We start from the raw sequence: 57,671 nt of genomic DNA on the forward strand, positions 1-57,671 counted from the left end.
GCGGATCGCCCTCGACCACGCCCGCGGCACGGGCCTCGGCCACTCCGGCTTCGAGCGGCTGTGGGCGGAGGCGGTCCGCCGCTCCCCGCACCACTACGGCTGCCATGTCTCGGCCCTGAAGTATCTGTCCGCCTCCTGGTACGGCTCGCACCGCGAGTGCTTCGACTTCGCCGAGCGGGCCGCCGAGGACGCGCTTCCCGGCTCCCTCGTCCGGGCCCTGCCGGTGCGGGCGGTCTTCGCGTACCTCGCCGAGGGCGGCGGGGCCGTGATCCCCCGCGCGCGCCTGGACGAGGCGGCGGACGGCGCGATCGCGCTCTCCGCCGAGTACGGGCCCGGCGACCCTTGGCCGGCCGAGGTCCGCAACCTGCTGACCTATGTCCTGGTCCGGCTGGAGCGCTGGCCGGACGCCCTGACCCAGTTACGCATGATCGGCCCGTACGCCACGTCCTTTCCCTGGGACCGGGTGTCGGACGATCCGCTGGGCCAGTTCCTCCAGCTGCGCGACGGCGTGCGGCTGGAAGTGGCGTGCTCGATCCCGCTCCGCGCACGGCCGGAGAGGCCGGCGCGGGCCGAAGGGTAGCTCTCCCGAGGGTCACCAAACGAGTACGGACGAACGCGTGCGCCCCGACGACCATTAGGCTCTGGCCTCGTGACCACCGTCCGGCTGCCGCTCTTCCCCCTGAACTCGGTGTTGTACCCGGGGCTCGTGCTTCCTCTGAACATCTTCGAGGAGCGCTATCGCGCCATGATGCGCGAGCTGCTGAAGACCCCCGAGGACCAACCCCGCCGCTTCGCCGTCGTCGCCATCCGCGACGGCCACGAGGTCGCGCCGAGCGCCCCCGGCATGCCGGATCCGACCGCCCTGCCCGACCGGGGCCCGACCGCCGGCTTCGGCGACGAACCGACGAAGGCGTTCCACTCCGTGGGCTGCGTCGCGGACGCGGCCACCATCCGGGAGCGCGACAACGGCACGTTCGAGGTCCTCGCGACCGGTACCACCCGTGTGCGCCTGCTCTCCGTGGACGCCTCGGGTCCCTTCCTCGTGGCGGACCTGGAGGAACTGCCGGAGGACGCGGGCGACGAGGCGGGCGCGCTCGCCGAGGGCGTCCTGCGGGCGTTCCGCCAGTACCAGAAGCGCCTCGCGGGCGCCCGGGAGCGGTCCCTGTCGACGGGGGCGGACCTCCCGGACGAGCCGGCCGTGGTCTCGTACCTGGTCGCCGCGGCGATGATGCTCGACACCCCCGCCAAGCAGCGGCTTCTGCAGGCCCCGGACACCGCGTCCCGTCTGCGCGACGAGCTGAAACTCCTGCGCGCCGAGTCCGCCATCATCCGTAGTCTGCCGTCGTTGCCCGCGTCGGAGCTGACGCGGAGCCCGACGAGCCTCAACTGACGTACACGAGAAGGCCGATGGCGAAGAAGTCGAAGAAGCAGCAGGCGGGCGGCACGCCCGCGACGGTGGCCCTGAGCGCGGCGGGCGTGGAGTTCACCGTGCACGCCTACGAGCACGATCCGGCGCATCCGTCCTACGGGGAGGAGGCGGCCGAGGCGATGGGCGTGTCCCCCGAGCGGGTCTTCAAGACGCTGGTGGCGGACGTCGACGGCGCGCTGGTGGTCGCGGTCGTTCCGGTGGCGGGTTCGCTGGACCTGAAGTCGCTGGCGACGGCGGTCGGCGGCAAGCGCGCGGCGATGGCCGATCCCACCCTCGCGGAGCGCACGACGGGCTATGTCCGGGGCGGCATCTCCCCGCTCGGCCAGCGCAAGAAGCTCCGCACGGTGCTGGACGTGTCGGCGGACGCCCACGACACGATCTGCGTCTCGGCCGGGCGCCGGGGCCTGGAGGTCGAACTGTCCCCGCAGGATCTTCTGAAGCTCACGGAAGCGGTGGCGGCGCCGATCGCTCGCGTGTGACGCCGCCGGGTCAGTGCGTTGTCGGGTGCGGGCCCGGTGGGGGCTGGTCGCGCAGTTCCCCCACCCCTGAAAAGCAGGGGCCTGAATCATTCAGGGGCGCGGGGAACTGCGCGAGAAGCCCCACCGGGCCCGCACCCGCCAACGCACCAGAACCCCCGAGCTACCAGGCGCCCAGGAGGTCACGCGACCGGCGCGCCGTACCCGTCCTTGGGCTGCTCCGGTTCGAACGGCTCAGGGTCCCGCGGCCCGAACAACGCGGTCAGTCCGAGATGCACGAGCAACCCCGCCAGCGGCCAGGCCAGCAGCGCGCCCTTCGCGCCGAGCTTGAGCGGCGCCGAGAACGTCACCCCCTGCCCGACCTCCTTCGCCCGTGCCGCGACATCGGTCTCGGGCCCGAGCCACACGCCGAGCCGCCACGCCAGCACGGCCCCCAGCAGCCCGCCGACCGTGAGCGCCACGACGAGGGGCACCCCGCCGCGCCGGCGCAGCAGGAAGACGACGAGCGCGCTGAGCGCGCCGGCGCCCAGGGCCAGCAGTGTGAACGTTCCGTCGACACCGGCGGCCTGTTCGCCCTCGGTGTCCTTGAAGTAGACCGCCGACCCGTCGGAGACGAGCGGTACGTGCGGCGCGAGCCACCACCACAGGACGCCCAGGAGCGCACCGCCGAGCAGGGCCATGACCGCGGTGACGACGGCGGCCTCGATCAGTTCGGTCCTCAGTCCGGGGCCCGCCGGCTTCTCCGGCTCGTACCAGAGATCCGCCTCGCCCCCACCGCCGGTGGGCGGGGGAGCCCAGGGGTCGTTCGGGGAGTGGTTGTGCGGCGGCGGAGGAGGAGTCAACGGTGCGGTCACTCTGCCATCGTGCCAGGCGCGGCGGTGCGCCGCGTCACCGGACAGCGGCCCGCCGGTACGCCCAGGTGGCGACCGCGAGCGAGACGACCCCGACCCCCGCGCACACCGCGAGGTCACCGAGCACGAACGCCCAGTCGGGGTTCGGCTCGAACGTCCGCGCGAAGGCATCCACGCCGTAGGTGGACGGCAGCAGGTCCCGCGCGAACCGGATGAAACCCGGCATCCGGTCGGCCGGCAGCACGCCCAGCAGCAGCGCCGCCGACATGCCCAGCTGCCCGAGCACGGTGGCGAGCTCGGGGCGCGGGGCGAGCAGGCCCAGCGCGGCGCCCAGCCCGGCGAGCGCGGCCCCGGCGAGCGGGATCACGGCGGCGAGCAGCCAGAGGTGGGTCAGCGGCAGCCCGAAGAGCACACAGCCGAAGACGGCGGTCACGACCGTCCCCGGCACGGTGAAGGAGGCGTACGCCCCCGCCGCGCCCAGCACCACCGCCGCCGGCGGCACCGGCAGCGTCGCGTAGTGGTCGAGCCCGCCGCTGGACCGCAGCTGCCCGAAGTACTGGGCCAGCAGGTTCAGCGCGACGAAGGCGACGACGAGCACCGCCGAACCGGCGACCACGGCATGCGCCTCGGCCCCGCCGTCCACCACTCCGCGCATCAGGATCATGATCCCGATCGACTGGAAGGTGGCCACGAACAGCAGCGGGATCCGCGCGACCCGCGCCCGGGAGAGCTGCGCCCGGTACACCGCGCAGAGCGACGGCCATAGGCGCGCGCGGGGCCCGAGCTCGGCGGCTCCGCGCGGCACACGCTCCTCTACGGCCAGGGCGCTGCCCGGCAGGATCTCGGCGGGTACGACACTCACGTCGAGCTGCTCCTCTTCGCCTCGGCTGTCGCCCATTTTCGTACGGCTTCGGCAGCCCTGCCGTTCACATCCGCACCGACTGTTCTCCGGCTCACGCCCGCGTCCCTCACCCCTTGACCAGTCCCTGCACGCTGCCCGCGCTGCCGCCGAGCGCCAGGTAGACGTCCTCCAGGCTCGGGGTCGCGAGGGTGAAGTCGTCGAGCGCCACGAAGGCGGCGCCCCCGGTCACGGTGGCCACCACCGCGCGCGCCTCCTCCGGCGCGAGCCGGAGCGTCCAGCGGCGCCCGGACTCCACGGCGCGCGGGCGCAGCGCGGCGACCTCGGGCACGTCCAGCGGTGCCTTCTCCCGCCACACCAGGTCGACGCGCACCTCGCCCGCGACCTGCTCCTTCAGTCCGGCCGGGGTGTCGCAGGCGATGACCCGCCCCTGGTCGAGGACGGCGACCCGGTCGAGCACGGTCTCCGCCTCGATGACGTTGTGGGTGACCAGCAGGACGGTGGTGCCGGACTCGGCGCGCCGCCGGTCGACGGCGGCCCACACAGCCCGCCGGGCCACCGGGTCCATGCCGCTGGTCGGCTCGTCGAGCACGAGCAGGGGCCGCTCCCCGACGAGCGCGGTGGCGAAACAGGCGAGCCGCCGCTGGCCGCCGGACAGCTTCTTGAGCGGCCGGGCGGCGAGCCCGGTCAGCCCCAGCTCCTCCAGCACCGCGTCCCGCTCGGCCCGCGCCCGCCGTACCTCCAGTCCGCGCAGCCGCCCGGTGGTCTCCGCGGCGAGCGCCACGGTCAGCTCGTCCAGGGCGGTCGACTCCTGCCCCAGATAGGCGAGGATCCGAGAGGCCCGCTCGGGATGGCGCACGATGTCGTGGCCCAGGATGTCGACGGTGCCGTCGTCGGGCCGCATCAGCCCGGTCAGCTGCCGTACGAGAGTGGTCTTGCCCGCGCCGTTGGGCCCGAGCAGCCCGAAGATCTCCCCGCGCCGGACCTCCAAGGCCACCGCGTCGTTGGCCCGCACCTCGGGAGTCCCCGGCGTACCCCGCCGTCCCCGCGTCGCCGGATACGTCTTCGTGAGCCCCCGCACAGCACACACGACATCCCCACCATGCCGGACCGCCTGTGCCGTACGCGTACTCACGAGGGACGAGCCTACGGGGTCCCGGGGGCCGATTTCCCTCCGGGGCGTCCAGCCGCTCCCTCAAGGGGCGCGGGGAACCGCGCGACCAGCCACGACCGAACCCGCGGCCGCCCGCGAACAGTCGGCCCGGAGCTGTCAGGCGCCCCTACCGCTCCCCCGCCGGTGCGTGCTCCGCCCCGGTCCGCACATCGATCTCCCGCCAGAACCCGGCCCGAATCGCGTACCGGTCATGCTCATCGATCTGATCGTCCTTGTGCGCCAGCAGCCCGAACCGTGCCGCGTACCGCAACAACTCCCCGTCCACCCGGTGCGGCACCCGCGGATACATCCCCGACAGCTTCTGCAGATGCGACTGATCGGTCAGCCGGGCCATCCACCGCCGGGCGAACACCTGCCCGACCTCGAAGGGGTCGCCCCCGACCGTCGTGATGTCCTCCTCCCGGTCGGCCCATCGCTGCTCCGCCGTCGTCAGCTGCGCCAGCGTCGGCATCGCCGACGCTTCAGGCGGCTCCGTCGCGCCCCCGGGCCGGTCCACCCACCCCTTGTCGGAGGACCACCGCAACGTGGCCGTCGCCGGATGCTGCACGGCATGCGTTCCGGGCCCGCGCATGGCCGCCAGATCCTTCGGCGTCGGTACGCCCTTGGGCGCGGCCGCCCGCTCCTCGCTCCCGTTGCGCGCGGCGTCGGCCGCCGAGGCGTGCTCGGGTTCCACGGCCGGCCGCTCGGTGGCCGCGAGGGCCGACTCGGGCAGCGGCGCCGACAGGATCGCGGCGATCTCCGGCCGCGGCACCGACTGCGGTGCGCAGACCCCGCCGAGGTCCTTGGCCCGTACGGCCTTGGTGATCCACATCCGGTCGAGCACGCGCCGCTCGTCGGCCTCGGCGACCAGGTCCTCGGACTGGTTGTAGTCGCCGTCGGCGGCCTGCACGGCCCACAGGTGTACGGCGACGCCGTGCTCCTTGGCGGCCATCATGCCCGGCAGCAGATCCCCGTCGCCGGTCACCAGGACCACGTCGGAGCAGGCGCCGTTGCGGGCCAGTTCGGTCAGCTCGGCGTGCATGGCGGCGTCCACGCCCTTCTGCGCCCACCGCCCGTCACTCCGGGTCAGCGCGCCCAGCCGGACGGTCACCCGGGGCATCACGCGCAGCCTGCGGTGCTCGGGCTGCGGGACGCGGTCGGGGGCGCCGTCGAACCAGTAGATGCGCAGCAACGGCCGCTCGGTGTCGGCCTCGGCGCGCTCGCGCAGCCCCTGGATGAGGGCGGCGTGATCGACGGTGATGCGGGAGCGGGAGGGTTCCCCGGCGAGGAGGCTGGCGGCCGCGCCGAGCAGATACCCGGCGTCCACCAGGACGATGCAGCGGTCCACGCGATCCACCCTCTTTCCGGGAGGTTTGCTTCGGGCTTCCTTCGAGTCTGCCCGACCACGCGGAGGTTAACGGCCGGAACTCGATCTTCGGCGTGGCGTATGCGCCGTGCGCGCTTTCGACGCGGCGCACGGTCCGACAACTCTCGTCACTGACGGTGATTTTCCGAAATGCGCGCCCTGTCATGCTATGTGAGTCTGGTCGCGGCCCTGGCCCCTAGATCCCCCACAGGAGGCAGATCACCATGGCCAAGAACAAGAAGCAGGACCGCAAGCAGCCGCAGTCCGAGCGTGGTCAGCAGGAGGCACAGCAGTCCTCACTGGAGTCGCAGGCCGAGCAGCGGACCACCCAGGTGACCCCCGGCGACATGGCCCGCAAGGGTCGGCAGAAGCGCTTCGGTCACAACTGACCTCCGCAGGACGGGCTGTTGCAGCCCAGGTACACCGAGGGGCGCATCCGGAACACCGGATGCGCCCCTCACGCGTTCACGCCTGTCGGCCGTCACGCGTTCACGCCCGTCGGTCGTCGCAAGCGCACGCCCGCCGGACCGCCGAGGTCCGCTCAGCCGGCCAGGCAGGACGGGCCGAGCAGCACCTTCAGGTCGCCGAACAGGGCCGGATCAGGCTTCACCCGGTGCCGGTCCAGGCGCAGTACGGTCGTCTTGGTGGGGCCCTGGAGCCTGATCCGGACCTCGCTGTCGCCCTTGTGGTGGCTGAGGATCTCGCCGAGCCGGCTGACCATGGGCGGGGTGACGCGGGTGGCCGGGATGGTGAGGATCACCGGCGCGTTGGTGCCCGCGTTCGACAGGTCGGGGACCTGCATCTCCATCGCGACCAGCCGCGGCACGTCCTCGCGCTTGTCGAGGCGGCCCTTGACGAACACGACGGCGTCCTCGACGAGTTGGGTCGAGACGAGCTGGTAGGACGCCGGGAAGAACATGCACTCGATGGAACCGGCGAGGTCCTCCACCGTGGCGATGGCCCAGGCGTTGCCCTGCTTGGTCATCTTGCGCTGGAGGCCGGAGATGATGCCACCGATGGTGACGACCGCGCCGTCCGCGTGCTCACCGCCGGTGAGCTGGGCGATGCCCGCGTCGGCCTTGTCGGAGAGCACGTGCTCCAGGCCGAAGAGGGGGTGGTCGGAGACGTAGAGGCCGAGCATCTCCCGCTCCTGGGCGAGGAGATAGGTCTTCTCCCACTCGTCGGTGGTGAACTCGACGTCGAGTCCGAAGCCCGGCTCGGTGTTCTCCTCCTCGCCCATGCCGCCGAAGAGGTCGAACTGGCCCTCGGCCTCCTTGCGCTTGACCGCGACCACGTTGTCGATCATCGAGTCGAAGTGCGCGGTGAGGCCCTTGCGGGTGTGCCCCATCGTGTCGAACGCGCCCGCCTTGATCAGCGACTCCGTGGTGCGCTTGTTGCAGGCGACCGCCTCGACCTTGTCGAGGTAGTCGGGGAAGGAGGCGTACTTCCCCTTGGCCTTGCGGCTGCGGATGATCGACTCGACCACGTTCGTGCCGACGTTGCGCACGGCTTCGAGGCCGAAGAGGATGACGTCGTCGCCCTGGGCGGCGAAGTTGTGCTCGGACTCGTTGACGTTCGGCGGGAGCACCTTGATGCGCATGCGCCGGCACTCGTTGAGGTAGACCGCCGACTTGTCCTTGTCGTCCTTGACCGAGGTGAGCAGCGCGGCCATGTACTCGGCCGGGTAGTTCGCCTTCAGATAGCCGGTCCAGTAGGAGACGAGTCCGTACGCGGCGGAGTGGGCCTTGTTGAAGGCGTAGCCGGCGAAGGGGACCAGGACGTCCCACAGGGCCTGGATGGCTTCGTCGCTGTAGCCGTTCTTCCGGGCGCCCGCCTGGAAGAGGACGAAGTTCTTCGCCAGTTCGTCGGGCTTCTTCTTGCCCATGACGCGGCGGAGGATGTCGGCCTCGCCGAGCGAGTACCCGGCGATGATCTGGGCGGCCTTCTGCACCTGCTCCTGGTAGACGATCAGGCCGTAGGTGACCGCGAGGACCTCTTCGAGCGGCTCCTCCAGCTCCTTGTGGATCGGCGTGATCTCCTGGCGCTTGTTCTTGCGCTCCGCGTAGTTGATGTGCGAGTTCATGCCCATCGGGCCTGGCCGGTAGAGGGCCGAGACGGCGGAGATGTCCTCGAAGTTGTCGGGCTGCATCTGGCGGAGCAGGGAACGCATCGGGCCGCCGTCGAACTGGAAGACGCCGAGAGTGTCACCGCGGCAGAGCAGTTCGAAGGTCTTGGGGTCGTCCAGCGGCAGGGAGAGCATCTCCAGGTCGATGCCCTTGTTGGCCTTCACCATCTTGATGGCGTCGTCCATGATCGTGAGGTTGCGCAGGCCCAGGAAGTCCATCTTCAGCAGGCCGAGCGACTCGCACTGCGGGTAGTCCCACTGTGTGATGGTCACGCCGTCGGTGTGCCGCACCCAGATCGGGGCGTGGTCGACGATGGGCTCGCTGGACATGATCACGCCGGCCGCGTGCACACCCATCTGCCGGACCAGGCCCTCGACGCCCTTGGCGGTGTCGATGACCTTCTTCACGTCCGGTTCGTTCTCGTACATCGACCGGATCTCGCCCGCCTCGCTGTAACGCGGGTGGGAGGGGTCGGTGATGCCGTTGAGGTCGATGCCCTTGCCGAGGACGTCGGCGGGCATCGCCTTGGTGAGCCGGTCGCCCATCGCGTACGGGTAGCCCAGCACACGCGCGGAGTCCTTGATGGCGTTCTTCGCCTTGATCTTGCCGTAGGTGCCGATCATGGCGACCTTGTCGGCGCCGTACTTCTCCGTCACGTACCTGATCACCTCGACGCGCCGGCGCTCGTCGAAGTCGATGTCGACATCGGGCATGGAGACGCGCTCGGGGTTGAGGAACCGCTCGAAGATCAGACCGTGCGGGATCGGGTCGAGGTCGGTGATGCCCATGGCGTACGCGACGATCGAACCGGCCGCGGAACCACGGCCGGGACCGACCGCGATGCCCTGCTTCTTGGCCCACATGATGAAGTCGGCGACGACGAGGAAGTATCCCGGGAACCCCATCTGGATGATGACGTCCATCTCGTACTCGGCCTGCTTCTGACGGTCGTCGGGGACGCCGCCGGGGAAGCGGCGGGCCATGCCGCGGCGGACCTCCTCCTGGAACCAGGTGACCTCGGTGAAGCCCTCGGGGATGTCGAACTTCGGCATGAGGTTCTTGGCCTCGAACATGCCCGTGGTGTCGATCTGTTCGGCGACCAGCAGGGTGTTGGCGCAGCCCTCCTGCCAGGCGTCCGAGGAGTCGACGGCGTACATCTCGTCGGTCGACTTCAGGTAGTAGCCGGTGCCGTCGAAGCGGAAGCGGTCCGGGTCGGAGAGGTTCTTGCCGGTCTGGATGCACAGCAGCGCGTCGTGCGCGGTCGCCTCGTGCGCGTACGTGTAGTGCGAGTCGTTGGTGACCAGCGGGGGGATGCCGAGCTTCTTGCCGATCTCCAGGAGGCCGTCGCGGACCCGGTGCTCGATCTCGATGCCGTGGTCCATCAGCTCCAGGAAGTAGCGGTCCTTGCCGAAGATGTCCTGGTACTCGGAGGCCGCCTTCAGCGCCTCGTCGAACTGACCGAGGCGCAGCCGGGTCTGCAACTCGCCGGAGGGGCAGCCCGTGGAGGCGATGAGCCCCTCGGACCACTGGGAGATGGTCTCCTTGTCCATCCGGGGCCACTTCTGCAGCCAGCCCTCGGCGTACGCGTCCGAGGAGAGCTTGAAGAGGTTGTGCAGGCCCGTCCTGTTCGCCGCCCAGATCGTCTTGTGCGTATAACCACCCGAACCGGACACGTCGTCCCGCTTCTGGTGCGGCTGGCCCCACTGGATCTTGCGCTTGTTGCGCCGGGACTCGGGGGCGACGTAAGCCTCGATGCCGATGATCGGGGTGACGCCGGCCTTCTTCGCGGTGTGGAAGAAGTCGTACGCCCCGTGCAGGTTGCCGTGGTCGGACATGGCGATATGGGTCATGCCCATCTCGTTGCACGCGTTGAACATGTCCTTGAGCCGCGCGGCACCGTCCAGCAGCGAGTACTGGGTGTGGACGTGCAGGTGCGTGAACGGCGGCTTTGACACGGCTTCGGCCTCCAAGGGACACAGGGGAAACAAGCGTGAACGACTTCCCCACGGGCTGCGGACAGTCTGGGGGACAGCGTCGAAGTCTATGCCTCGGCACTGACACGGCGAGGGCTGTCCCCCGTACCTTTCGGGGAGGGGTCGCGGGCACTCCCGCGCGCCCCCGCACGTTCTTGCAGTCGACCCACCCGTGATCCACCAGGAGGCACCCAGCGATGTCGGTTCCGCAGCTCAGCGACGAGCGACGCGGCGAGGAGATCCTCGCCGTCTTCGACACCGCCTTCGGCCAGCTCCTGGCCGCCGACCCGGCCGCGTTCCGCGTGAAGTTCCGGAAGATGGCGGCCTCGGCCTTCGCGTTCTACCGGGGGACGGCCTGCCTCTTCTACAACGACCTCGACGAGGAGAAGGCGTCCGGCCCGTACCTCGACGAGCGCACCTCGCGCGTGTGGATCCACGGCGACCTGCACGCGGAGAACTTCGGCACGTACATGGACTCCACGGGCCGCCTGATCTTCAACGTGAACGACTTCGACGAGGCGTACGTCGCCCCCTTCACCTGGGACCTGAAGCGCTTCGCCGCCTCCGTGGCGCTCATCGGGTACGCGAAGGCGCTCAGCGACGAGCAGATCACGGAGCTGGTGGAGACCTACGCGGCCGCCTACCGCGAGCGGATCCACGCCGTAGCGGCCGGCGCCAAGCGGGACGAGGTGCCTCCGTTCACGCTGGACACCGCCCAGGGCCCGCTGCTGGACGCGCTGCGCGACGCCCGTTCGCTGACCCGTTTCGGGCTGCTCGACTCCATGACGGAGATCCGTGACTTCGAGCGCCGCTTCGCGCCGGGCGGCGGCTCCATCGAGCTGGACGCGGCCACGCGCTACAAGGTGCTGGCCGCCTTCGACGGCTATCTGGAGACGCTCCCGGAGTCGTCCCTGACCCGCCCGGACTCGTACCGCGTGAAGGACGTCGTCGGCCGCCGGGGCATCGGCATCGGCTCGGCGGGGCTGCCGTCGTACAACATCCTGCTGGAGGGCCAGAGCGACGCCCTGGAGAACGATGTGGTGATCTACATCAAGCAGGCCCAGACCCCGGCCGTCTCCCGTCACATCACCGACCAGCGGATCCGTGACTACTTCCAGCACGAGGGCCACCGCACGGTGATCTCCCAGCGGGCGTTGCAGGCGCACGCGGACCCGTGGCTGGGCTGGACCGAGCTGGACGGCGCCGGGCAGCTGGTCGCCGAGGTGTCGCCGTACGCGGTGGACGTGGACTGGAGCGACATCGACGACCCGGAGGAGATCGCGGCGGTCGTCGCCGACCTCGGCCGGGCCACGGCCACGATGCACGCGGCGGCGGACGACCTGACCGGGCAGTCCCTGGTGCCGTTCTCCACGGAGCGGGCCATCGACGCGGCGATCGCCGCCGACGAGGAGGGCTTCGCGCCGCTCCTGGTGGACTTCGCGCACACGTACGGGGCACGCGCGCGTACCGACCACCAGATCTTCGTCGACCTCTTCCGCAACGGCCGGATCCCCGGCCTGCGCAACCACTGAGAACCCCGAGAACCCCGAGAACCCCTCCCGCGGGCCGCCATCGAGAAGTATCGAGACGAGAAGCACCGAGAAATGAGGCATCACCCACTCACAGGGACCTTTCAGCGGACCCTTTAGCGGTCCCTTACGTGCGTACGTGGGAGACTCTCCAACGCCATGGACATATCCGGGACCCACTTCAGAGCCGTACGCGCGGCGCTGTTCACGGCGGTCGTCGTGACGCTCAGCACCGCGTCGCACGTGCTGCTGTCCGGGGTCCCGCTCCCCCTCACCACCGTCGCCGCGATCGCCGCGGCCGTCTTCCTCGTCGCCTACGCGCTGGCCGGCCGTGAGCGCGGCTTCGGGCGGATCGCCGGTGTGCTGATCCCGCTGGAGCTGGCCGCCGACACGGTGTTCACCACGGGCCAGCACGCCTGTTACGGCGAGGCGGGCGGCCCGGTCGCCGGCCCGCTGCGCCAGGTCGGGCTGGACATGCTGTGCGGCGGCGGCAGCGTCGGCGCACCGCTGGCGCGGGTCACCGGCGGCTCCGAGCGGGCGGGCGCACTGCTGGCGGGCGCCGGCCCGGGCGCCGCCTGGCTGCTGCTCGCCGCGCACATCGGCGTCGGCCTCCTGGCCGCCGCCTGGCTGCGGCGCGGTGAGCGGGCCCTCGCCCAGCTGCTGGACGCCGCGGTCGCCGCCGGCTTCCGGCCGCTGCTGATCGCGGTCGCCTCGGTCATGGTGCGGCCCGCCCGGGCGGAGCACCGGCCGACGCGCACCGCGCACCGCGGGGGCACCCCTCGCACCCTCCTCCTCGCGCACTCCCTGGGACGGCGTGGACCGCCGTGCTCGGTCACCTTCGCGTGACCACCTCCTGAGCACGAGCAGTCCCCACCACAGGTATCCGCGCACCCCGTGTGCGCGTCCCCCAGGGAGTTGACCCACATGAGCAAGCGGAACAGCAACGCGGCGAAGTCGGCGGCCCGTGAGCGGCTGCGCCTGGAGCGCGAGCGCCAGGCCAAGCGCGCCAAGGTCAGGCGGCAGGCGATCGTGGCGGGCTCGATCGTCGCGGTCCTCGCGATAGCCGGCGGCATCGGCTACGCCGTCGTCCAGAACAACGAGCCCACCTCGTGGGAGGCGGCCGCCGACGCCACGGTGGTCGCCCCGGCCAACACCTCGGGCAAGAACGGCACCACCGTGCTGCTCGGCGACTCCAAGACCGACAACGTGGTCCACCTGTACGAGGACCCGCGCTGCCCGGCCTGCGCCAGCTTCGAACAGACCGTCGGCGAGACCGTCAACAAGGGCATGGAGGACGGCGACTACAAGCTCTCCTTCACGATCGGCACCTTCCTCGACGGCAACCTCAGTGGCGAGGGCTCGAAGAACGCGCTGAGCGCGCTCGGCGCCGCCCTGAACGTCAGCCCCGAGGCCTTCATCGACTACAAGGCCGCGCTGTACTCGACGAAGTACCACCCGGAGGAGTCGACCGACGAGTTCGCCGAGGACAGCTATCTGATCAAGGTGGCGAACACGGTCGACGCGCTGAAGAACAACAAGAAGTTCCAGGACGCCGTCGAGAAGGGCACCTACGACGCCTGGGCGATGAGGATGAGCAAGTCCTTCGACGACGCCGACGGTGTCAAGTCCACGCCGACCATCAAGATCAACGACAAGACGATCACCAACCCGTCCACGGTCGCGGCGTGGGAGACGGCGCTCAAGGACGCGGGCGTCACCAAGTAGCCGCCGCACGGTCCGCGCGAACAGGTCCGCGCGAACAGGTCCGTGCGAACAGGTCCGTGCGAAGGGATCCGCACAACGGATCCACGCAACGGATTCACGCAAGCGGGCGGGCGTTCCGGGAGATCTCCCGGAACGCCCGCCCGACTTATGTGGCGGCTACGGTGCGATGAACGGCTTGACGCGCTTGCGGTAGTCCTCGGGCCGGACCTCGTTGTAGTACTTGTCGGCGTCCTCGTCGTCCGAGGTGAAGATGTAGACCGGGCACTCGTCCGACTCGGCCTTGCCGTTGTGCTCGTACTGCTCCTTGCCGGTGCGCGCCTCGACGACCCGCAGCCGGTACGCGGTGTTGTACGTGCGGATCTTCAGCGGCTTGCCGTCGGCCTCCATGTCGCAGACCTTGCCGGTCGCGGTGGCCTTGGTGCGCTCGACGCAGACGACCAGCTCCGCCTGGGCCGGCTTGTCCTCGTAGCCGAGGAACCAGCCCTTGGGGAAGTCGCCGTCGACGGGCACGCTGCTCGTCCAGCCGTCACCGGTGCTGTTCATGAGCTGCGCCGGGTGCACGGTCTTCTTCGTACGGTCGTAGGCCGGCAGCCCCTCGAAGCCGAGCCCGTCCGTGCAGACCCGCTCCAGGTCCTGGGTGGTCAGCGGCACCTCCGGTTCGTCCGCGGCGGCCCCGGCCGACGACGACCCGCCGCCGCTGCCTCCCCCGGTGGTCCCGGTGGGTGACGAGCACCCGCACAGGACCACGCCCAGCACTCCGGCGGCGACCCATATCCGGGCACGCTGCATTGACGACCTCCCTGCCGAAAGAAAAAGAAGCAGGCAGGGCATGTCCCCCCGGGCCATGCCCTGTCCCCCCTGCCCTGCCGAAACAGAAGCGTGCCGGACACCGGGGCCCCGGGTATCGGGGAAGATCCCCCATGTAGTTGTGCGGCCCCTGTGAAACTGGGGGCTACCCTGTACGCGCCTCGAAGGCGCATTCGAGGGGTGCCCGGCGGGGGATGTCGTACGGGGACGTACGGGGGTTTGCCACGACCATCCCAACAGGGCGCAGGGGGCCTTGAGTTGTCGTCGTTCTCTTCGATGCCGTCGTTCTCGTCGATGCCGTCGTTCTCGTCGTTGTCCTCGCCCGCCCTGGTCGGCAGGAAGGCGGAGCGGGAGCTTCTGGCGGCCGCCGTCCGGGCGGCCCGCGACGGGCGGGGCTCGTCGGTGTTCGTGCTGGGCGAGCCCGGGATCGGCAAGTCCCGGCTCGTCGAGGAAGCCGCGTCCGTCGCCGCGGACACCGGATCACGGGTCCTGCGCGGGCGGGCCGCGTCCGCCGGACGCGCGGTGCCGTTGCGTCCGCTGGCGGAGGCCGTGTTCTCGGGGTTAAGGGGCGAGGGAGCTCCCTCGGGCGGCGACCTGGGCCTCTACGAGCCGCTGCTGTCCCGGCTGTGCGGACTGGCACCGCAGGACGGCGCACCGCTCGTCGGGTACGCGGAGGCGGTGCTCCGGCTCCTGCACGTCCTCGGGCGGGACGGCGGCTGCGTCCTGGTGCTGGAGGACCTGCACGACGCGGACGCCGACACGCTCGCCATCGTCGACTATCTGACGGACAACCTCTCCGGTCAGCGGACCGTCCTGCTGGCCACCCTGCGCGGGGAGTCCGGCCCGGCGCTCGACCTCGCCGAGGCCGCCACGTCCCGTCGTACGGCCCGTACGGTCCGCCTCGCCCGCCTCGGGCCGGCCGGCACCGCCGAGCTGGCCGGCCGGTGTCTGGGCCACGACTCCGCCGAGGACGTCCCGGCGGCGGTCCTGGAACGGCTGCACACCGTTTCCGAGGGTGTCCCCTTCGTGGTGGAGGAGCTGCTGCGCGCGATGGTCGACGGCGGCGGTCTCGTCCGGGAAGGCGACTCGCGCTGGACGGTGACCGGTTCGCTCGACGCCGGTGTCCCGGCCGGCGTCGCCGCCGCCGTCCTCCAACGCGTGGACCAGCTGCCGCCGCCCGGCATCGCCCTCCTGGAGGCGGCGGCGGTCCTCGGCAGACGCTTCCCCGTGGACATCGCCGCCCGCGCCGCCGGCCTGGACCACGCCACCGCCCTCACCCAGCTCCGCCACGCGGCGCACGCCCACCTCGTCTCCGGCGCCGCCGCCCCGTCGGACCCCGGCTGGCACAGCTTCCGCCACGCCCTGACCGCCGATGCCATCACCCGCCGGCTGCTCCCACCGGAACGCGCGGCCCTGTGCCTGGCGGCGGCGGACGCGATCGAGGCGGCGAGGGGGGCCGGCCCCGAGGGAGCGAGCTCTCAGGGGGCTGAGAGGGTCGGCCATGACGGGGTGACCGTCGGCGCGGACGACGCGACACACCCGGGCACCCCCGGCACGGCAGACCTCGACACGCCGACCGCGCGGAACACCCGTGGCCCCGAGCCGGTCGGCGTCCCCGATCCGACATGCGCGGAGCCGGACGCCTCCCTCGCGCTCGCCCCGCGCCCCGAACCCGACCCCTCCCTCGCGCTCGCCCGGCCCGCCGAGCCCGACCCCTCCCCCGCGCTCACCCGGCCCGCCCGGCCCCGCGAACCCCGCCCACCGCTCGGCGGAGACGCCGGCGACGACCTGTACCGCCTCGCCGCCGAGCTGTGCGTCGCCGGTGGCCGACCCGCGCGGGCGGCCGTGCTGCTCACGCGGGCCGGTCGGCAGGCGGTCGCGCGGGGTGCGCTGCTGACCGCCGTGGAACTGCTCGACCGGGGCCTGGAGTTGACCGCCGACACGCCGGACGCGCCACCCGAGGCCGTCGCCCGGCTGCTGGAGGAACTGCTCGGCGCACTGGTCCTCACCGGCGACGTGCGGCGCGTACCCGAACTCGGGGACCGGCTGGACCGGGTCCTGACGGTGTGGGGCGCGCCGGCCGGCCGACGGGCGGCGGGCTTTCTGACCCGCGCGCGGGCCGCGGCGACCGCCCAGCAGTGGGAGGAGGGCCTGACCGCCGTACGGCAGGCCAGGGACCTGCTCGGCGACCTGCCCGACCCGGCGTCCCGCGCCGCCCTGGACGCGGTCGCCGCCCACCTGGTGCTCAACTCGCGGCGCCCGGACCGGCTGGAGAGCGCCCGCGCGCTCGCCGAGGGCGCCGTCGCGACCGCCGAGGAGGTGGGACTGCCGGAGGTCGCCTGCAAGGCGCTCACCATGCTCGGGTACTGCCTGCGGCCCCACGACCTCGGCGAGGCGGAGGACGCGTTCGCACGGCTGGTCACCATCGCCGAGGCCCACGCGCTGCCGGTGTGGCGGATCCGTGGCCTGCTGGAACTGGGCGTGCTCGACCGGGTCCGGTTCACCGGCACGGAGCGGCTGCTCGCCGCGCGCGGGGCCGCCGAGGAGACCGGCGCGGTGCTCATGACGGCCTGGGCCGACATGCATCTGACCCTCGCCCATGTGCTGCGCGACGAGCAGGACCGGGCGACGGAGTCCGCGCGCCGGCTCCGGGCGACGGCCCGCAGGCTGCGGCTGCGCGAGGTGGAGCTGATCGGCGCCGGCGTGGAGGGCATCATCGCCGCCTCGCTCGGGGAGCGGGAGAAGCTCGACACCACCCTGCGCACCCTGGAGCGCGCGCTCGCCGGACGGAGCGCCGGGGCGCTGTGGGGCTACGCCGACACCTCCGTGTGGGGCTGGGCCCAGGGCATCTGCTCCCTGCTGCGGGAGGAACCCGACCGTGCGCTGGCCGAGTTCACCGAGGCGGACGGCGTCATGCGGGCACTGCCCAGCACCCGTGGCGTCACCGGCTTCCTCGGCCCGTTCCTGCTGCTGCGCACCCTGCGCGGCGCGACCGACTGGGCCGAACTGGACGGCCCCGGCACCGAACGACTCACCCAGGTCCACTGGGACCGCCCCTTCGCCGGCTGGTCCCGGGCCGTGCTGCTGGGCCGCGAGGGCCGGGCCGCCGAGGCCACCAAGGCGGCGGAGGAGGCGCTGGCCGGGACCGCCGCGATCCCCCTGGCCGCCCATCTCTGTCTGCGTCTGGGCGCCCAGGCCGCACTCGTCGACGGCTGGGGCCGGCCCGTGGAATGGCTGCGCGCCGCCGAGCAGTTCTTCCACGAACGGGGCACGACCCGGGTGTCGGCCGCGTGCCGGGCCCTGCTGCGCGACGCCGGCTCCCCGGTGCCGCGCCGCCGCCAGGGCCACGAGACCATCCCTCGGGAACTGCGGCGCGCGGGGGTGACCGCCCGGGAGTACGAGGTCCTGCGGCTGCTCGGCGCCCGGCTCGGCAACCAGGAGATCGCCGAACACCTCTTCCTCTCCCCTCGCACGGTCGAGAAGCACCTCGCCAGCCTCCGCCACCGCACCGACAGCACCGACCGAGCCGCCCTGATCACCCTGGCCAAGCGGTACGCCGACTGACGACACGTCACCCCAGGCCGGAAGCCGCCCCGCCCCGGTCGCCGACCGACGAACAACGTACGACCACCTGAACATCGAGCGGATTTCGGACTTCTGTCTTACCCGTGGCCCTACCGATCAGTAATCTCATCGGCCGTGACCAGTCGCAGATCTCACTCCAGCCCCGATTCCCCCGCCCAGCCCACGGGTTCGTCCGCCCCGAGCCGCCGTACGGTCGTCAAGGCGGCCGCGGCCGGAGCCGTCCTCGCGGCACCGTCGGCCGCCGCGTTCCCGGCGAGCGCGGCGGAGCCCCCCGCCTTCCTGCACGGCGTCGCCTCCGGTGATCCGCTGCCCGACGGTGTCCTGCTGTGGACCCGGGTGACGCCCACCGCGGCCGCGATACCCGGCTCCGGTCTCGGCCCGGACGTCGAGGTCGGCTGGACCGTCGCCCTGGACAAGGCGTTCACGAACATCGTCGCCAAGGGCTCGACGACCGCGACCGCCGCCTCCGACCACACCGTCAAGGCGGACGTACGCGGCCTCGCCCCCGCCACGAACTACTGGTTCCGCTTCTCCGCCGGCGGCACCGACACGCCCGCCGCGCGCACCCGCACCGCCCCGGCCGCCGACGCCGCCACCACCACCGGCCTGCGCTTCGGCGTGGTCTCCTGCGCCAACTGGGAGGGCGGTCACTTCGCCGCCTACCGCCATCTCGCCGCGCGTGGCGACCTGGACGCGTGGCTGCACCTCGGCGACTACATCTACGAGTACGGCACCGGCGAGTACGGCACCCGCGACAAGGTCGTCCGGCCGCACGCGCCCACCCACGAGATCGTCTCCCTCGCCGACTACCGCGTCCGGCACGGCCGTTACAAGACCGACCCGGACCTCCAGACCCTGCACGCGGCCGCTCCGGTCGTCGCCATCTGGGACGACCACGAGATCGCCAACGACGCGTGGTCCGGCGGCGCCGAGAACCACACCGAGGGCACCGAGGGCACCTGGGCGGCCCGCCTGTCGGCGGCCAAGCAGGCCTACTTCGAGTGGATGCCGGTGCGGCCGGCGATCGCGGGCACCACCTACCGCCGGCTGCGCTTCGGCAAGCTCGTCGACCTCTCGCTGCTGGACCTGCGGTCCTTCCGCTCGCAGCAGGTGGGGGTCGGCGACGGCGAGGTCGACGACCCGGACCGCACGCTGACCGGCCGGGCCCAGCTCGACTGGCTGAAGGCCGGGTTGAAGTCCTCCGACACGACCTGGCGCCTGGTCGGCAACTCGGTGATGATCGCCCCGTTCGCCCTCGGCAACCTCACCGCCGACCTCTTCGAGCCCCTCGCCGAACTGCTCGGCCTGCCGAAGGAGGGCCTCGCCCTCAACCCCGACCAGTGGGACGGCTACACCGACGACCGCCGCGAACTCCTCGCCCATCTGCGGGAGAACGCCATCCGCAACACGGTCTTCCTCACCGGCGACATCCACATGGCGTGGGCCAACGACGTGCCGGTCAACGCCGGTACGTACCCGCTGTCGGCCTCCGCCGCCACCGAGTTCGTCGTCACGTCGGTCACCTCCGACAACCTCGACGACCTCGTCAAGGCCCCCGAGGGCACCATCTCCGCGCTGGCCTCCCCGCTGATCCGTGCCGCCAACCGGCACGTCCACTGGGTCGACACCGACCGGCACGGCTACGGCGTCCTGGACATCACCGCCGCGCGGGCGCAGATGGACTTCTACGTCCTCTCCGACCGTACGAAGGCCGGCGCGACGTCGTCCTGGGCTCGCTCGTACCGGACGCGGAGCGGGACGCAGAAGGTGGAGCGGACGTACGACCCCGTGTAGGTCCCGCCACAGACTCGGACTTGGACCGGGACCGGGACCGGGACTTGTAGGACCCCGAAGGTCTCAGAGGGAGTCGAGGAAGCCGAGGGCCACCCGCCAGGTGGCCTCGGCGGCCTCCTCGTCGTAGTCGGGCAGGTCGGGGTCGGTGTAGAGGTGCCCGGCGCCGGCGTATCGGTAGACCTCGACGTCGGCGCCGGCCTTGCGCATCTGCAGGTACCAGGCGCTCAGCCAGTCGTCCGGCTCGAAGGGGTCGGGTCCGGCGACGTGCAGTTGGACGGGCAGGTCGTCCACGGAGGCGGTGGCGGCGATGTCCGACGTGCCGTGCAGGAGCAGCAGTCCGCGCGCGTTCTTGTCGCCCAGGGCCAGGGTCTGCGCGGTCGCCGCGCCCAGGGAGAACCCGGCGTAGACCAGGCCGCGCTCCGAGTAGGGGGCGGCGGCCAGGACCGCCCGCTTGAGCAGTTCCTCCCTGCCCAGTTCCTCGTTGAAGGCCATGCCCTCCTCGACCGTGTCGAACGTCCGGCCGTCGAAGAGGTCGGGGGTCCACACCTCGTGTCCGGCGGCGCGCAGCCGGTCCGCGGCCTGACGCACCGCGGGCCGCAGGCCGTAGGTCGAGTGGAACAGCATGATGTTCATGAGGCCATGGTGCCAGCCGGGTCCGACAACGGGCCCGGGCGCCCGTACCCCGAGGGCGGCAGAAGTCACATGTTCATGACCCCGTGTGGCCGGTTACGTTCGAAGGCATGGAGAATCTACTCCGCCCATTGATCGTCATCGGTGGCTCGGTCGTCCTCACGCTGCTCATCGGCTGGACGACCGACCTGCTGCTGCGCAAGGCGGACCAGCGGCACCACGAGACAGCTCTGTGGGGCCTGCTGCGCCGCGGCCGCATCCCCTACCAGCTGGTCCTGTGCGCGGCCTTCCTCAGAGCCTCCTACGACGAGGCGCAACTGCTCGAACAGCACCGGACCGCCGTCGGCCGCACCCTGACGCTGGTGCTGATCGGTGCGACGGCCTGGCTGGTGATCCGGATCGCGGGCGCGATCGTGGAGACGACGTACAGCCGTTACGCCCGCGCCCATCGGGATCCGGCCCGGGTGCGCCGGGTGCGGACCCAGGTGACGCTGATCATGCGGGTCGTCTCGGCGATCGTCGGTGTGGTGGCCGTGGCCTCGATGCTGCTGACCTTCCCGGCGATGCGCGCGGCCGGCACCTCGCTGCTGGCCTCGGCCGGACTCCTGGGCATCGTCGCCGGTATCGCCGCGCAATCCACGCTGAGCAACCTCTTCGCGGGGCTGCAGATCGCCTTCGGCGACATGGTCCGCCTCGGTGACGTGGTCGTGGTGGAGGGCGAGTGGGGCACGGTCGACGAGATCACCCTCACCTTCCTGACGGTCCGCACGTGGGACGAGCGCCGCATCACGATGCCGGTTTCGTACTTCACCTCGAAGCCCTTCGAGAACTGGTCCCGCGGCGGCGCCCAGATGACCGGCACGATCTTCCTCCACGTCGACCATGCCGCGCCGCTGCCCGCGATGCGCGACCGGCTCCGGGACATCCTCCGTTCCTGCCCCGCCTGGGACGGCCGCCACTACGACCTGACCGTCACCGACTCGACCCCCTCCACCATGGAGGTCCGCGCCCTGGTCACCGCCAAGGACCCGGACGACCTGTGGACCGTCCGCGTCACCGTGCGCGAACAACTGATCCACTGGCTCACCGAGACCCACCCGTACGCCCTCCCCCGCGTCAACACCGCCGACGCGATCCTTCCCCCGACCCACCCCCACGCCCACACGGACGGCCTGGTCCCCCGCGCCGCGCGGAGCCGCGTCCACGAACCGCCGAGGTCGACGGACAGGGGGTAGGCAGGGGGTAGGCAGGGGGTAGACCGACGCACCCGCGGCCCCGGGCACGCTGCTCGTGCCCGGGGCCGCGCGCGGGCCTCCGGCAGCCGCCGGGAGGGCGGAACCGACTCCCGATGGCAGCACTGCGGCGGCCACCGAGGCCACAGGTCTCGGCAGAGCCGTGGTGGCCGCGTTCCGCCCCCGGCGACCCGCACGCTCCGCGCGGTGCCGTGTCCGACGCCGGGTGCCGCGAGCCACTCCGGCGCCGGGTGACGCGAGCCACTCCGGCGGCGGGTCGGCGACATCCGCCGACCTACCGCCCGGTCCCGCCCCGTCCCGTCGAGGTCCCCGCGAGGAGCCGGGGCCACCGCGCCTTCTCGACCGGACCACCGAAGCACCCGGTGCCCGCCGCCTGTCCAGGCGTCACGCCATTCACCGTGCCCCGCACGGCCCGAACCCCCGCGCGCGCAGCCGTCAACGACGATCAACCCTCACCGGAGACACGCGCATCTCCGCCCAGGAGCAACGGCCGACGTCCGGGCGGGCGGCCAACACCCCACACCCGCCACCGACGATCAGCCCCACAAAAGACCCGCACCCCTACGCCAAGAGGCAACGGGCGGCGCGCGGGTGGGCGAGCGTCGGCCCGTTCAGCGAAGGCTGCGCACATCCAGGTGCCGCAACACCCGATCCACCACCTCGGGGTCCGCCCCCGGCTCACTCCGCGCGGCCAGCACCTCATGCCGAGCCGCGCTCAACATCTCCCCCTGGATCCGCCGCAACTTGCGAAGCCGCCGCACCCGCTGCTCATGCCCCTCGCGCCGCTCCTCCTCCCCCACCTCCGGACTGATCCGCACCCCGATCTCGAAGGCCCGCCGCAGCAACCGCTCGGACATCTCCTCCGGCAGCTCCTCGACCTCCTCGATCTCCTTGAGCCGCCGCTTCGCCGCCTTGGCCGCCCGCACGGCCAACGCCTTCTCGAAGTCCTTCTCGATCCCTTCGTCCGCCCGCACCCCCAACCGCCGCACCAGCCACGGCAGGGTGAGCCCCTGAAGCACCAGCGTCGCCATGATCACCCCGAACGCGATGAACACGATCTCGTCCCGGTCGGGAAACGGCCCCCCACCGTCCGTCTCCAGCGGAATCGCCAGGGCCAGCGCCACGGACGCCACCCCCCGCATCCCCGACCACCACATCACCACGGTCTCGCGCCACGACATCGGGATCTCCTCGTCGTAGTCCCGCTTCGCGTGCAGCCGCCGCGCGAGCCACGTGGCCGGCAGCAACCAGACCAGCCGTACGAGCACGACGACGGCCACGATCGCCGCCGCCCAGCCGAGCATCTCGCCCCACCGCCCGGACGCCGTCCGGATCGCGTTGTGCAGCTCCAGCCCGATCAGCCCGAAGGCGACACCGGTGACCAGCGTGTCGACGACGTCCCAGACGGTGTGCCCGGCGAGCCGCGTGAGGACGTCGTCCGCACCGAGCGCGTACTCCGCGAGGAACAACGCGGTCGTCAGCACCGCGAGCACCCCGGACCCGTGCAGTTCCTCGGCCATCACGTACGACGCGTACGGCACGAGCAGGGTCAGCCCGATCTGCAGCGTCGCGTCCTCCAGGAAGTCCATCAGCTTGTTGGCGGCCCAGCCGAGCGCCAGCCCCACCGCGACGGCGACGACGGCCGACAGCACGAGCTGGAGCGCGGCGCGGGGCCAGGAGAAGGATCCGCTGACGGCGGCGGCGATGGCCACGTGGTAGAGCACGATGGCCGTGACGTCGTTGAAGAGGCCCTCGCCCTCAAGTATCGACACCAGTCGGCGCGGCAGCCCGAGCTGTCCCGCCACGGCCGTCGCCGCCACGGGGTCGGGCGGCGCGACGAGCGCGCCGAGCGCCACGGCCGCCGCGATGGGGAGTCCGGGCACGATCGCGTTCGCCACGGCGGCCACCGCGGCGGTGGTCACGAACACCAGCGCCACGGCCAGCAGGAGGATCGGCCGCAGATTGGCCGTGAACTGCCGCCAGGACGTCCGCCGCACCGCCGCGTACAGCAGCGGCGGCAACAGCAGCGGCAGGATGAGCTCCGGCGGGATCTCCACATTGGGCACGAACCCCGGCACGGCGAGCGCGATCCCCAGCAACGTCATCAGCACCGGCGCCGGCAGCTTGAGCCGCTCCCCCACCGGCACACTGACCACGGCCCCGACCAGCAACACGAAAAACAGGGCCAACTGATCCACGCTCAGCACTCCGGACGGACCTAGACGCTCACCTCAACAGCCCCCAGCCTGCCACGCCCCGCCCGCCACACCCGTGCCCCCTGTCCGCCGCGACAGCGAGCAACCAGGGCCGCGCCGCCCGGCGGTGTCCGGCGGCAGTCACACGCCCGGCCCCGGCCCCGGCCCGTTCCCCGCCCTACACACTCCGCCGCATCGCCCGATGAGGTATCCCCGCGTCCAGGAACTCCGCCCCGTACGCCACATACCCCAGCCGCTCGTAGAACCCCAGCGCATGCGTCTGCGCCCCCAGGTCCACCGCGGTCAGTCCCCGCGCCCGCGCCGCCTCCTCGACGGCCCGCACCAGCGCGACCCCGACGCCCAGCCCCCGGGCCGCCCGCACGACCGCGAGCCGTCCCAGGGACCCCACACCGGGAGCCCCACCGGTCTTTCCGGCGGCGGCCGCCCCGTGGAGCAGCCGTCCGGCGCCGAGAGGCACCCCGTCGTCCCGTACGGCGAGCACATGCACGGCCCCGGCGTCGTACGCGTCGTACTCCAGGTCCTCCGGCACCCCCTGCTCGACGACGAAGACCTCCTTGCGCACCGCGAAACACGCCTCACGGTCGCCGGGATCGTCGGCGACACGCACCGCATAGGACACCGGCCCGGGACTCACGCGTACGTCTCCTCCCGCACCTTGTCGAGGGCCTTCTGCAGATCCGCGGGGTACTCGCTCTCGAACTCGACCCAGCTCCCGTCCCCGGGGTGCTCGAAGCCGAGCCGCATGGCGTGCAGCCACTGGCGGGTGATGCCGAGCCGCTTGGCGAGCGTCGGGTCGGCGCCGTACGTCAGATCGCCGACGCACGGGTGCCGGTGGGCGGACATGTGGACGCGGATCTGGTGGGTGCGCCCGGTCTCCAGCTTGATGTCGAGCAGCGAGGCGGCCCGGAACGCCTCGATCAGGTCGTAGTGCGTGACCGACGGCTTGCCCTCGGCGGTGACGGCCCACTTGTAGTCGTGGGTGGGGTGCCGTCCGATGGGCGCGTCGATGGTGCCGCTCGTGGGGTCGGGGTGGCCCTGGACCAGCGCGTGGTACCGCTTGTCGACGGTCCGCTCCTTGAACTGGCGCTTCAGGGACGTGTACGCGTACTCCGACTTGGCGACGACCATGAGGCCCGAGGTGCCCACGTCCAGCCGGTGCACGATGCCCTGGCGCTCGGCGGCGCCGGACGTCGAGATCCGGTAGCCGGCGGCGGCGAGCCCGCCGATGACGGTCGGCCCGGACCAGCCGGGGCTGGGGTGCGCGGCCACGCCGACCGGCTTGCCGATCACGACCACGTCATCGTCGTCGTGCACGATCTCCATGCCCTCGACCGGCTCGGCGACGATCTGCACCGGCGCGGGCGCCTGCGGCATTTCGACCTCCAGCCAGGCCCCGCCGTGCACCCGCTCCGACTTGCCGACCACCGACCCGTCGACCGTGACCTTCCCCGCGGCGGCGAGCTCGGCCGCCTTGGTACGGGAGAAGCCGAACATGCGGGAGATGGCGGCGTCTACACGCTCGCCCTCCAGGCCGTCGGGCACGGGCAGGTTGCGGATCTCGGGAATCGTGCTCACCCGACGAGTATGCCGGACCGCCGCGACACGCCCGACCGCCCCTGTGGAAAACCCCGCGGCCCCGACCGTCGGCCGTGCGCCCTCAGCCCTTGTGGACGGTCCCGTCCGGGTCGAGCCCCCGGAACGACAGCAGCACGATCAGGATGCCGCCGCACACGATGGCCGAATCCGCGAGGTTGAACACCGCGAAGCCCTTGGGCGCGATGAAGTCGACGACCGCACCCTCGAAGACACCCGGCGCCCGGAAGATCCGGTCGGTGAGGTTGCCCAGCGCACCGCCGAGCAGCAGGCCGAGCGCGATGGCCCAGGGCAGGCTGTAGAGCTTGCGGGCGAGCCGGGCGATCACCACGATCACGATCGTCGCGATCACCGTGAAGATGATCGTGAAGGCCTCGCCGAAGCCGAAGGCCGCGCCCGCGTTGCGGATCGCCTCGAACTTCAGCCAGTCCCCGATGATCTCGATCGGCTCGTGGTGCTCCAGCTTCGCGACCACGATCATCTTGCTGACCAGGTCGAGCGCGTACGCCAGCGCGGCGACCCCGAACAGCACGGCGATCCGGCGCTTGCCGCGCGGCTGCGCGGCCGCGTCGGCCTGCGCCGTCACGGCACCGTTGTCGCCGTCGGACTGCTCCGGGTCGGCCCCCGCCGCGTCTGGAATGTCCGGCGTACCGATGATGCGCTCCGCCTCTGCCACGTGAGTCCCTCAACCTAGGTTCCTGACTGAGGACAAAGGTACGACACGACCTCCGCGGACCAGGGGCTCAGGCGAAGATCGCTAGCGGCGTTCCTGCTTCTGCTTGCACTCCACACAGAGCGTCGCCCGAGGGAAAGCCTGCATCCGTGCCTTTCCGATCGGATTGCCGCAGTTCTCGCAGAGCCCGTACGTGCCCGAGGCGAGCCGGTCCAGGGCGCGCTCGGTCTGGTCGAGCATCTCGCGCGCGTTGTGGGCGAGCGACAGCTCGTGCTCACGCGTGATGTTCTTCGCCCCGGTGTCGGCCTGATCGTCGCCCGCACCGTCCCCGGAGTCCCGCATCAGGCCCGTGAGCGACCGCTCGGAAGCCTCCAGCTCGGCCCGTAGGCGCATGGCCTCGGACTGCAGCTCCGTCCGGGCCTCGGCGACCTCGTCCGGGCTCCAGGGGTCCTCTCCGGGACGTACCGCGAGCTCGCCGGGCTCCACCGCGGCGGGCCGTGCCTTGGGGACGGCGGTGGGCTTCTTCTTCGCCGCCGTAGCCGTACCAGGAGTGTTCTTCGCAACCACCGTCGTGGCTCCCGTCGTCTCGGCGGCCTCGGCCGCGCCCGCCTTCTTGACCGTGCTCTTCTTCGCGGAGGGGCTCTTCGCCGTGCTCCGCGTCGTGCTCTTCCCGACCGCGCTCTTCACGGAAGCGCTCTTCCCGGCGCCGCCCCGCGCGGCACCGCGTCTCCCGGCCGCGGCCTCCTCCGCCACCGCCTTCTCGTCCGTCGTCGTCTTCCCGGCTGTCGTCGCCTTCTTGGCCCCGGTCTTCTTGACGGCCGTCTTCCCGACGGCCGTCTTCCTGACGACCGCCGTCTCGGTCGCGGCCTTCTTGGCCACCGCCTTCTTCGCCACCCTCTTCTGGCCGGCCGCCTTCACCGCCGCGGCCTTCCGGCCCTCGTCTCCGCCGCCGGAGGCCACCGTGGATCTGCCGGATGCCGACTGCTGTACGGCGGTCTTCTTCGCCACCATGGCCGCGGCCCCTTCACATATTGTGATCTTGCACGCGAATCGTGCTGGGACGATAAATCGACCTGAGTCCCGCGGCAACGGGGCAGACCACCCATTCCACCCGTCTCGCGACCGTCGCGCGACGAGCCTGCAAGCGTTGTGCCCAGCTCCCCGCCGGGTATTCCGCCATCCCGCACGTCCCAGGATCCGGACGCCCGACCCGCTCCATTCGGGTCACCCCGCAGGTCATCGCACTCCCGGCCGACGCCCCCGCCCGAAGCCCCGCCGTGCCCCTTCCACGGCCCCTTCCACGGCCCCTTCCACGGCCGCCGGAAAAGCGGTCGGCCGCTGTCCGTGCGGCGCCGTACACTGGGCGGAGCGAGAAGCGTGGATGGGGACGAGTAGCGTCGTACGCAGCCCAGAGCGACCCGGGGACGGTGGAAGCCCGGGGGCGAGCGCGATGTGAAGATCACCCCGGAGCCGCCGGAAGAAAGCCGCAGTCCGTGAGGCGCGGCGAGTAGAACCGGTATCGCGACCCCAATGAGGGGGCTCACCGGCGCGTACGGCGCACAGGAGAGCCAAGGAGGGTGGTACCGCGGGAGCGCGCCGCACACGGCGTACGAAGGATCGAAGCTCTCGTCCCTCCGACGGAAGGCAGCAAGTCCGTTGGAGGAAGCCCGCTCATGACAGAGCCGACGTACCGCCAGGTGCCCGCCCAGGTCGATCTGCCCGCGCTCGAGCACGCGGTGCTCGACTTCTGGAGCGAGCAGAAGATCTTCGCCAAGAGCCTGGAGCAGTCCGAGGGCCGCCCCGAGTGGGTGTTCTACGAGGGCCCGCCCACCGCCAACGGCATGCCGGGCGCCCACCACATCGAGGCGCGCGTCTTCAAGGACGTCTTCCCCCGCTTCCGCACGATGCGCGGCTACCACGTGGCCCGCAAGGCCGGCTGGGACTGTCACGGCCTCCCCGTGGAGCTGGCCGTCGAGAAGGAACTCGGCTTCAACGGCAAGAAGGACATCGAGGCGTACGGCATCGCCGAATTCAACGCCAAGTGCCGCGACTCCGTGACCCGGCACACCGACGCCTTCACCGACCTGACGACCCGCATGGGCTACTGGGTCGACCTCGACGACGCCTACCGGACCATGGACCCCGAGTACGTGGAGTCCGTCTGGTGGTCGCTCAAGGAGATCTTCGACAAGGGTCTGCTGGTCCAGGACCACCGCGTCGCCCCCTGGTGCCCCCGCTGCGGCACCGGCCTGTCGGACCACGAGCTGGCGCAGGGCTACGAGACGGTCGTCGACCCCTCGGTGTACGTCCGTTTCCCGCTCACCTCCGGTCCGCTCGCCGGTGAGGCCGCGCTCCTGGTGTGGACGACCACGCCGTGGACGCTCGTGTCCAACACCGCGGTCGCCGCCCACCCCGAGGTCACCTACGTGGTCGCCACGGACGGCACGGAGAAGCTCGTCGTCGCCGAGCCGCTCGTCGCCAAGGCGCTCGGCGAGGGCTGGGAGACCACCGGCCAGACCTTCACCGGCGCCGAAATGGAGCGCTGGACCTATCAACGTCCGTTCGAGCTCGTGGAGTTCCCCGCGCCCGCCCATTTCGTGGTGAACGCCGAATACGTGACGACCGAGGACGGTACGGGTCTGGTCCACCAGTCCCCCGCCTTCGGTGAGGACGACCTCAGGGTCTGCCGCGCGTACGGCCTGCCCGTGGTGAACCCCGTGCGCCCGGACGGCACCTTCGAGGAGGACGTCCCCCTCGTCGGCGGCGTCTTCTTCAAGAAGGCGGACGAACAGCTCACCGAGGACCTCCAGCAGCGCGGCCTGCTCTTCAAGCACATCCCGTACGAGCACAGCTACCCCCACTGCTGGCGCTGCCACACCGCGCTCCTCTACTACGCGCAGCCGTCCTGGTACATCCGCACCACCGCCGTCAAGGACCGCCTCCTCCAGGAGAACGAGAAGACCAACTGGTTCCCGGACTCGGTGAAGCACGGCCGCTTCGGCGACTGGCTGAACAACAACATCGACTGGGCGCTCTCCCGCAGCCGCTACTGGGGCACCCCGCTGCCGATCTGGCGCTGCGAGGAGGGCCACCTCACCTGCGTGGGCTCCCGCGAGGAGCTGACGCGGCTCTCCGGCACCGACCAGTCCCAGCTGGACCCGCACCGCCCGTTCATCGACGCGGTCACCTTCACCTGCCCCCAGGACGGCTGCGACAGCACCGCCACGCGCGTCCCGGAGGTCATCGACGCCTGGTACGACTCGGGCTCGATGCCGTTCGCGCAGTGGGGCTACCCGCACAAGAACAAGGAACTCTTCGAGTCCCGCTACCCGGCGCAGTTCATCAGCGAGGCCATCGACCAGACCCGCGGCTGGTTCTACACGCTGATGGCCGTCGGCACCCTGGTCTTCGACAGGTCCTCCTACGAGAACGTCGTGTGCCTCGGCCACATCCTCGCCGAGGACGGCCGCAAGATGTCCAAGCACCTGGGCAACACCCTGGAGCCGATCCCGCTGATGGACCAGCACGGCGCCGACGCCGTCCGCTGGTTCATGGCGGCCGGCGGCTCCCCGTGGGCGGCCCGCCGCGTGGGCCACGGCACCATCCAGGAGGTCGTCCGCAAGACGCTCCTCACGTACTGGAACACGGTCGCCTTCCAGGCCCTCTACGCCCGCACGTCCGACTGGGCGCCCAGCGCGGCGGACCCGGCCCCGGCCGACCGCCCGGTCCTGGACCGCTGGCTGCTGTCCGAGCTCCACGCCCTCACCGACCAGGTGACCCAGTCCCTGGAGGCCTACGACACCCAGCGCGCCGGCAAGCTCCTCTCGGCGTTCGTCGACGACCTGTCCAACTGGTACGTACGCCGGTCGCGCCGTCGCTTCTGGCAGGGCGACAAGGCCGCGCTGCGCACCCTGCACGAGGTCGTCGAGACGGTCACGAAGCTGATGGCCCCGCTGACCCCGTTCATCACCGAGCGGGTCTGGCAGGACCTGGTCGTGCCGGTCTCCCCGGGTGCCCCCGAGTCGGTGCACCTGGCCGCCTGGCCGGAGGCCGACCTCTCCGCGATCGACCCCGAGCTGTCGAAGCAGATGGTCCTCGTCCGCCGCCTGGTGGAGCTGGGCCGCGCCACGCGCGCGGAGTCGGGCGTCAAGACCCGCCAGCCCCTCTCGCGCGCCCTGGTGGCCGCCACGGGCTTCGACTCCCTCGACCCCGCACTGCACGCACAGATCACGGAGGAGCTGAACGTCAGCTCGCTCGCCTCGCTCTCCGAGGTCGGCGGCTCGCTGGTGGACACCACCGCCAAGGCCAATTTCCGCGCCTTGGGCAAGCGATTCGGCAAGCGCGTCCAGGACGTCGCCAAGGCCGTGGCGGGCGCCGACGCGGCCGCCCTGTCCCTCGCCCTGCGCGCGGGCACGGCCTCGGTCGAGGTCGACGGCGAGACCATCACCCTCGCCCCCGACGAGGTCATCATCACGGAGACCCCGCGCGAGGGCTGGTCGGTGGCCTCCGACTCGGGCGCGACGGTGGCACTGGACCTGGAGATCACGGAGGAGCTGCGTCAGGCGGGACTGGCCCGTGACGCGATCCGCCTGATCCAGGAGGCCCGCAAGAACAGCGGCCTCGACGTCGCCGACCGCATCGCCCTCCGCTGGACGGCCACGGACCCGGCGGTGGCCGCGGCCCTGACCGAGCACGCGGCCCTGATCGCGGACGAGGTCCTGGCCACGGACTTCGCCTCCGGCGAGGCCGACGACACCTACGGCACACCCTTCACCGACGAAGGCCTGGCCCTGGCTTTCCGGCTGCGTAAGGCATAACCGCCGCCTCTGCCGAGAAAGGCCGTCCAGAAACCGCGGACGGTACATGGCTGATCGCGCGGTTCCCCGCGCCTCTGATGGGGCCCGCGCCTCTGATGGGGCCCGCGCCTCTGATGGGGCCCGCGCCTCTGACTGGGGCCCGCGCCTCTGACTGGGGCCCGCGCCTCTGACTGGGCGCGGGCCCCATAGCGCCTCAGCCACCCCGGCTGCCCAGCCGCCCTGGCTTCGGGCAGTCGTGCGCCAGGGGCGGCACGGGTGGGCGCAGCGGCACCCGATGAGCGCCGGCAAGCGCCTCGCACCCCCGCCCGGCCACACCCGCCGGGCACCCGGAAGGCCTGGGGCACCGAAAAGATTCGGCGCCCCAGGCCTTCGGCGTTGCGTACGCCACACATCAGCGCCCATCCCCGAACAAGCACCCCACAAGCCCCGTCCGCGCACGGCAAAGGGCGGGGCCCCGGATGGAAAATCCGGGGCCCCGCCCTGAACGCTGCCGACGCCTACGGCGTACCAGTAATCGTCAGTTGTCGTCCTCGTCGATGAGGAACCCGCGCATCGGCGAGGGAGCCTGCCCCATCGGGGAGGGACCCTGCGGCCGGACCGGAGCCATCGGCTGGGTCATGGCCGGCGACATCTGCTGCTGACCGCCGTAGGAGGGCGCGGCCGGAGCAGGGCCACCGCCCATGCCTCCACCCATACCGCCGCCCATGCCGCCCGGGTTGCCGCCGTACGACGGGGCGCTCGCGCCGGCCGGAGCCATGGAGGGCGCCGGGGACGGCGGCAGCGACGCGGTCGCCGGGGTGCGCGGCGGAGCCAGCGAGTCGTCCGCCTGGGTCTCCAGCTGACGCAGCTGCGACTCCAGGTAGGACTTCAGACGCGTGCGGTACTCGCGCTCGAAGCCACGCAGATCCTCGACCTTGCGCTCCAGCGTGGCGCGGGCGGACTCCAGGGAGCCCATCGCGACGCGGTGCTTCTCCTGTGCGTCCCGCTCCAGCGCGTCGGCCTTGGCACGGGCGTCCCGCTCCAGACCCTCGGCACGGCTACGGGCCTCACCGACGATCTTGTTGGCTTCGGAACGGGCCTCGGCGATCGCCTGGTCGGCGGTCTGCTGGGCCAGCGAGAGCACACGCGCGGCGCTGTCGCCGCCGGGGCCCTGGCCGGGGCCGCCCATCGGACCACCCATGGGGCCGCCCATCGGGCCACCCATCTGCTGCATGGGCTGGCCGCCCATGGGCCCCTGACCCATCTGGCCCTGGCCCATCTGCTGCTGCATCTGGCCCTGACCCATCGGGCCCTGGCCCATCGGTCCCTGACCCATCGGGCCGGGACCCTGCTGCCCACCCTGGCCACCGGGGCCGGCGGGCAGCTGCGGAGCACCGCTCGGCAGCTGGGGCGGGCCACCCATGGGGCCCCCCATCTGCTGCGGCGGGCCCGATATCCCAGCGGGTACGGGTCCACCGGGACCGCGCATACCCTGCTGCTGCATGCCGCCCTGCTGCATGCCGCCCTGCTGCATGCCGCCCTGCTGCATGCCACCTTGCTGCATGCCGCCCTGCTGCATGCCGCCCTGCTGCTGGTCCTGAGGCTCCGGGGGCTTGCGCATGTTCTGCTGGTTCTGGGCAGCAGCGCGCGTGGCCGCGGCCAGCTTGGCGCGCAGGTCCTCGTTCTCGCGGAGCAGGCGCGTCAGTTCGGCTTCGACCTCATCGAGGAAGGCATCGACCTCGTCCTCGTCATAGCCTTCTCGGAGGCGGACGGTCGTGAACTGCTTGTTCCGCACGTCCTCGGGGGTCAACGGCATCTCTTCACCTCAACGTAGTCGTCGGCATTCGGCAAGACCGCATCTCTCACACCGCTCCCATCCCGCTGGCTACTACCGTGCGCAGGATAAAAACGATGATCATCAGCACGAAGAAGGACAGGTCGAGTGCCACGCCCCCGAGACGCAGCGGCGGAATGAACCGCCGCAGAAGCTTGAGCGGTGGATCAGTGACAGTGTAGGTGGCCTCCAGAACGACCACCATCGCCTTGCCGGGTTGCCATGAGCGGGCGAACTGGAAGACGTAGTCCATGACCAACCGGAAGATCAGCACGATGAAGAACACCGTCAGCGCGATGTAGAGGATCGTCAAGACCACGCTCATGTCCGGTGTTTCCCTCTCCCCAATTTCCGTGTTGCCCTGTACTGCTGGTTCCGATGGTGCGTCTCAGCTCTGGTTGAAGAACCCGCCCTCTGCGATACGGGCCTTGTCCTCCGCCGTGACATCGACGTTAGCAGGCGACAACAGGAACACCTTCTGCGTCACCCGCTCGATGCTGCCGTGAAGACCAAACACCAAACCGGCCGCAAAGTCGACAAGTCGCTTCGCATCTGTGTCGTCCATCTCAGTCAGATTCATGATCACCGGGGTGCCCTCACGGAAGTGTTCCCCGATGGTACGGGCCTCGTTGTAGGTCCGCGGGTGCAACGTGGTGATCCGGTAAGGCTCTCGCTCGGACACGACCTTGGGCATGATCACCGGTGCGTTCTTCTCCAGACTCGAACGTTCTTGTGTGATGGACGCCACGGGTGCGATCCGGGCGGGTCGCACCGATTCCGCGGGGAGCGAAGTGGCGTGCGACACCGGTTCACGTTGCACCGGGGGCTGTACCACTCGTACCGATTCGTCCCTTTGGGACTGATGTGACTGGTGCGCCTGATGCACCGGCTCATGCCGGCGGTGGTCCCGCTCGGGCTCCGGGTCGAGCTCGGGCTCGAAGTCGTCATCGGGGTCGAATCCCCTGCCGTCGTACCCATCGTCCTCCACGAGGCCGAGGTAGACCGCCATCTTGCGCATCGCGCCGGCCATTCTCTGAGTCCTCCGCTCTGTGGTGGATCGACTGACGACTTCCAAGTGCCCGCGATCCACGAGGTCGTTGCGCCCGCCTCTCGACGGAATGACCATATTTTCTGCTGTGGTCCGACTTCTTGGCGACGTTACCCGAGCCTGGGACGGACTCCGAGTACCGCAGTGCCGACGCGCACATGTGTCGCTCCGGCCGCCACCGCATCCTCGAGGTCCGCACTCATCCCCGCGGAGACCATGTTCGCAGCCGGATGGGCGCGGCGCAGGTCGGTCGACAAATCCATCAACCGCTCGAACGCGGCCCGTTGACGTCCGGCGTACTCCCCGGTGAGCGGCGCGACGGTCATCAGACCATCGACCCGCACCCCCGGCGACCGCGCCAGGAGGTCGGCCAACTCTTCGATTCCGCCCGGGCCGACACCTCCCCGCTCCCCCCGGCCGCCCTCATCGGCGTCGAGCGCGACCTGGATGAGACATCCCACCTCACGCCCGACCCGAACGGCCTCTTTCGACAAAGCCGTGACAAGCCTGGAACGATCGACGGACTGCACGAGATCCGCATAACGCACCACAGAACGGACCTTATTGGTCTGCAATTGCCCCACGAAGTGCCACACAAGGGACAGATCCGAACATTCGGCAGCCTTGGGTCCCGCGTCCTGATCCTTGTTCTCGGCGACATGACGCACACCGAGTTCCGACAGGATCCGCACATCGCTCGCGGGGTAGGTCTTGGTGACCACGATCAGGGTCACCTCGTCACGCTTGCGGCCCGCGGCCGCGCACGCGGCCGCGATGCGACCCTCCACCTTCGCCAGGTTTCCGGCGAGTTGCGCCTTACGGTCCGTCATGCCCATCAGTCCAGCCAGACATATCCCGCGAGTCGCCCTGTGGCGCGGTCGCGACGGTAGGAGAAGTGGTCGCGCGACTCCAGCGTGCACACCGGCGACTGCTCCCGGTCGTGCACCCCGAGGCCCTCCAGCTGTGCGTGCACTCCGGCGCACACATCGACCGAGGGCGTGCCCCAACTGGTCTCGGCGTACGCTGCCGGCTCGACGGTGGCCACCTCGGCGCGCATCGCTTCGGGCACTTCGTAACACCGGCCGCAGACGGCGGGTCCGGTGCGGGCGACGATCCGGGCGGGGTCGGCGCCGAGTCCGGTCATGGCCCGTACGGCGGCGGGGACGACTCCGGCGATCATGCCGGGCCGACCCGCGTGGGCGGCGGCCGCGACCCCGGCTACGGGGTCGGTCAGCAGGACGGGGACACAGTCGGCGGTGAGGACGGCGAGCGCGAGACCGCGCCGGGTGGTGACGATCGCGTCGACGGGCGGGATGTCGTCCGCGCCCCACGGTCCGTCGACCACGGCCACGTCCGCGCCGTGCACCTGGTTCATCCAGACGACCCGGTCCGGCTCCAGGCCCAGCGACTTGGCCGCCAGCTCCCGGTTGGTCGTCACGGCGCCGGCGTCGTCCCCGACCGCCCCGCCGAGATTGAGCTCCTCATACGGAGCGGCGCTCACCCCGCCCCACCTGTCGGTGAAGGCGAAGTGCGCGCCGCTCACGTTCTCGCGCCGTCCTATCACTTCAGGAAGTCCGGCACGTCCAGCTCCTCCGCCGCACTGTCCGAGTAGGACCGGGACGGCGGGACCGGCGGGGCGACCGGGACCTCGTTCACCGGCTCCGGGGCGGGCGCCGGCTCTTCCTTCGGCTTGACGCTGCCGAGCGAACCGAAGGACGGACGGCTCTCCACGGGCCGCGCCGGTGCCGGCTCCTCGCGCTTGGCCGCGGCCGAGCCGAGGATGTTGTCCCGCTTGGCCGGGGGCTGGCCGCCGTCGAACCCGGCGGCGATCACGGTGACCCGGACCTCGTCGCCGAGCGCGTCGTCGATGACCGCGCCGAAGATGATGTTGGCCTCGGGGTGGGCGGCCTCGCTGACCAGCTGGGCGGCCTCGTTGATCTCGAACAGGCCGAGGTCGGAGCCACCGGAGATGGAGAGCAGCACGCCCCGGGCGCCGTCGATGGACGCCTCCAGCAGCGGCGAGGAGATCGCCATCTCGGCGGCGGCCACCGCGCGGTCGTCGCCGCGGGCCGAGCCGATGCCCATGAGGGCCGAACCGGCCTCGGACATGACCGACTTGACGTCGGCGAAGTCGAGGTTGATCAGACCGGGCGTGGTGATGAGGTCGGTGATGCCCTGGACACCGGAGAGCAGGACCTGGTCGGCCGACTTGAACGCGTCCAGGACGGAGACCTGGCGGTCCGAGATGGAGAGCAGCCGGTCGTTCGGGATGACGATGAGGGTGTCGACCTCTTCCCGGAGCTCGGCGATGCCGTCCTCGGCCTGGTTGGCGCGGCGGCGGCCCTCGAAGGTGAAGGGGCGGGTGACGACGCCGATGGTGAGGGCGCCGAGGGAGCGGGCGATGTTGGCCACGACGGGCGCGCCGCCGGTGCCGGTGCCGCCGCCCTCGCCGGCCGTCACGAAGACCATGTCGGCCCCCTTGAGGACCTCCTCGATCTCCTCGCGGTGGTCCTCGGCGGCCTTCCGGCCGACGGCCGGGTTGGCGCCGGCGCCGAGTCCGCGGGTGAGTTCCCGGCCGACGTCGAGCTTGACGTCGGCGTCGCTCATCAACAGAGCTTGCGCGTCGGTGTTGATGGCGATGAACTCGACGCCCTTGAGACCGACCTCGATCATCCGGTTGATGGCATTGACACCACCGCCGCCGACACCGATGACTTTGATGACTGCGAGGTAGTTCTGCGGTGCTGCCACGTCGAAGGCCTCTCGCCTCGAGTTACGTGTCGCCGCTTCGCGAGGTACCCGCGACGCGACGACTGATGCCGAAGTGGGACGGTCCGAACGCCGACCCGAACCCTAACGCTGAAGTTTAGGGTTACCAGTGTGACTGTTCCTTGGACTCTTCCGAACAGGACACTAAGTCGACAAGTGGCGCACGTTCAACGAACACGCCGAACCTCCCGTTTTTCTTTTCACCCTATGTGATCAGCCATAGCGGTGCCCAACCAGGGTGCTGGCCTGCGCGGATGTGCGTCAACTCCCTGATGACGCGGGCGCGGTGGGGACGCTCACGTCGAAGTGCCCCGCGTCCGGGGCTGCTTTCATCAGGGCGGTGAGCGCTCGGGCCTTCGCACGCCCCTTCTCCGCACTCCCCCACGCGACCGTACGGTCTCCGCTCAACTCCAGCGAGATGGCGTCATAGGAACGGACCTTGACGACCAGGGTCTCGTGCGCGATCGCGGCCGGAAGGGCACCGGCGACCAGCACGGCCTCCCGTACCAGCCGGTCCTCGCCGAATCGCCGCAGACTGGCGGCGGACGAACCCGACCGGGGTACCGTCAATTCCAGTACGGGAACGCCTTCCGGGGCACGCGAAACCGTGGCGAAACGCACCCCTTTCGCGTCCACTTCGACGTACTTGCCCGCATTTCCGGCCGCTTCGACAATCAGAACCGGAGTACGTTCGCTCACTTTCAGCCCGATTCCATGGGGCCAGGAACGGATGGCCTCAACCGAGTCAATTCGGGGCAGATTCCGGAGCAGGCGCGACTCGATCCCGCCGAGGTCGACGGAGATCAGCGGATCGCCGAGCGGCACGTCGGCGGCGTCGCGCACCTGGGCCTCGGTCAGCACACGGGTGCCCGACACGGACACCTGCTCGGCCCGCAGCCACGAGGAGCCGTACAGGACCCAGACCGAGGCGCCGCCGATCAGTACCAGGGCGACCGCGGCGGCGATCAGCGCCCGGGGGCCGGGGAGCCGCCGCCGTGACGGCGGGCCGGAGTCCAGATCCTCGTCTGCGCCACGTTCGGCGGTGATCGGTCCGGCCACGCGTACTCCCTCTCCTGGCTCGGTTCACCTCCGGGGCGCTCCGGCCGGTGTCGAGCACCCGACCGCGCTCAGCCCTTCGGGCCTCCGCGCGCTCGGCCGCTCGACACCCACACGCCCCTTCGGCTCACTCGCCGATCCGTTCCCTAGCGGTGTCCGCGCTTGGCGGCGATCGCCTCGTACACCATCCCGACGAGCAGGTCGTCGGCATCCCGGCGGCCGAACTCGCTCGCGGCGCGGGACATCTCGTACAGCCGGTGCGGGTCGGCGAGGACGGGCAGGACATTCTGCTGCACCCACTGGGGCGTCAGTTCCGCGTCGTCGACCAGCAGGCCGCCGCCGGCCTTGACCACCGGCTGGGCGTTCAGCCGCTGTTCGCCGTTGCCGATGGGCAGCGGGACATAGGCGGCCGGGAGCCCTACGGCGGAGAGTTCGGCGACGGTCATCGCGCCCGCGCGGCAGAGCATCATGTCGGCCGCGGCGTACGCGAGGTCCATCCGGTCCACGTACGGTACCGGGATGTACGGGGGCATTCCCGGCATCTGGTGCACCTGCGGCAGTTCGTTCTTCGGGCCGACCGCGTGCAGGATCTGGATCCCGGCCTGCTGGAGGTAGGGCGCGACCTGCTGGACGACCTCGTTGAGGCGGCGGGCGCCCTGGGAGCCGCCGGAGACCAGCAGGGTCGGCAGGTTCGGGTCGAGGCCGAACAGCGCGCGTGCCTCGGGGCGGGCGGCGGCCCGGTCGAGGGTGGCGATCGCTCGGCGCAGCGGGATCCCGATGTAGCGGGAGTCGCGGAGCTTGCTGTCCGGGGTGGAGACCGCGACCTGGGCGGCGTACCGGGAGCCGATCTTGTTGGCGAGGCCGGGGCGGGCGTTGGCCTCGTGGACGACGATCGGCACGCCGAGGCGCTTGGCGGCCAGGTAGCCGGGCAGGGCGACATAGCCGCCGAAGCCGACGACACAGTCGGCCTTGGTGCGCTCCAGGATCTGCTCGGTCGCCTTGATCGTGCCGCGCAGCCGACCGGGCACGGTGATCAGCTCGGGGGTGGGCTTCCGCGGCAGGGGCACGGCGGGGATCAGCGCGAGTTCGTAGCCGCGCTCGGGGACGAGGCGGGTCTCGAGGCCGCGCTCCGTGCCCAGGGCCGTGATGCCCACGGTCGGGTCCTGCCTGCGCAGGGCGTCCGCGAGGGCGAGCGCGGGCTCGATGTGACCGGCGGTTCCGCCACCGGCGAGTACGACATGCACCGAAATTCACCGCTCTCCGGACGAACGTGCCGAGGCACGCCGTCGCATCGTGTTCCATCTCCCGGGCCCCGAAGGGCCGCCGCCACGCTTTCTACCAAAGCGGGGTTGCCGCATGGCAAGCGCCGCCCGCGCTGCGGGTTCGTCGCGCGCGAACGCGATCAGCAACCCGATGGCGAACATGGTCGGCAGCAGGGCGGAACCTCCGTAGGAGAACAGCGGGAGCGGGACTCCGGCGATCGGCAGCAGACCGAGCACCGCACCGATGTTGATCACCGCTTGCGCGGTGATCCAGGTGGTCACGCCTCCCGCGGCATACCTGACGAAGGGGTCCTCCGTACGTCCGGCCACGCGGATACCCGCATAGCCTAGAGCCGCGAAGAGGGCGAGCACCGACAGCGTCCCCGCGAGGCCCAGTTCCTCACCGGTGATGGCGAAGATGAAGTCGGTGTGCGCTTCCGGGAGTTGGCCCCATTTTTCCACACTCGCACCGAGCCCGGAGCCGAAGATTCCGCCCGAGGCCAGGGCGTAGATGCCGTGCACGGCCTGCCAGCAGTCGGCGCCGTCCGTACGGGGCTCGGTGGCTCCGATGCAGGCCAGGCGGGCCATACGGTTCGCGCTGGTCCTGATCAGGATGAACCCGAGGAGCCCGGCGATGGACAGCACGCCCACGAACAGACGCGTCGGCGCCCCGGCCAGCCACAGCAGGCCGAACAGGATCGCCGTGAGAATGATCGCGGTGCCCATGTCGCCGCCGAGCATGATCAGCCCGAGCAGCATGAAGGCCACCGGAACGAGCGGCACCAGCATGTGCTTCCACTGTGTCAGCAGCCGCTTGTCCTCCTTACGGGCCAGGAGATCCGCGCCCCACAGCACGAGCGCCAGCTTGCCGAACTCGCTGGGCTGGATCTGGAAGGAGCCTCCGACGGCGATCCAGTTCTGGTTGCCGTTGATCGACTGCCCTATTCCGGGCACCTGAACCAGGGCCATCAGAAACACACAGCCGGCCAGGATCGGATACGCCAGCGCCCGGTGCAGCTTCACCGGCATCCGCGAGGCCACGAGCAGCAGCACGGTGCCGATCGCGGCCGCGAGGAACTGCTTGCGGAAGAAGAAGGTGCCCGGCAGCGACTTCTGCAGTGCCGTGATCTGTGAGGCCGAGTAGACCATCACCAGCCCCAGCACGGTGATCAGCAGACTGCCGCCGAGGATGAGGTAGTACGCGGTCAGCGGCCGGTCCCAGGCCTTGCGCGCCCTGGTCCGGAGCCGCCGCACGGGGTTCTCGCGCGGCGGCCGGGAGACGGGCGGCCGCCGGGTGACGCGCTGGAGAGGCGCACGGCTCGTACGGCTACTCGGCATCGGAGGCACCTTCGCCGCCGACCGACCACATCCGTGTCACGCGTCCCTCCCAGTTTCACCCGGCGCCGCCAGGCGAAGCCGGGCCGGGTCAGCCGTCCGCGGAGGAGAGTTCGCGCACAGCCGCCGCGAACGCGTCCCCGCGCTTGTTGTAGTTGACGAACATGTCCATCGACGCACAGGCCGGTGCCAGCAGCACCGTGTCGCCCGCCCGAGCCAGCGTCCGCGCCTCGCGGACAGCGGCGAGCATCGCCCCAGTGTCGGTCCGGTCGAGGTCGACGACCGGCACTTGGGGCGCGTGTCGCGCGAGCGCTTCCCGGATCAGCGCGCGATCCGCGCCGATCAGCACGACCCCCCGCAGCCGCCCGGCCGCACCGGCGACGAGCTCGTCGAAGGTCGCGCCCTTGGCGAGGCCGCCCGCGATCCACACGATCGACTCGTACGCCGCCAACGAGGCCTGCGCCGCATGCGTGTTGGTGGCCTTGGAGTCGTCGATGTACGCGACGCCGTCCACGTCGGCCACGTGCGCGATGCGGTGCGCGTCCGGGGTGAAGGCCCGCAGCCCGTCCCGTACGGCCGTGGCGGGCACCCCGAAGGCGCGTGCGAGGGCCGCCGCCGCGAGGGCGTTGGCGATGTTGTGCGGGGCCGGCGGATTCACGTCCGAGACCTCGGCGAGTTCCTGCGCGTTCTTCTGCCGGTTCTCGACGAAGGCACGGTCGACCAGGATGCCGTCCACGACGCCGAGTTGGGACGGGCCGGGCGTGCCGAGGGTGAACCCGACGGCCCGGCATCCCTCTTCGACGTCCGCCTCGCGCACCAGGTCCTCGGTGGCCTTGTCGGCGACGTTGTAGACGCAGGCGACACGGTTGCCCTCGTAGATGCGGCCCTTGTCGGCGGCGTACGCCTCCATCGAGCCGTGCCAGTCGAGGTGGTCGGGGGCGAGGTTGAGAACGGCGGCGGAGTGGGCGCGCAGGGAGGGCGCCCAGTGCAGCTGGTAGCTGGACAGCTCCACGGCCAGCACGTCGTACGGCTCGTCGCCCAGGACGACGTCCAGGAGTGAGACCCCGATGTTGCCGACGGCGGCCGTGCGCAAGCCTGCCGCCGCCAGGATCGAGGCGAGCATCTGGACGGTCGTGGTCTTGCCGTTGGTGCCCGTGACGGCAAGCCAGGGTGCGGCTTCGGGGCCGCGCAGGCGCCAGGCGAGTTCGACGTCTCCCCAGATCTCCAGACCGGCCTCACGGGCCGCGGCGAACAGCGGCTTGTCCGGCTTCCAGCCGGGGGTGGTGACGACGAGCTCGGTGCCCTCCGGCAGGGTCGCGCCGTCACCGAGGCGCACGGTGATGCCGAGCGCCTCCAGGTCGGCGGCCTGGGCCCGGGCGCGCTCGTCGTCGCCGTCGTTGACGACGGTGACGGCCGCGCCGAGGCCGTGCAGGACCTTGGCCGCCGGGATGCCGGATACGCCGAGCCCGGCGACCGTGACGTGCTTGCCCTGCCAGTCGGTCACTTGTCGGCCGCCCATCCCGCGTAGAAGAGGCCCAGTCCGACGATCACGCAGATGCCCTGGATGATCCAGAAGCGGACCACGACAAGGACCTCGGACCAGCCCTTGAGCTCGAAGTGGTGCTGGAGCGGGGCCATGCGGAAGACGCGCTTGCCGGTGAGCTTGAACGAGCCGACCTGGATGACGACCGACATCGTGATGAGGACGAACAGACCGCCGAGGAGCGCGAGCAGCAGCTCGGTGCGGGAGCAGATCGCGAGACCCGCGAGCGCGCCGCCGAGGGCCAGCGAACCGGTGTCGCCCATGAAGATCTTGGCCGGGGAGGTGTTCCACCACAGGAAGCCGAGACAGGCGCCCATCAGCGCGGAGGCCACGATCGCCAGGTCGAGTGGATCTCGTACCTCGTAGCAGGCGGACGGGTTGGTCAGGGTCAGCGTGTTGGCGCAGGACTCCTGGAACTGCCAGACGCCGATGAACGTGTACGCGCCGAAGACGAGCACGGAGGCGCCGGTGGCGAGGCCGTCCAGACCGTCGGTCAGGTTCACGCCGTTCGACATCGCGAGGATCATGAACAGCGCCCAGATGACGAACAGCACCGGGCCGATGGTCCAGCCGAAGTCCTGGACGAAGGAGATCTTGGTGGAGGCCGGCGTCTGGTCACGGGCGTCCGGGAACTGCAGCGCGAGGACCGCGAAGCCGATGCCGACGATCAGCTGGCCGGCCATCTTCGCCTTGGCCCGCAGACCGAGCGAACGGCGCTTGACGATCTTGATGTAGTCGTCGAGGAAGCCGACCAGGCCCATGCCCGCCATCAGGCCGAGCACCAGCAGACCGGAGAAGGTCGGCGGCTGGCCCGAGATCACCTTGGCCAGGAAGTACGCGACGATCGTCGCCAGGATGAAGGCGATACCACCCATGGTCGGCGTACCGCGCTTGCTGGCGTGCTCGCGCGGGCCGTCGTCGCGGATGTACTGGCCGTAGCCCTTGCGGGCCAGCAGCTTGATCAGCAGCGGAGTGCCGACCAGGGTCAGGAACAGACCAATGACTCCTGCGAACAGGATCTGATTCATCATCGGGCGGCGACCTCACCCTCGTTGCCGCTGTCGAGCAGCGCCTGCGCCACGCTCTCGAGCCCGACCGACCGGGACGCCTTCACGAGTACGACGTCCCCCGGGCGCAACTGACTGCGCAACAGGTCGATCGCCGCCTGTGCGTCGGACACGTGCACCGACTCCTCACCCCACGAACCCTCGTTATATGCGCCCAGTTGCAGCCAGGACGCTTCCCTGCCCCCGACCGCGACGAGCTTGCCGACATTGAGCCGGACGGCGAGCCGTCCGACCGCGTCGTGCTCGGCGAGCGCTTCGTCCCCGAGCTCGGCCATCTTGCCGAGCACCGCCCACGTACGACCCCCTTGTGCCTGTGCGGCCTTGCCCATCGCCGCGAGCGCGCGCAGAGCGGCTCGCATGGACTCGGGGTTCGCGTTGTAGGCGTCGTTGACGACCGTCACGCCGTCCGGGCGCTCGGTGACCTCCATGCGCCAGCGGGAGAGGGAGCCCGCCTCGGAGAGCGCGGTGGCGATCTCGTCTGCGGACATGCCCAGCTCATGGGCGACGGCGGCCGCGGCGAGCGCGTTCGACACGTGGTGCTCACCGTACAGGCGCATGGTCACATCGCTTGCACCGGAGGGTGTGTGAAGCCTGAACGCGGGCTGTCCCGCGTCCGTGAGCGTCACGTTCTCGGCGCGTACGTCCGCTTCGCCGGACTCTCCGAAGAGGATCACCCGGGCCTTCGTACGGGATGCCATGGCCCGGACGAGGGGGTCGTCGGCGTTGAGGATCGCGGCGCCGCCCTCACTCGCCGGGGGCAGTGCCTCCACCAGCTCGCCCTTGGCCTGCGCGATCTGCTCGCGGCCGCCGAACTCGCCGATGTGGGCGGTGCCGACGTTCAGCACGAGGCCGACCTTCGGCGGGGTCAGGTCGGTGAGGTACTTGATGTGTCCGATGCCCCGGGCGCCCATCTCCAGGACCAGGAAACGGGTCTCCTCGGTGGCGCTGAGCGCGGTGAGGGGCAGCCCGATCTCGTTGTTGAGGGAGCCGGGCGTGAACACCGTCGGTGCCTTGCGCCGCAGCACCTGGGCGATCAGGTCCTTGGTGCTGGTCTTGCCGGCGGAGCCGGTGAGGGCGACGAGGGTCGTGCCGAGCTTGCGGACGACGTGCCGGGCGAGGGCGCCGAGCGCCGCCTGGACGTCGGTCACGACGATCGCGGGCACGCCGACGGGACGGGACGCCAGCACCGCTGCCGCGCCCGCCTCGACGACCGCGGCCGCGAAGTCGTGTCCGTCCACGCGCTCGCCCGCGAAGGCGACGAAGAGGCTGCCGGGCTCCACGTCACGGGAGTCCCGGACGACGGGTCCGGTGACCAGCACCGACGGATCCGGTATGTCGTGCGTCTGCCCGCCGACGACTTCTGCGATCTCGGCGAGAGAGAGGGCGATCACAAGTTCATCCCTGGGTCTGCTGGATAGCTTCGCGAAGCACCTGGCGGTCGTCGAAGGGACGAACCACGCCGGCGATGTCCTGGCCCTGCTCGTGTCCCTTGCCCGCGACCAGCACGGTGTCGCCCGGCCGCGCACGGGCCACGGCCGCGGCGATGGCGGCGGACCGCTCCTCGAAGAGGACGACCTCGCCACGCTCGTGCGCCGGCACGGACGCCGCGCCTTCGAGCATGGCCGCGAGGATCGCGAGGGGGTCCTCGGAGCGGGGGTTGTCGGAGGTCAGTACGGCGGTGTCGGAGAGCCGGGCCATGGCGGCGCCCATCGGCCCGCGTTTGGTCCGGTCCCGGTCGCCGCCGCAGCCGAGGACGACGTGCAGGCTGCCCTCGGTGACCTTGCGCAGCGCCTTGAGGACCGACTCGACGGCGTCCGTCTTGTGGGCGTAGTCGACGACCGCGAGATACGGCTGCCCGGCGTCCACCCGCTCCAGCCGGCCCGGCACGCCCGGTACGGCGGCGATGCCGTCGGCGGCGGTCTGCGGGTCGAGGCCCGCGACGGCCAGCGCGACGATCGCGGCGAGCGTGTTGGCGACGTTGAAGGGGCCCGCGAGCGGCGACCTGGCGGTGACGCGCTCGCCCTTGGGCCCGATCGCGGTGAACGTCGAGTCCATGGGTCCGACCCGCACGTCCTCGGCACGCCAGTCGGCGTCGGGGTGGCCTTCGGCGGAGAAGGTGACGACCGGGACCGTGGCCTCCTCGGTGAGCCGGCGGCCGTACTCGTCGTCGAGGTTGACCACGCCGAGCCTGCTGCGTTTCGGCGTGAACAGCTGTGCCTTCGCCTGGAAGTAGTCCTCCATGCCGGAGTGGAACTCCATGTGTTCCGGGCTCAGGTTGTTGAACACGGCGACGTCGAACACACAGCCGTCGACGCGGCCGAGGACGAGGGCGTGGCTGGAGACCTCCATGGCGACGGCCTCGACACCGCCTTCGCGCATGACCGCGAACAGGGCCTGCAGATCGGTGGCTTCGGGCGTGGTGCGCTCGGACTTGATGCGCTCGTCGCCGATGCGGATCTCCACCGTGCCGATGAGGCCGGTGGGTCGGGTGACCTCCAGGCCGCCTTCGATCAGATAGGCCGTGGTGGTCTTGCCGGAGGTGCCGGTGATGCCGATCTGGAGCAGGTCACGGCCGGGGTGGCGGTAGATCGTGGCCGCGAGCTCGCCCATGCGCGCGCGGGGGTCCTCGACGACCAGGACGGGCAGGCCCGTCGCGGCGGCGCGTTCGGCGCCGGTCGCGTCGGTCAGCACGGCGACCGCGCCGAGGCCGGCGGCCTGCGTGACGAAGTCGGCGCCGTGCAGGCGTGCGCCCGGGAGAGCGGCGTACAGGTCACCGGGGCGGACGGCACGCGAGTCGTGGGTGATGCCCGCGACCTCGGCGGCGACTTCCGGCGCGGTGACACCCAGCTGTTCGGCGAGCTCCGCGAGGGGTACGGCGGAGAGCAGCGTCGGCCTGGGCAGTCCCGGATACGTCACGGGATGCCCCTTCTGGGTGGTTTGGGACTGATCAGCGTGTGGCACGGCGGTGAGCGTACCGGGCACACCCCCGCCGGAGCGAAGCGAGGGTTTGTGCGAGCGGGACTGGGGTGCGTGGTTCCCGGGGTCGGGAGTGATCATGGTCACGAGTCGGTTCCTGGCTGGTTGCGCTGATCGGCGGGTGGATCAGGATGTGGTCAGGATGTGGTCAGGAGGCAGGTCAGGGGGTGAAGGCGACGGGCAGGTTCGCGGGCTTCGCCCCGGTGGGCGGGACCTGGAGGGTCTTCAGGGCGAACTCCATGACCTCCTTGTAGATGGGTCCGCAGATCTGGCCGCCGAAGTAGTTGCCCTGGGTGGCGTTCTGGATCGCGCAGTAGACGGTGATCCGCGGGTTGTCGGCGGGCGCGAACCCGGCGAACGACGAGGTGTAGCCGCGATATCTGCCGGTGGCCGGATCCACACGGTTGGCCGTACCCGTCTTGCCCGCGACCCGGTAGCCGGGGATGCGCGCCCTGGTGCCCGTGCCCTCCTCGTCGTCCACGACGGACTCCAGCATCCGGGCGAGGGTCTTCGCCGTCTTCTCGCTCACGACCCGGGTCTTCTCGGGCTTCGGAGTGGGAGTGAAACGGCCGTCCGGTCCCTTGGTGCCTCGTACGAGGGTCGGCGCGACGCGGACGCCGCCGTTGGCGATCGTCGAGTAGACGGAGGCCGCCTGCATGGCGTTCATCGACACGCCCTGGCCGAAAGGGATCGTGTACTGCTGCGAGGTCGACCAGTCGCCGGGCGCGGCGAGGATGCCCTTGGTCTCGCCGGGGAAGCCGAGGCCGGTGGAGCCGCCGATGCCGAACTTGCGCAGGTACGAGTGGAGGATCCTGTTGGACTCGCGCTGGTTCCTGCCGAGTTCGCCGGTGGCGAGGATGGTGCCGATGTTGCTGGACTTGGCGAGGACGCCGTTGAGCGTCAGGTACCAGGTCGGGTGGTCGATGTCGTCCTTGAAGAGCCGGTCGCCCCGGTGCAGCCGGTTGGGCACGGTGACGTGCGTCTCGGGTGTGGCGACGTTCTCCTCCAGTACGGCGGCCATCGACATGACCTTGGCGGTGGAGCCGGGCTCGTAGGCGTCCTGGAGGGCCGCGTTGCCGAGTGCGTCCGGGTTCGCCTTCGTGAGGTCGTTGGGGTCGAAGCCGGGCGAGTTGGCCATGGCGAGGATCTCGCCGGTGCGGGTGTCCTGCACGATCACGTAGCCGCGGTCCGCCTTGGACTTCTTCACCTGTTCGGTGATGGCGTTCTGCGCGGCCCACTGGATGTCGCGGTCGATGGTCAGCTCGACGTCGGAGCCGGCCACGGCGGGGGTCTCGGTCGAGCCCGCAGTGGGCACCAGACGGCCGCCGGACTGGGCGTAGCGGATCTTGCCGTCCTTGCCCACCAGACGGTGGTTCAACTGCTGCTCGATGCCGCCGCCACCCTTGCCCTCGGCGTTGACCCAGCCCAGTATCCCGGCGGCGAGGTCACCGTTGGGGTACACGCGCTTGCTGCTGGGCTCCTGGAAGACGCCGGCCAGGACGTTGACCGTGCCCTTCTCGTCCTCGGCCTTCTTGACCAGCGCGGTCTTCAGGTCGCTGATCTGGTTCCAGACCTGGGGGGTCTGGCGGCGGGCGAGGAGCACGTAGCGCGTGTTGTCGGTGCGCAGCTTGGCGGCGATCGTCTGCTGGTCCGCGCCGAGGATCGGCGCGAGGAGCGCGGCTGCCTGCTCGGGTCCGTCGTCGATCTTCAGCTGTTCGCGCGTGAACATCGTCGGGTCGGCCGTGATGTCGTTGGCGTCGGTACTGATCGCCAGGTCGACGCCGTTGCGGTCGGTGATCCCGCCGCGCTCGGCGGCCAGCACCCGGCCGACGTACCGGTTCTGGTCGGCCTTGGCGGCGTACTCGCTCGCGTCGACGGCCTGCACCTGGAGCAGCCGTACGACGAAGGCGATCATCACCAGGGTCAGCGCGAGGCTCACCATGCGCAGCCGGGGGCGGGGGCTGCCCAGCCGGATGGTGCGCGCGGCCGGCTGCCGGGGCGTGGCCGGGCGGCGCTGCGCGGCGGGGCGGGCGCCGGGGCCCGGTCGGCGCTGCTGGCCGCCCGGTCGTGCGGGCCGGGCGGGCCCGGGTACGCGGCGGCGGGGGGGCTGCCTGCCTGAATCGGCCACTTCCGTCACCTGCCGGGGGTCGTCGGGAGCTGGGTGGACTGTACGGACGGGCTGGTGGGTGTGGGGGTGGGGGTCGGAGTCGGGGTGGCCGCGGGCTCCGGCGTCCGGAGCGGCTGCTCCGCCTGCGTCGGCTGCTCCGGCCGCGTCGGAGAGACCGAGGGCGTGGGGGCCGAGGTGGGGGTGGGGGTCGTCGGCGGGCCGGGGTCGAGGATCTCGGGCGCGAGGACGAGCGGCATACGGGCCACGGACTGCTGGGCGGCGCCAGGAACGCCCTTGACCGTGCCGTCGGGGTTCAGGAAGGCCGGGTCGCCGCCGGGCACCATGCCCAGCTCACGGGCGCGGCGCTGGAGGGCGTCGGGCGCGGAGTAGGCGTCCACGTCCCGTTGGAGCGCCTGTTCCTCGTCGGTGTAGCTCTTCACGTCGTCCTGGAGGTCGTCGAGCTTGAACGACCCTTCACTGAGCGCGGAGTTCAGCACGAGGAGGCAGATGAGGCCGCCGCCCAGCAGCAGGACGACAAGGAGGACGAACGGGGTGCGGGCGGCCCCCTTGGGCCTCGCGGGCAGGAGCCGCGCGAGACGGGCGGCCCGGCCCCTCAGTTCGGGTTTCCTGCTCACGCGCCCTCCCTGCGAGTTCGTTCTCCGGACTCACTCACCGTCCCCGCGAGTTCGTTTGTCGGACTCACTCACCGTCCCCATTCACGCACCGTGTGCGGCCGCCTCGTACGCCTCATTCGAGGCGCTCCCGCACGCGTTCCGCCCCACGCAGACGTGCGGGGGCGGCGCGCCGGTTCTCGGCGACCTCTTCCTCGGTGGGAAGTTCGGCACCACGGGTGAGGAGCTTGAGCCTCGGTTGGTAGCGCTCGGGAACGACGGGCAGTCCGGGGGGCGCGGTGGTGGCGGCGCCCGCCGCGAACACCTGCTTGACGAGACGGTCTTCGAGCGAGTGGTACGACAGCACGGCGATCCGGCCGCCGACCGCGAGGGCCTGCACGGCGGCGGGGATCGCCCGCTCCAGGACGGTGAGTTCGCCGTTGACCTCGATGCGCAGCGCCTGGAAGGTGCGCTTGGCGGGGTTGCCGCCGGTGCGCTTGGCGGCCTGCGGCAGGGAGTCTCGGATCAGTTCGACGAGGCGGGCGCTGTGGGAGAAGGGCTCCTTGTCGCGCTCGCGCACGACCGCCGAGACGATCCGCTTGGCCTGCTTCTCCTCGCCGTACGCCCGGAGGATCCGGACGAGTTCGCCCGGCGGGTAGGTGTTGAGGACCTCGGCCGCGCTGATGCCGGTCGTCTGGTCCATCCGCATGTCGAGGGGGGCGTCCTGGGCGTACGCGAAGCCCCGGTCGGCCTCGTCGAGTTGCATGGAGGAGACGCCCAGGTCGAACAGGACGCCCTGGACGCGGGGGAGGCCCAGGCGGTCCAGCACGTCGGGGAGTTCGTCGTAGACGGCGTGCACGAGGGTGGCGCGCCCGCCGAAGGGGGCGAGCCGTTCGCCGGAGAGGCGCAGGGCCTCCTTGTCGCGGTCGAGGGCGACGAGTCGTGCCTCGGGGAAGCGGGTGAGGAGCGCCTCGCTGTGGCCACCGAGGCCGAGTGTGCAGTCGACCACCACCGCGCCGGGCTCCGTGAGGGCCGGGGCCAGCATGTCCAGGCACCGCTGGAGCATGACGGGGACGTGGCGGCTGTTGCTCAAGGGGCCCTCTCAGGTCCGGCGCGAGCCGCACGTACGCGCCGCGCACGCGGGGAGATTCCGGGCTGTCACCGGATCTCCTTGGGGTTTCGGTCCAGCAGGGGGCCTCGCCTCCCGCTCGGCGTCACTTTAGTCCACGACCCTTCGCGGTCAATCAACCGGCCTGCGCGTCGCGACGCCTCCCCCGGGCGATGCCGCGAATCAGGAGAAATCACCCGTACGGCCGTGATCCCGCCACTCCTGTGGGTTACCTCACAACAAGCCTCGATGGCGTTCTTTGTCCTCTCTCACACAGCGCCCTCAGCGGCCGTGACCAGTACCGTCATGGTTATGACGACCTCCGCAGCAGTTCCCACCGGCCCCGAAGGCGCCATATCCGACGGCACCGTCACCGACCGTCTCGTCGAGGCGAACCAGCGGTACGCCGACGCGTTCACCGACCCCGGGATGGACGCCCGCCCCGTCCTCCGCGTCGCGGTCGTGGCCTGCATGGACGCCCGCCTCGACCTGCACGACGCGCTCGGCCTGGAGCTGGGCGACTGCCACACCATCCGCAACGCGGGCGGCGTGGTCACCGACGACGTGATCCGCTCCCTCACCATCAGTCAGCGCAAGCTCGGCACCCGCAGCATCGTCCTCATCCACCACACCGGCTGCGGCCTGGAGGCCCTCACCGAGGACTTCCGCACCGAGCTGGAGGCGGAGGTCGGCCAGCGCCCGGCCTGGGCGGTGGAGTCCTTCCGGGACGTCGACCAGGACGTACGGCAGTCCATGCAGCGCGTGCGCACCAACCCGTTCCTGCTGCACTCCGACGACGTACGCGGCTTCGTCTTCGACGTGAAGTCGGGGCTGCTCCGAGAGATCGACCCTGCCTGAGCTTTGTCGAACCGGGTCACCGGCACCGCCCTCCTACCGCTCGAGGGCGGTCCGGAGCAGCCCCGGTTTCCTGTCAATCTGCTGGCATCTCGCTCTTTAAAAGACCGCAAAGCTGACATATCGCGGACAGTTGTCCACAGGCGAGTGACACGGATTGGTAACGGCAGCAAGAATGCGGGTGTGGCGTCACGCTGAGCAGTTCACGCGTGGTGTCCGTGTTTCGGGGTGGGCCGTTCCGCATCGCAGAGCGTCGGCCCGGAGAAAGAACGGGCCGAGGAGGGCCGGGTGACGACCTATGACGATCGAGCGAGCCTCACTGATCTGACCAGCACTGTGGAGCGAGTCCGCAGTTCGGTCGAAGGAGTGATCGAGGGCAAGCCTGAGGTCGTACGGCTTTCGCTGACCGTGCTGCTCGCCGAGGGACATCTTCTGATCGAAGACGTACCCGGCGTCGGCAAGACCATGCTGGCCAAGGCACTGGCACGGTCCATCGACTGCTCGGTACGACGTATCCAGTTCACGCCGGACCTGCTGCCGTCGGACATCACCGGTGTGTCCATCTGGGATCAGCAGCGCAAGGAGTTCGAGTTCAAGCCGGGCGCGATCTTCTCTCAGATCGTGATCGGCGACGAGATCAACCGCGCGTCGCCGAAGACGCAGTCCGCGCTCCTGGAGTCCCTGGAGGAGCGCCAGGTCACGATCGACGGCACGACGTACGAGCTGCCGAGCCCCTTCATGGTGGTGGCCACGCAGAACCCGGTGGAGATGGAGGGCACCTACCCGCTGCCGGAGGCCCAGCGCGACCGCTTCATGGCCCGCGTCTCCGTCGGCTACCCCAGCCCGGAGGCCGAGCTGCAGATGCTCGACGTCCACGGCGGGGCCTCGCCGCTGGAGGACATGCAGCCGGTGGCGCACGCGCACGAGATCGTGAAGCTGATCGAGGCCGTCCGCAACGTGCACGTGGCGGAAACGGTCCGGCGGTACGCGGTGGACCTGGTCGGCGCCACCCGCACCCACCCGGACCTCAGACTCGGCGCCTCGCCGCGCGCCACGCTGCATCTGCTGCGCGCGGCGAGGGCGACCGCCGCCCTCAGCGGGCGGGAGTACGCCCTGCCGGACGACATCCAGTCGCTCGCCGTGTCGATCCTCGCTCACCGGCTGCTGCCCACCGCGCAGGCCCAGCTCAACCGCCGTACACCGGAGCAGGTCGTGCAGGAGATCCTCCAGCGCACGCCCGTACCGCAGGCACCCCAGGCGCAGAGCGGCTTCGGCTCGGTCCACGCCACGCCCGCGTATCCGCAGCAGCCGCCGCGGAGGCTTGGATGACCACCGCAGGGCCGGCGCCCACCCCGGAGCAGGACAAGGGCGGGCTGCGCACGGCCCTCGCCGGCCTCACCACGCGCGGGCGCTCCTTCCTGGCCGCCGGCATAGCGGCCGCCATATGCGCCTACGTCCTCGGGCAGAGCGATCTGCTCCGGGTGGGCCTGCTGCTCGCCGTGCTGCCGCTGGTCTGTGCGGCCGTGCTGTACCGCACCCGCTACCGGGTCGCGGGCAGCCGCCGCCTCTCCCCCGCGCGCGTACCCGCCGGCAGCGAGGCCCGCGTCCATCTGCGGATGGACAACGTCTCGCGGCTGCCCACCGGGCTGCTGATGCTCCAGGACCGGGTGCCGTACGTGCTCGGTCCGCGGCCGAGGTTCGTGCTGGACCGGGTGGAGGCGGGCGGCCGCCGCGAGGTGTCGTACCGCGTCCGCTCCGATCTGCGCGGCCGCTACCCCCTGGGACCGCTCCAGCTGCGCCTGACCGACCCGTTCGGCATGTGCGAGCTGACCCGGTCCTTCTCCACGTACGACACCCTGACGGTCATCCCGCGCGTGGAGGCGCTGCCGCCGGTGCGGCTGAGCGGTGAGGCGAAGGGGTACGGCGACGGCCGGCAGCGCTCGCTGGCGCTGGCCGGCGACGACGACGTGATCCCGCGCGGCTACCGGCACGGCGACGACCTCCGCCGGGTGCACTGGCGTTCGACCGCGCGCTACGGCGAGCTGATGGTCCGCCGCGAGGAGCAGCCGCAGCGTGCCCGCTGCACGGTGCTGTTGGACACCCGGGCCGAGGCGTACCTCGGCGCGGGCCCGGACTCCGCCTTCGAGTGGGCCGTCTCGGGCGCCGCGTCCATGCTGGTCCACATGCTCGAACGGGGCTTCTCCGTACGGCTGTTGACGGACACCGGCAGCTCGGTACCCGGCGAGGGCGCCGACGGGTTCGCGGGTGCCAGCCAGGAGTCCGCCGACGCGGCCGGGCTGATGATGGACACCCTCGCGGTGATCGACCACTCGGACTCCGAGGGTCTCTCGCCCGCGTACGACGTGCTGCGCGGCGGCAACGAGGGGCTGCTGATCGCCTTTCTGGGCGACCTCGACGAGGAGCAGGCGACGGTGATCGGCAAGATGCGTCAGCGCAGCGGTGGGGCGGTCGCCTTCCTGCTGGACAGCGAGGCGTGGACGACCGAACCGGGTGAGGTGCCCGGTGCCGGGAGCGCGAGCGAGGAGTCGTTGCGTCTGCTGCACGAGGCGGGCTGGACGGCGCTGACCGTGCCGCGCGGAGCCTCGCTGACGGATCTGTGGCGGCAGGCGGACCGACAGCGCACCGGCGCGATGTCCGGGAGCGTCGGGGAGGGATGGTCATGAGCGGGCGGGCGAGGCTGGCGCTGTGCGCCTGGGCCGCCACGATCATGGCGGCGTGCGCGCTGCTGCCGCTGGTCGACCCGGCGACCTGGATCTTCCAGGCGGCCCTCATGCTGGGCGTGCTGACCGGCGTGGGAGCGCTCACCCGGCGGGTCCCGCTGGCCCGGCCGCTGACCGTGGCCGCGCAGGCGCTGGTCATGCTGATGATGCTGACGCTGGTCTTCGCCCGGGAGCAGGCGGTGGCCGGGATCGTCCCCGGTCCGGAGGCGTTCCAGCACTTCGCGACGCTGCTGCAGACCGGCGCCGACGACGTCGGGCGGTACGCCATCCCGGCGCCGCTCAGCGACGGCATCCGCCTGATGATCATCGGCGGTGTGCTGGTGATAGGGCTCCTGGTCGACGCGCTCGCGGTGACGTTCCGCAGCGCGGCCCCGGCCGGTCTGCCCCTGCTCGCGCTGTACTCGGTCGCCGCGGGGCTCTCCGACGGCGCCGCGTGGCTCTGGTTCGTGCTGGCCTCCACCGGCTATCTGCTGCTCCTCCTGACCGAGAGCCGCGACCGGCTCTCGCAGTGGGGCCGGGTCTTCGGCGGCGCGTCCCACGGCCCGCGCGCGGAGTCCACGAGCGGCGCCGTGGCCCCGGTACGCACCGGGCGGCGCATCGGCGCGGTCGCGCTGGGTATCGCCCTGGTGGTGCCGCTCGGACTGCCCTCCCTCGACGGCGGGCTGCTGGCCGGCGCGGGCACCGGCATCGGCGGCGGCTCCGGCGGCGGCACGATCGCCGCGGTGAACCCGGTGGTGTCGCTGCGCAACAGTCTGAACGTGGACGAGGACCGCCAGGTCATGTCCTACCGCACCAACACGGACAACGTGCAGGAGATGTACCTGCGGATCGTCTCCCTGGACAAGTTCGACGGCACCTCCTGGACGCCGACGGAGCGCTCCATCACCGAGGTGCCGGACGACTTCGGCACCCCGACCGGCCTCGCCACGGACGTGAAGCGGACCTCGATCGAGACCCGGATCGTCGCGGCGGAGGACTACGAGCAGAACTGGCTGCCGATGCCGTACCCGGTGACCGGCGTGGACATCAACGGCGACTGGCGGTACGAGCCCGTGGGGCGCACCCTCGTCGGTGACCACGGCCAGGACACCAAGGGCGCCCAGTACAAGGTCGAGAGCCTGATCGTGCGGCCCACGGCGGAGCAGCTGGCCTCGGCCCCGGAGCCGCCGCCGGCCCTGCGGCGGGAGTACACCAAGGTGCCCGCCTCGCTGCCGTCGGTGGTGGCGCGGACCGCGCTGGAGGTCACCAAGGGGTCGGCGAACAACTACGAGCGGGCGGTGAAGCTCCAGGACTGGTTCGCGTTCAGCGGCGAGTTCACGTACGACACCGAGGTACGGGCCGGCACGGGCACCCGGGCGATAGCCCGGTTCCTGGAGGAGAAGGAGGGCTTCTGCGTCCACTTCTCCTTCGCGATGGCGTCGATGGCCCGCACGCTGGGCATACCGGCCCGGGTGGCCGTGGGCTTCACCCCCGGTACCCCGCAGACGAACGGCACGATGTCGGTGGGGCTGCGCGACGCGCACGCCTGGCCGGAGCTGTACTTCGAGGGCGTGGGCTGGACCCGCTTCGAGCCGACCCCCAACCGCGGTACGACTCCCGACTACACGGTCCCGGAGGACTCCGGCACCAGCGGCCTGCCCGAGGTGCCGCGGCCCTCGCAGTCGGCGTCCACGGCGGCGTCGGCCGAGCCGTCGGCGAGTGAGACCTGCACGCCGCAGGAGGCGAAGCTGGGGGCCTGCGCGAGTGAGTCCGCGGCGGCCGTGGCCGGTTCGGACGACGGCGAGCGCTCGTTCTGGGGCCTGCTGTTCTTCTCGCCCTGGACCCTGTTGATCCTGCCGGGTGCGCTCCTGTTGCTGGCGATCCCGTTGCTGCCGATGCTGTGGCGGCTGCGGGTCCGGTCCGTGCGGCTCGGCGCGCACGCGGGTGCGCTGCCGAAGGAGGCGCACGGGTCGGCTGCCGCGCGGGAAGTGACCGTCGAAGGGAGTCGACCGGAGGGCTCCCTGGCACCACCGGGCAGGGACGCCGCGTACGGCCGTACGGAGGCCGCGGCGGCCCATGCGCTGGCCGCCTGGCAGGAGGTGACCGACACGGCGTGGGACTACGGGATCGCGCCGGACGAGTCGCAGACGCCCCGCAAGGCCGCCGCGCGGATCGTACGGCTCGGGGAACTCGAGCCGTCGGCCGCGGACGCGGTGCACCGGGTGGCTGCGGCGGTGGAGCAGGTCCTCTTCGCGCCGCGTCCGCAGATCCCGGCGGGCCTCGCCCGGGACGCGCACGAGGTCGGGGGCGGCCTGCGGGCCCACGCCGGGCGCCGGACCAAGCTCCGGGCACTGCTGCTGCCGCGTTCGGCCATCCGGGTGGCCTGGGCCCTCTCCGCCCGCTGGGCGGACGCCCGGGACGAACTGCTGTCACGCATCCCGACACCACGGCTGCCCTGGCGACGCCCCTCGCCGAGCCAGAACAGCTAGCGGCTCCGCACACGTCTGCCCCCGCCGGGTTCGCCCGGTGGGGGCAGACGTGCGTAAGGGGAGCGGACAAGCCAGGCCCTGCGGGCGCAGAGCCTGGGTAGGGTGCAGCGCGAGGTCGGAGGTAGGGCGAGGTCGGAGGTAGGGCGAGGTCGGAGGTAGGGCGAGGTCGGAGGTAGGGCGAGGTCGGGGGTAGGGCGAGGTAGAGGCAGGGCCAGCGCAGGCGGACGCTCTCGGTGCCGTCTCCCGGCCCGCCCGCCTCCGCGCGGCCGTAGTCTCCGCTGCCTCCCGCACGGCCGCAGCGCTCAGGCTCCCCGACGGCCCGCAGCGCTCAGGCTCCCCGCACGGGCCGCAGCGCTCAGTCGGCTCTCCAGGGGCTTTCTGCCCTGGCCTACAGCCTCAGGTGCCCGGCTCCAGGCTCCCGGCTCGGCCACTCACCGCAGCCGTAGTCCCAGCCGCGCCTCCCCGGGGCAACCCGCAACGTGCACCAGGCACCCCGCGCCCGGAGCAGCTCGGTTGTTCGGATTCGGGCATACGTGAAGGGTGACCGCCGCTTGGGTGGTCACCCTTCCTCCGTGTTCAGCTGTGGCTGTCGGATCTGCTGTCCGGCGGGCTCAGTGGCCGCCCTGCTCGTCACGACGGCGCTGCCAGCGCTGTTCGATTCGGTCCATCATGGAGCGGCGCTGTCGCGTCTGACGACGCGGACCGTCGGAGCCTGCGGCACCGGCGGGCTGCTCACCCGGCTTGGGGGCCTTGCGCCAACCGGTGACGGCGAGCACGGCGCAGCCCAGCATGACGAGGAACCCCACCACGCTGACCCAGATCTGCTGTGCGACCATTCCGGCCATGAGGAGCGCGATACCCACCAGAAAGCCCGCGACCGCCTGGTAGACCCGCCGCCGGGTGTACGTACGCAGCCCGCTTCCCTCAAGCGCTGACGCGAACTTGGGATCTTCGGCGTACAGCGCTCGCTCCATCTGCTCGAGCATGCGCTGCTCGTGCTCTGAGAGCGGCACGGAGTCCTCCTCATCGTGCGGTCGCCGGAGCGACCCGGGGGGTCCTCTTCAGGATAGGCAGGGAATCGCCCCCTTGAAACCCGCCCCTCTACGCCAATTCGCCAACCGGAACCCGCCATGGCACTCCGACTCGCTGAGGTGTGAATTCCCCAGCGAACGGCCCGTCATGCCGGAACGGTCTCCCTCGATCATACGGCTCCCCGCGCCCGATCGGGGGGCCTGTGGCGTACTCCATCCGCCGCCGAGCCCCTGATCAGCGGGTCACCCTCGTCCGCCTCGGGAGACGGCTCAGGCTTCGGCGGCCCCTCGCGTCTCGCCCAGTACATGAAGTTGCGTGGCCACCGAGTGGAAGGCGGGCAGTTCGGCGGCCGCCGCCTCCAGCTTGAGCAGGGCGTCCAGGGCGCCGGGCTCGGTGTCGACGAGGACCCCGGGGACCAGGTCGGCGAAGACCCGGACGCCGTGCACGGCGGCGACCTGAAGGCCCGCGCCCTCGACGAGCGCGGTGAGCTGCTCGGCGGTGAAACGGTGGGGCACCGGATCACCCTCGCCCCAGCGTCCGTTCGGGTCGTCGAGCGCCTGGCGGGCCTCCTTGAAGTGCCCGGCGAGGGCCCGCGCGAGCACCGCGCCGCCCAGGCCGGCGGCGAGCAGGCTGAGGACGCCCTCGGGGCGCAGCGCGGCGACCGCGTTGCCGATGCCCTCGGCGGGGTCGTCGACGTACTCCAGGACGCCGTGGCAGAGCACGGCGTCGTACCCGCCGCGCTCGACGACGTCGAAGAGGCCGTGGGCGTCGCCCTGGACGCCCCGCACGCGGTCGGCGACGCCGGCCTCGGCGGTCCGGCGCTCCAGCGCGAACAGCGCGTTCGGGCTGGGGTCGACGACGGTGACGCGATGGCCGAGACGGGCGACGGGCACCGCGAACTTGCCGCTGCCGCCCCCGGTGTCCAGCACGTCGAGCGACTCTCGTCCCGTGGCCTTCACCCGGCGGTCCAGGGCGTCCTGGAGGACCTCCCAGACCACGGCGGTACGGAGAGAGGCTCGGGGTCG

At 71.2% G+C, this 57,671-nt stretch carries 45 protein-coding genes (2 of these 45 running past the window's edge); 15 read left to right on the top strand and 30 right to left on the bottom strand.

All coding sequences use genetic code 11. The features are described 5' to 3' along the window. The 3 genes from OG272_RS12465 to ybaK all read left to right on the top strand — a co-directional run. A protein-coding gene (locus OG272_RS12465; RefSeq protein ID WP_405893287.1) for a hypothetical protein crosses the window boundary here: on the top strand, positions 1-580 show its 3' portion. The gene continues 431 nt to the left of window position 1, outside the view; the window shows 580 of its 1,011 coding nt (coding positions 432-1,011); its start codon lies beyond the left edge, outside the window; it ends in the stop codon at positions 578-580. A gap of 69 nt (positions 581-649) precedes the next feature. Continuing rightward, positions 650-1,390: an LON peptidase substrate-binding domain-containing protein gene (locus OG272_RS12470; protein ID WP_326583473.1), complete on the top strand. Its 741-nt coding sequence runs from the start codon at positions 650-652 to the stop codon at positions 1,388-1,390. A 17-nt stretch (positions 1,391-1,407) separates the two neighbouring features. Further along, positions 1,408-1,908: a Cys-tRNA(Pro) deacylase gene (ybaK, locus tag OG272_RS12475; protein ID WP_327730177.1), complete on the top strand. Its 501-nt coding sequence runs from the start codon at positions 1,408-1,410 to the stop codon at positions 1,906-1,908. A 179-nt stretch (positions 1,909-2,087) separates the two neighbouring features. Here the strand turns inward: ybaK and OG272_RS12480 are convergent, their stop codons facing one another. From OG272_RS12480 to OG272_RS12495, 4 genes are all read right to left on the bottom strand, one after another. Then, positions 2,088-2,759, bottom strand: coding sequence for a DUF2567 domain-containing protein (locus tag OG272_RS12480; RefSeq protein WP_326583471.1), 672 nt, complete (start codon positions 2,757-2,759; stop codon positions 2,088-2,090). Positions 2,760-2,793: 34 nt separating this feature from the next. Then, positions 2,794-3,618: an ABC transporter permease gene (locus OG272_RS12485; RefSeq protein ID WP_405893290.1), complete on the bottom strand. Its 825-nt coding sequence runs from the start codon at positions 3,616-3,618 to the stop codon at positions 2,794-2,796. A gap of 106 nt (positions 3,619-3,724) precedes the next feature. Next, entirely contained in the window at positions 3,725-4,750 is a 1,026-nt protein-coding gene (locus tag OG272_RS12490; RefSeq protein WP_326583469.1) for an ABC transporter ATP-binding protein, read from the bottom strand. 145 nt (positions 4,751-4,895) lie between these two features. Continuing rightward, positions 4,896-6,116 carry an NYN domain-containing protein gene (locus OG272_RS12495; RefSeq protein WP_326583468.1) on the bottom strand — a complete coding sequence of 407 codons (1,221 nt, stop codon included), beginning with the start codon at positions 6,114-6,116 and terminating at the stop codon, positions 4,896-4,898. 242 nt (positions 6,117-6,358) lie between these two features. On the opposite strand from OG272_RS12495, the gene OG272_RS12500 reads away from it, so the two are divergent. Continuing rightward, on the top strand, positions 6,359-6,523 hold the full coding sequence (locus OG272_RS12500) for a hypothetical protein (RefSeq protein WP_326583467.1): 165 nt from the start codon (positions 6,359-6,361) through the stop codon (positions 6,521-6,523). Positions 6,524-6,675: 152 nt separating this feature from the next. On the opposite strand, the gene dnaE is transcribed toward OG272_RS12500, so the two are convergent. Further along, positions 6,676-10,215: a DNA polymerase III subunit alpha gene (gene dnaE, locus OG272_RS12505; RefSeq protein WP_326583466.1), complete on the bottom strand. Its 3,540-nt coding sequence runs from the start codon at positions 10,213-10,215 to the stop codon at positions 6,676-6,678. Between the two features lie 215 nt (positions 10,216-10,430). On the opposite strand from dnaE, the gene OG272_RS12510 reads away from it, so the two are divergent. The 3 genes from OG272_RS12510 to OG272_RS12520 all read left to right on the top strand — a co-directional run bounded on the left by OG272_RS12510 (position 10,431) and on the right by OG272_RS12520 (position 13,487). Next, entirely contained in the window at positions 10,431-11,765 is a 1,335-nt protein-coding gene (locus tag OG272_RS12510) for a DUF2252 domain-containing protein (protein ID WP_326583465.1), read from the top strand. A 156-nt stretch (positions 11,766-11,921) separates the two neighbouring features. Further along, entirely contained in the window at positions 11,922-12,608 is a 687-nt protein-coding gene (locus OG272_RS12515; RefSeq protein ID WP_327730174.1) for a hypothetical protein, read from the top strand. A gap of 78 nt (positions 12,609-12,686) precedes the next feature. Further along, positions 12,687-13,487 (top strand): DsbA family protein, encoded by an 801-nt coding sequence (locus tag OG272_RS12520; protein WP_326583463.1) that lies wholly within the window; start codon positions 12,687-12,689, stop codon positions 13,485-13,487. A gap of 156 nt (positions 13,488-13,643) precedes the next feature. Here OG272_RS12520 and OG272_RS12525 read toward each other — a convergent pair whose 3' ends face one another. Beyond that, entirely contained in the window at positions 13,644-14,276 is a 633-nt protein-coding gene (locus OG272_RS12525) for a hypothetical protein (RefSeq protein WP_327730173.1), read from the bottom strand. Between the two features lie 276 nt (positions 14,277-14,552). On the opposite strand from OG272_RS12525, the gene OG272_RS12530 reads away from it, so the two are divergent. Continuing rightward, on the top strand, positions 14,553-17,858 hold the full coding sequence (locus tag OG272_RS12530; RefSeq protein ID WP_405893292.1) for an AAA family ATPase: 3,306 nt from the start codon (positions 14,553-14,555) through the stop codon (positions 17,856-17,858). 135 nt (positions 17,859-17,993) lie between these two features. After that, positions 17,994-19,673, top strand: coding sequence for an alkaline phosphatase D family protein (locus OG272_RS12535; RefSeq protein ID WP_405893293.1), 1,680 nt, complete (start codon positions 17,994-17,996; stop codon positions 19,671-19,673). A 63-nt stretch (positions 19,674-19,736) separates the two neighbouring features. Here the strand turns inward: OG272_RS12535 and OG272_RS12540 are convergent, their stop codons facing one another. Beyond that, complete coding sequence (locus tag OG272_RS12540; RefSeq protein WP_326583459.1) at positions 19,737-20,306, bottom strand: dienelactone hydrolase family protein; 570 nt, start codon at positions 20,304-20,306, stop codon at positions 19,737-19,739. 107 nt (positions 20,307-20,413) lie between these two features. Between OG272_RS12540 and OG272_RS12545 the strand changes: the two genes are divergently transcribed. Beyond that, positions 20,414-21,538 carry a mechanosensitive ion channel domain-containing protein gene (locus OG272_RS12545; RefSeq protein WP_326583458.1) on the top strand — a complete coding sequence of 375 codons (1,125 nt, stop codon included), beginning with the start codon at positions 20,414-20,416 and terminating at the stop codon, positions 21,536-21,538. Between the two features lie 629 nt (positions 21,539-22,167). Here the strand turns inward: OG272_RS12545 and OG272_RS12550 are convergent. The 5 genes from OG272_RS12550 to OG272_RS12570 all read right to left on the bottom strand — a co-directional run bounded on the left by OG272_RS12550 (position 22,168) and on the right by OG272_RS12570 (position 27,049). Continuing rightward, positions 22,168-23,754, bottom strand: a complete 1,587-nt coding sequence (locus tag OG272_RS12550; protein WP_326583457.1) for a Na+/H+ antiporter — start codon at positions 23,752-23,754, stop codon at positions 22,168-22,170. Positions 23,755-23,929: 175 nt separating this feature from the next. Continuing rightward, positions 23,930-24,406, bottom strand: a complete 477-nt coding sequence (locus OG272_RS12555; protein ID WP_326583456.1) for a GNAT family N-acetyltransferase — start codon at positions 24,404-24,406, stop codon at positions 23,930-23,932. Continuing rightward, entirely contained in the window at positions 24,403-25,347 is a 945-nt protein-coding gene (locus tag OG272_RS12560; protein WP_327730169.1) for an RluA family pseudouridine synthase, read from the bottom strand. Before OG272_RS12560 ends, OG272_RS12555 begins: the two co-directional genes overlap by 4 nt. Positions 25,348-25,429: 82 nt before the next feature. Further along, on the bottom strand, positions 25,430-26,041 hold the full coding sequence (lspA, locus tag OG272_RS12565) for a signal peptidase II (RefSeq protein WP_326583454.1): 612 nt from the start codon (positions 26,039-26,041) through the stop codon (positions 25,430-25,432). Positions 26,042-26,122: 81 nt separating this feature from the next. Continuing rightward, positions 26,123-27,049 carry a TraR/DksA family transcriptional regulator gene (locus OG272_RS12570; RefSeq protein WP_327730168.1) on the bottom strand — a complete coding sequence of 309 codons (927 nt, stop codon included), beginning with the start codon at positions 27,047-27,049 and terminating at the stop codon, positions 26,123-26,125. 662 nt (positions 27,050-27,711) lie between these two features. On the opposite strand from OG272_RS12570, the gene ileS reads away from it, so the two are divergent. Next, on the top strand, positions 27,712-30,855 hold the full coding sequence (ileS, locus tag OG272_RS12575; protein WP_405893295.1) for an isoleucine--tRNA ligase: 3,144 nt from the start codon (positions 27,712-27,714) through the stop codon (positions 30,853-30,855). A gap of 517 nt (positions 30,856-31,372) precedes the next feature. Here the strand turns inward: ileS and OG272_RS12580 are convergent. The 16 genes from OG272_RS12580 to rsmH all read right to left on the bottom strand — a co-directional run bounded on the left by OG272_RS12580 (position 31,373) and on the right by rsmH (position 49,535). Next, positions 31,373-32,650 carry a DivIVA domain-containing protein gene (locus OG272_RS12580; protein ID WP_327730166.1) on the bottom strand — a complete coding sequence of 426 codons (1,278 nt, stop codon included), beginning with the start codon at positions 32,648-32,650 and terminating at the stop codon, positions 31,373-31,375. Between the two features lie 46 nt (positions 32,651-32,696). Further along, complete coding sequence (locus OG272_RS12585; protein WP_326583450.1) at positions 32,697-32,993, bottom strand: YggT family protein; 297 nt, start codon at positions 32,991-32,993, stop codon at positions 32,697-32,699. A gap of 63 nt (positions 32,994-33,056) precedes the next feature. After that, entirely contained in the window at positions 33,057-33,698 is a 642-nt protein-coding gene (locus OG272_RS12590) for a cell division protein SepF (protein WP_326583449.1), read from the bottom strand. 128 nt (positions 33,699-33,826) lie between these two features. Next, complete coding sequence (locus tag OG272_RS12595) at positions 33,827-34,546, bottom strand: YggS family pyridoxal phosphate-dependent enzyme (protein ID WP_326583448.1); 720 nt, start codon at positions 34,544-34,546, stop codon at positions 33,827-33,829. A 5-nt stretch (positions 34,547-34,551) separates the two neighbouring features. Beyond that, entirely contained in the window at positions 34,552-35,280 is a 729-nt protein-coding gene (pgeF, locus tag OG272_RS12600) for a peptidoglycan editing factor PgeF (protein ID WP_327730165.1), read from the bottom strand. Beyond that, a complete protein-coding gene (ftsZ, locus tag OG272_RS12605) occupies positions 35,277-36,467 on the bottom strand; it encodes a cell division protein FtsZ (protein ID WP_326583446.1) in 1,191 nt (396 codons plus the stop codon). Before ftsZ ends, pgeF begins: the two co-directional genes overlap by 4 nt. A gap of 279 nt (positions 36,468-36,746) precedes the next feature. Then, positions 36,747-37,544, bottom strand: coding sequence for an FtsQ-type POTRA domain-containing protein (locus tag OG272_RS12610; RefSeq protein ID WP_328222800.1), 798 nt, complete (start codon positions 37,542-37,544; stop codon positions 36,747-36,749). 143 nt (positions 37,545-37,687) lie between these two features. Continuing rightward, complete coding sequence (gene murG / locus OG272_RS12615) at positions 37,688-38,785, bottom strand: undecaprenyldiphospho-muramoylpentapeptide beta-N-acetylglucosaminyltransferase (RefSeq protein ID WP_326583444.1); 1,098 nt, start codon at positions 38,783-38,785, stop codon at positions 37,688-37,690. Between the two features lie 6 nt (positions 38,786-38,791). Then, positions 38,792-40,141: a putative lipid II flippase FtsW gene (ftsW, locus tag OG272_RS12620; RefSeq protein WP_405893300.1), complete on the bottom strand. Its 1,350-nt coding sequence runs from the start codon at positions 40,139-40,141 to the stop codon at positions 38,792-38,794. 88 nt (positions 40,142-40,229) lie between these two features. Beyond that, positions 40,230-41,657, bottom strand: a complete 1,428-nt coding sequence (murD, locus tag OG272_RS12625; protein ID WP_327730162.1) for a UDP-N-acetylmuramoyl-L-alanine--D-glutamate ligase — start codon at positions 41,655-41,657, stop codon at positions 40,230-40,232. Continuing rightward, positions 41,639-42,712, bottom strand: coding sequence for a phospho-N-acetylmuramoyl-pentapeptide-transferase (mraY, locus tag OG272_RS12630; RefSeq protein WP_327730161.1), 1,074 nt, complete (start codon positions 42,710-42,712; stop codon positions 41,639-41,641). The genes murD and mraY overlap by 19 nt, the downstream gene beginning before the upstream one ends. Beyond that, positions 42,709-44,139: a UDP-N-acetylmuramoyl-tripeptide--D-alanyl-D-alanine ligase gene (murF, locus tag OG272_RS12635; RefSeq protein ID WP_327730160.1), complete on the bottom strand. Its 1,431-nt coding sequence runs from the start codon at positions 44,137-44,139 to the stop codon at positions 42,709-42,711. The genes mraY and murF overlap by 4 nt, the downstream gene beginning before the upstream one ends. A gap of 4 nt (positions 44,140-44,143) precedes the next feature. Next, the gene (locus tag OG272_RS12640) at positions 44,144-45,811 is read right to left on the bottom strand and encodes a UDP-N-acetylmuramoyl-L-alanyl-D-glutamate--2,6-diaminopimelate ligase (RefSeq protein WP_327730159.1); all 1,668 of its coding nucleotides are present in this window, start codon (positions 45,809-45,811) and stop codon (positions 44,144-44,146) included. 73 nt (positions 45,812-45,884) lie between these two features. Then, positions 45,885-47,666 (bottom strand): peptidoglycan D,D-transpeptidase FtsI family protein, encoded by a 1,782-nt coding sequence (locus OG272_RS12645; protein ID WP_405896013.1) that lies wholly within the window; start codon positions 47,664-47,666, stop codon positions 45,885-45,887. Positions 47,667-47,857: 191 nt separating this feature from the next. Continuing rightward, positions 47,858-48,466, bottom strand: coding sequence for a hypothetical protein (locus OG272_RS12650; RefSeq protein WP_327730158.1), 609 nt, complete (start codon positions 48,464-48,466; stop codon positions 47,858-47,860). 112 nt (positions 48,467-48,578) lie between these two features. Continuing rightward, entirely contained in the window at positions 48,579-49,535 is a 957-nt protein-coding gene (rsmH, locus tag OG272_RS12655) for a 16S rRNA (cytosine(1402)-N(4))-methyltransferase RsmH (RefSeq protein WP_327730157.1), read from the bottom strand. A gap of 327 nt (positions 49,536-49,862) precedes the next feature. Between rsmH and OG272_RS12660 the strand changes: the two genes are divergently transcribed. From OG272_RS12660 to OG272_RS12675, 4 genes are all read left to right on the top strand, one after another. Beyond that, positions 49,863-50,408 carry a carbonic anhydrase gene (locus OG272_RS12660; RefSeq protein WP_326583436.1) on the top strand — a complete coding sequence of 182 codons (546 nt, stop codon included), beginning with the start codon at positions 49,863-49,865 and terminating at the stop codon, positions 50,406-50,408. A 285-nt stretch (positions 50,409-50,693) separates the two neighbouring features. Next, a complete protein-coding gene (locus tag OG272_RS12665) occupies positions 50,694-51,734 on the top strand; it encodes a MoxR family ATPase (RefSeq protein ID WP_327730156.1) in 1,041 nt (346 codons plus the stop codon). After that, positions 51,731-53,089 (top strand): DUF58 domain-containing protein, encoded by a 1,359-nt coding sequence (locus OG272_RS12670; protein ID WP_326583434.1) that lies wholly within the window; start codon positions 51,731-51,733, stop codon positions 53,087-53,089. The genes OG272_RS12665 and OG272_RS12670 overlap by 4 nt, the downstream gene beginning before the upstream one ends. Continuing rightward, positions 53,086-55,614, top strand: coding sequence for a DUF3488 and transglutaminase-like domain-containing protein (locus tag OG272_RS12675; protein ID WP_327730154.1), 2,529 nt, complete (start codon positions 53,086-53,088; stop codon positions 55,612-55,614). Before OG272_RS12670 ends, OG272_RS12675 begins: the two co-directional genes overlap by 4 nt. A 611-nt stretch (positions 55,615-56,225) precedes the next feature. Here OG272_RS12675 and OG272_RS12680 read toward each other — a convergent pair. Together OG272_RS12680 and OG272_RS12685 are read right to left on the bottom strand one after the other, a co-directional pair. Further along, positions 56,226-56,627 carry a DUF3040 domain-containing protein gene (locus OG272_RS12680; protein WP_326583432.1) on the bottom strand — a complete coding sequence of 134 codons (402 nt, stop codon included), beginning with the start codon at positions 56,625-56,627 and terminating at the stop codon, positions 56,226-56,228. 288 nt (positions 56,628-56,915) lie between these two features. Beyond that, a protein-coding gene (locus OG272_RS12685; RefSeq protein WP_326583431.1) for a methyltransferase crosses the window boundary here: on the bottom strand, positions 56,916-57,671 show its 3' portion. Its footprint extends 15 nt past the window's final position; only the last 756 of its 771 coding nucleotides appear in the window; the start codon falls outside the window, past its right edge — the gene reads right to left on this strand; the stop codon is at positions 56,916-56,918.

Origin of the sequence: Streptomyces sp. NBC_00104, assembly GCF_045160825.1 — a bacterium.
Classification (GTDB): Bacteria; Actinomycetota; Actinomycetes; order Streptomycetales; family Streptomycetaceae; genus Streptomyces.

What these genes read in the sequence shown, in the direction of transcription:
- OG272_RS12585 (WP_326583450.1), bottom strand. Translation starts at nt 32,993, where the DNA reads ATGAGCGTGGTCTTGACGATCCTCTACATCGCGCTGACGGTGTTCTTC.
- OG272_RS12580 (WP_327730166.1), bottom strand. Translation starts at nt 32,650, where the DNA reads ATGCCGTTGACCCCCGAGGACGTGCGGAACAAGCAGTTCACGACCGTC.
- mraY (WP_327730161.1), bottom strand. Translation starts at nt 42,712, where the DNA reads ATGATGAATCAGATCCTGTTCGCAGGAGTCATTGGTCTGTTCCTGACC.
- OG272_RS12525 (WP_327730173.1), bottom strand. Translation starts at nt 14,276, where the DNA reads ATGCAGCGTGCCCGGATATGGGTCGCCGCCGGAGTGCTGGGCGTGGTC.
- OG272_RS12595 (WP_326583448.1), bottom strand. Translation starts at nt 34,546, where the DNA reads ATGACGGACCGTAAGGCGCAACTCGCCGGAAACCTGGCGAAGGTGGAG.
- ybaK (WP_327730177.1), top strand. Translation starts at nt 1,408, where the DNA reads ATGGCGAAGAAGTCGAAGAAGCAGCAGGCGGGCGGCACGCCCGCGACG.
- OG272_RS12545 (WP_326583458.1), top strand. Translation starts at nt 20,414, where the DNA reads ATGGAGAATCTACTCCGCCCATTGATCGTCATCGGTGGCTCGGTCGTC.
- OG272_RS12540 (WP_326583459.1), bottom strand. Translation starts at nt 20,306, where the DNA reads ATGAACATCATGCTGTTCCACTCGACCTACGGCCTGCGGCCCGCGGTG.
- OG272_RS12670 (WP_326583434.1), top strand. Translation starts at nt 51,731, where the DNA reads ATGACCACCGCAGGGCCGGCGCCCACCCCGGAGCAGGACAAGGGCGGG.
- ftsW (WP_405893300.1), bottom strand. Translation starts at nt 40,141, where the DNA reads ATGCCGAGTAGCCGTACGAGCCGTGCGCCTCTCCAGCGCGTCACCCGG.
- ileS (WP_405893295.1), top strand. Translation starts at nt 27,712, where the DNA reads ATGACAGAGCCGACGTACCGCCAGGTGCCCGCCCAGGTCGATCTGCCC.
- murD (WP_327730162.1), bottom strand. Translation starts at nt 41,657, where the DNA reads ATGGGCGGCCGACAAGTGACCGACTGGCAGGGCAAGCACGTCACGGTC.
- OG272_RS12590 (WP_326583449.1), bottom strand. Translation starts at nt 33,698, where the DNA reads ATGGCCGGCGCGATGCGCAAGATGGCGGTCTACCTCGGCCTCGTGGAG.
- OG272_RS12645 (WP_405896013.1), bottom strand. Translation starts at nt 47,666, where the DNA reads ATGGTGAGCCTCGCGCTGACCCTGGTGATGATCGCCTTCGTCGTACGG.
- OG272_RS12500 (WP_326583467.1), top strand. Translation starts at nt 6,359, where the DNA reads ATGGCCAAGAACAAGAAGCAGGACCGCAAGCAGCCGCAGTCCGAGCGT.
- OG272_RS12515 (WP_327730174.1), top strand. Translation starts at nt 11,922, where the DNA reads ATGGACATATCCGGGACCCACTTCAGAGCCGTACGCGCGGCGCTGTTC.
- OG272_RS12520 (WP_326583463.1), top strand. Translation starts at nt 12,687, where the DNA reads ATGAGCAAGCGGAACAGCAACGCGGCGAAGTCGGCGGCCCGTGAGCGG.
- OG272_RS12570 (WP_327730168.1), bottom strand. Translation starts at nt 27,049, where the DNA reads ATGGTGGCGAAGAAGACCGCCGTACAGCAGTCGGCATCCGGCAGATCC.
- OG272_RS12675 (WP_327730154.1), top strand. Translation starts at nt 53,086, where the DNA reads ATGAGCGGGCGGGCGAGGCTGGCGCTGTGCGCCTGGGCCGCCACGATC.
- OG272_RS12660 (WP_326583436.1), top strand. Translation starts at nt 49,863, where the DNA reads ATGACGACCTCCGCAGCAGTTCCCACCGGCCCCGAAGGCGCCATATCC.
- OG272_RS12510 (WP_326583465.1), top strand. Translation starts at nt 10,431, where the DNA reads ATGTCGGTTCCGCAGCTCAGCGACGAGCGACGCGGCGAGGAGATCCTC.